General features: G+C 61.2%; 49 protein-coding genes (1 of these 49 only partly in view). 17 read left to right on the forward strand and 32 right to left on the reverse strand.

Features of this window, described 5'->3' with window-relative positions; translation table 11 throughout:
• Positions 1-380: 380 nt before the first annotated feature.
• On the reverse strand, positions 381-2,444 hold the full coding sequence (gene tkt, locus BLV67_RS21280) for a transketolase (RefSeq protein ID WP_069788450.1): 2,064 nt from the start codon (positions 2,442-2,444) through the stop codon (positions 381-383).
• Positions 2,445-2,618: 174 nt separating this feature from the next.
• Here tkt and BLV67_RS21285 point away from each other — a divergent pair, with 174 nt between their 5' ends.
• Positions 2,619-2,843, forward strand: a complete 225-nt coding sequence (locus tag BLV67_RS21285; RefSeq protein ID WP_056860349.1) for a DUF465 domain-containing protein — start codon at positions 2,619-2,621, stop codon at positions 2,841-2,843.
• Positions 2,844-2,989: 146 nt separating this feature from the next.
• On the opposite strand, the gene hglS is transcribed toward BLV67_RS21285, so the two are convergent.
• Complete coding sequence (gene hglS / locus BLV67_RS21290) at positions 2,990-4,366, reverse strand: 2-oxoadipate dioxygenase/decarboxylase HglS (protein WP_069788449.1); 1,377 nt, start codon at positions 4,364-4,366, stop codon at positions 2,990-2,992.
• A gap of 288 nt (positions 4,367-4,654) precedes the next feature.
• Here hglS and BLV67_RS21295 point away from each other — a divergent pair, with 288 nt between their 5' ends.
• The 3 genes from BLV67_RS21295 (at position 4,655) to BLV67_RS21305 (ending at position 9,619) form a co-directional block, all read left to right on the forward strand.
• Complete coding sequence (locus tag BLV67_RS21295) at positions 4,655-6,064, forward strand: OprD family outer membrane porin (protein WP_069788448.1); 1,410 nt, start codon at positions 4,655-4,657, stop codon at positions 6,062-6,064.
• 131 nt (positions 6,065-6,195) lie between these two features.
• On the forward strand, positions 6,196-8,832 hold the full coding sequence (locus BLV67_RS21300) for an MGH1-like glycoside hydrolase domain-containing protein (protein WP_069788447.1): 2,637 nt from the start codon (positions 6,196-6,198) through the stop codon (positions 8,830-8,832).
• Positions 8,833-9,025: 193 nt separating this feature from the next.
• Positions 9,026-9,619 carry a hypothetical protein gene (locus BLV67_RS21305; protein WP_069788446.1) on the forward strand — a complete coding sequence of 198 codons (594 nt, stop codon included), beginning with the start codon at positions 9,026-9,028 and terminating at the stop codon, positions 9,617-9,619.
• 62 nt (positions 9,620-9,681) lie between these two features.
• Here BLV67_RS21305 and BLV67_RS21310 read toward each other — a convergent pair whose 3' ends face one another.
• Positions 9,682-9,996 (reverse strand): SCP2 sterol-binding domain-containing protein, encoded by a 315-nt coding sequence (locus BLV67_RS21310; protein WP_069788445.1) that lies wholly within the window; start codon positions 9,994-9,996, stop codon positions 9,682-9,684.
• Between the two features lie 56 nt (positions 9,997-10,052).
• Positions 10,053-10,763, reverse strand: a complete 711-nt coding sequence (locus BLV67_RS21315; protein WP_069788444.1) for a histidine phosphatase family protein — start codon at positions 10,761-10,763, stop codon at positions 10,053-10,055.
• Positions 10,764-10,955: 192 nt separating this feature from the next.
• Between BLV67_RS21315 and sohB the strand changes: the two genes are divergently transcribed.
• On the forward strand, positions 10,956-11,981 hold the full coding sequence (gene sohB / locus BLV67_RS21320; protein WP_069788443.1) for a protease SohB: 1,026 nt from the start codon (positions 10,956-10,958) through the stop codon (positions 11,979-11,981).
• A gap of 114 nt (positions 11,982-12,095) precedes the next feature.
• Here the strand turns inward: sohB and BLV67_RS21325 are convergent, their stop codons facing one another.
• A complete protein-coding gene (locus BLV67_RS21325; RefSeq protein ID WP_069788442.1) occupies positions 12,096-13,610 on the reverse strand; it encodes an MFS transporter in 1,515 nt (504 codons plus the stop codon).
• 150 nt (positions 13,611-13,760) lie between these two features.
• Here BLV67_RS21325 and BLV67_RS21330 point away from each other — a divergent pair, with 150 nt between their 5' ends.
• The gene (locus tag BLV67_RS21330; protein WP_069788441.1) at positions 13,761-14,657 is read left to right on the forward strand and encodes a LysR family transcriptional regulator; all 897 of its coding nucleotides are present in this window, start codon (positions 13,761-13,763) and stop codon (positions 14,655-14,657) included.
• Here the strand turns inward: BLV67_RS21330 and dhaL are convergent.
• The 7 genes from dhaL to BLV67_RS21365 all read right to left on the reverse strand — a co-directional run bounded on the left by dhaL (position 14,614) and on the right by BLV67_RS21365 (position 21,865).
• On the reverse strand, positions 14,614-15,261 hold the full coding sequence (gene dhaL / locus BLV67_RS21335) for a dihydroxyacetone kinase subunit DhaL (RefSeq protein WP_069788440.1): 648 nt from the start codon (positions 15,259-15,261) through the stop codon (positions 14,614-14,616). The genes BLV67_RS21330 and dhaL overlap by 44 nt on opposite strands.
• 3 nt (positions 15,262-15,264) lie before the next feature.
• Positions 15,265-16,266, reverse strand: coding sequence for a dihydroxyacetone kinase subunit DhaK (locus tag BLV67_RS21340; protein WP_065929548.1), 1,002 nt, complete (start codon positions 16,264-16,266; stop codon positions 15,265-15,267).
• Positions 16,267-16,324: 58 nt separating this feature from the next.
• Positions 16,325-17,440: an MDR/zinc-dependent alcohol dehydrogenase-like family protein gene (locus BLV67_RS21345; RefSeq protein WP_069788439.1), complete on the reverse strand. Its 1,116-nt coding sequence runs from the start codon at positions 17,438-17,440 to the stop codon at positions 16,325-16,327.
• 27 nt (positions 17,441-17,467) lie between these two features.
• The gene (locus BLV67_RS21350) at positions 17,468-18,223 is read right to left on the reverse strand and encodes an SDR family oxidoreductase (RefSeq protein WP_065929546.1); all 756 of its coding nucleotides are present in this window, start codon (positions 18,221-18,223) and stop codon (positions 17,468-17,470) included.
• Between the two features lie 138 nt (positions 18,224-18,361).
• Positions 18,362-19,369 (reverse strand): substrate-binding domain-containing protein, encoded by a 1,008-nt coding sequence (locus tag BLV67_RS21355; RefSeq protein WP_065929545.1) that lies wholly within the window; start codon positions 19,367-19,369, stop codon positions 18,362-18,364.
• A gap of 34 nt (positions 19,370-19,403) precedes the next feature.
• Positions 19,404-20,381, reverse strand: coding sequence for an ABC transporter permease (locus BLV67_RS21360; protein WP_065929544.1), 978 nt, complete (start codon positions 20,379-20,381; stop codon positions 19,404-19,406).
• Positions 20,378-21,865: a sugar ABC transporter ATP-binding protein gene (locus BLV67_RS21365; RefSeq protein WP_069788438.1), complete on the reverse strand. Its 1,488-nt coding sequence runs from the start codon at positions 21,863-21,865 to the stop codon at positions 20,378-20,380. Before BLV67_RS21365 ends, BLV67_RS21360 begins: the two co-directional genes overlap by 4 nt.
• Positions 21,866-22,148: 283 nt before the next feature.
• Here BLV67_RS21365 and rpiB point away from each other — a divergent pair, with 283 nt between their 5' ends.
• The 3 genes from rpiB to BLV67_RS21385 all read left to right on the forward strand — a co-directional run bounded on the left by rpiB (position 22,149) and on the right by BLV67_RS21385 (position 25,590).
• A complete protein-coding gene (gene rpiB / locus BLV67_RS21370; RefSeq protein ID WP_016969738.1) occupies positions 22,149-22,610 on the forward strand; it encodes a ribose 5-phosphate isomerase B in 462 nt (153 codons plus the stop codon).
• 63 nt (positions 22,611-22,673) lie between these two features.
• Complete coding sequence (locus tag BLV67_RS21375; RefSeq protein ID WP_017135920.1) at positions 22,674-23,654, forward strand: sugar-binding transcriptional regulator; 981 nt, start codon at positions 22,674-22,676, stop codon at positions 23,652-23,654.
• 370 nt (positions 23,655-24,024) lie between these two features.
• Entirely contained in the window at positions 24,025-25,590 is a 1,566-nt protein-coding gene (locus BLV67_RS21385; RefSeq protein ID WP_069788437.1) for a TerC family protein, read from the forward strand.
• Here the strand turns inward: BLV67_RS21385 and BLV67_RS21390 are convergent.
• Together BLV67_RS21390 and BLV67_RS21395 are read right to left on the reverse strand one after the other, a co-directional pair.
• Positions 25,571-25,903, reverse strand: coding sequence for a thioredoxin family protein (locus tag BLV67_RS21390; RefSeq protein ID WP_065929541.1), 333 nt, complete (start codon positions 25,901-25,903; stop codon positions 25,571-25,573). The two genes, BLV67_RS21385 and BLV67_RS21390, sit on opposite strands and share 20 nt — an antisense overlap.
• A gap of 93 nt (positions 25,904-25,996) precedes the next feature.
• Positions 25,997-26,245, reverse strand: coding sequence for a hypothetical protein (locus tag BLV67_RS21395; RefSeq protein WP_065929540.1), 249 nt, complete (start codon positions 26,243-26,245; stop codon positions 25,997-25,999).
• Positions 26,246-26,579: 334 nt separating this feature from the next.
• On the opposite strand from BLV67_RS21395, the gene BLV67_RS21400 reads away from it, so the two are divergent.
• The 8 genes from BLV67_RS21400 to BLV67_RS21435 all read left to right on the forward strand — a co-directional run bounded on the left by BLV67_RS21400 (position 26,580) and on the right by BLV67_RS21435 (position 33,131).
• The gene (locus BLV67_RS21400; protein ID WP_065929539.1) at positions 26,580-27,428 is read left to right on the forward strand and encodes a transporter substrate-binding domain-containing protein; all 849 of its coding nucleotides are present in this window, start codon (positions 26,580-26,582) and stop codon (positions 27,426-27,428) included.
• A gap of 52 nt (positions 27,429-27,480) precedes the next feature.
• Positions 27,481-28,143 carry an amino acid ABC transporter permease gene (locus BLV67_RS21405; protein WP_056859510.1) on the forward strand — a complete coding sequence of 221 codons (663 nt, stop codon included), beginning with the start codon at positions 27,481-27,483 and terminating at the stop codon, positions 28,141-28,143.
• Between the two features lie 11 nt (positions 28,144-28,154).
• Positions 28,155-28,817: an amino acid ABC transporter permease gene (locus BLV67_RS21410; protein WP_056859509.1), complete on the forward strand. Its 663-nt coding sequence runs from the start codon at positions 28,155-28,157 to the stop codon at positions 28,815-28,817.
• The gene (locus BLV67_RS21415; protein ID WP_065929538.1) at positions 28,814-29,596 is read left to right on the forward strand and encodes an amino acid ABC transporter ATP-binding protein; all 783 of its coding nucleotides are present in this window, start codon (positions 28,814-28,816) and stop codon (positions 29,594-29,596) included. The genes BLV67_RS21410 and BLV67_RS21415 overlap by 4 nt, the downstream gene beginning before the upstream one ends.
• Before the next feature lie 15 nt (positions 29,597-29,611).
• A complete protein-coding gene (locus BLV67_RS21420; protein WP_010210958.1) occupies positions 29,612-30,001 on the forward strand; it encodes a RidA family protein in 390 nt (129 codons plus the stop codon).
• Between the two features lie 129 nt (positions 30,002-30,130).
• Positions 30,131-30,895 carry an IclR family transcriptional regulator gene (locus tag BLV67_RS21425; protein ID WP_056859507.1) on the forward strand — a complete coding sequence of 255 codons (765 nt, stop codon included), beginning with the start codon at positions 30,131-30,133 and terminating at the stop codon, positions 30,893-30,895.
• A gap of 9 nt (positions 30,896-30,904) precedes the next feature.
• Positions 30,905-32,113 carry an amino acid deaminase gene (locus tag BLV67_RS21430; protein WP_069788436.1) on the forward strand — a complete coding sequence of 403 codons (1,209 nt, stop codon included), beginning with the start codon at positions 30,905-30,907 and terminating at the stop codon, positions 32,111-32,113.
• A 112-nt stretch (positions 32,114-32,225) separates the two neighbouring features.
• Positions 32,226-33,131, forward strand: a complete 906-nt coding sequence (locus tag BLV67_RS21435) for a sugar kinase (protein WP_069788435.1) — start codon at positions 32,226-32,228, stop codon at positions 33,129-33,131.
• A 102-nt stretch (positions 33,132-33,233) separates the two neighbouring features.
• On the opposite strand, the gene BLV67_RS21440 is transcribed toward BLV67_RS21435, so the two are convergent.
• The 18 genes from BLV67_RS21440 to gloB form a co-directional block, all read right to left on the reverse strand.
• Entirely contained in the window at positions 33,234-33,509 is a 276-nt protein-coding gene (locus BLV67_RS21440) for a peptidylprolyl isomerase (RefSeq protein ID WP_003174397.1), read from the reverse strand.
• A 43-nt stretch (positions 33,510-33,552) separates the two neighbouring features.
• Entirely contained in the window at positions 33,553-36,090 is a 2,538-nt protein-coding gene (locus BLV67_RS21445) for a PAS domain-containing hybrid sensor histidine kinase/response regulator (RefSeq protein ID WP_069788434.1), read from the reverse strand.
• A gap of 137 nt (positions 36,091-36,227) precedes the next feature.
• The gene (locus BLV67_RS21450) at positions 36,228-38,186 is read right to left on the reverse strand and encodes an acetoacetate--CoA ligase (RefSeq protein ID WP_069788433.1); all 1,959 of its coding nucleotides are present in this window, start codon (positions 38,184-38,186) and stop codon (positions 36,228-36,230) included.
• Between the two features lie 129 nt (positions 38,187-38,315).
• Positions 38,316-39,089 carry a 3-hydroxybutyrate dehydrogenase gene (gene hbdH / locus BLV67_RS21455; protein ID WP_065929533.1) on the reverse strand — a complete coding sequence of 258 codons (774 nt, stop codon included), beginning with the start codon at positions 39,087-39,089 and terminating at the stop codon, positions 38,316-38,318.
• Between the two features lie 7 nt (positions 39,090-39,096).
• On the reverse strand, positions 39,097-40,488 hold the full coding sequence (locus tag BLV67_RS21460) for a GntP family permease (protein WP_069788432.1): 1,392 nt from the start codon (positions 40,486-40,488) through the stop codon (positions 39,097-39,099).
• A 289-nt stretch (positions 40,489-40,777) separates the two neighbouring features.
• Positions 40,778-42,184, reverse strand: a complete 1,407-nt coding sequence (locus BLV67_RS21465; protein ID WP_069788431.1) for a sigma-54 interaction domain-containing protein — start codon at positions 42,182-42,184, stop codon at positions 40,778-40,780.
• A gap of 132 nt (positions 42,185-42,316) precedes the next feature.
• Positions 42,317-43,888, reverse strand: coding sequence for an ABC transporter ATP-binding protein (locus BLV67_RS21470; protein WP_069788430.1), 1,572 nt, complete (start codon positions 43,886-43,888; stop codon positions 42,317-42,319).
• Positions 43,889-43,898: 10 nt separating this feature from the next.
• On the reverse strand, positions 43,899-44,921 hold the full coding sequence (locus BLV67_RS21475; protein WP_069788429.1) for an ABC transporter permease: 1,023 nt from the start codon (positions 44,919-44,921) through the stop codon (positions 43,899-43,901).
• The gene (locus BLV67_RS21480; protein WP_069788428.1) at positions 44,921-45,979 is read right to left on the reverse strand and encodes a microcin C ABC transporter permease YejB; all 1,059 of its coding nucleotides are present in this window, start codon (positions 45,977-45,979) and stop codon (positions 44,921-44,923) included. The genes BLV67_RS21475 and BLV67_RS21480 overlap by 1 nt, the downstream gene beginning before the upstream one ends.
• Positions 45,979-47,841, reverse strand: coding sequence for an extracellular solute-binding protein (locus tag BLV67_RS21485; protein ID WP_069788427.1), 1,863 nt, complete (start codon positions 47,839-47,841; stop codon positions 45,979-45,981). The genes BLV67_RS21480 and BLV67_RS21485 overlap by 1 nt, the downstream gene beginning before the upstream one ends.
• A 130-nt stretch (positions 47,842-47,971) precedes the next feature.
• Positions 47,972-48,253 carry a peptidylprolyl isomerase gene (locus BLV67_RS21490; RefSeq protein WP_005788801.1) on the reverse strand — a complete coding sequence of 94 codons (282 nt, stop codon included), beginning with the start codon at positions 48,251-48,253 and terminating at the stop codon, positions 47,972-47,974.
• Between the two features lie 143 nt (positions 48,254-48,396).
• Positions 48,397-50,007, reverse strand: coding sequence for an ABC transporter ATP-binding protein (locus BLV67_RS21495; protein ID WP_069788426.1), 1,611 nt, complete (start codon positions 50,005-50,007; stop codon positions 48,397-48,399).
• A gap of 1 nt (position 50,008) precedes the next feature.
• Entirely contained in the window at positions 50,009-51,028 is a 1,020-nt protein-coding gene (locus tag BLV67_RS21500) for an ABC transporter permease (RefSeq protein ID WP_065929526.1), read from the reverse strand.
• A gap of 1 nt (position 51,029) precedes the next feature.
• Positions 51,030-52,103: a microcin C ABC transporter permease YejB gene (locus tag BLV67_RS21505; RefSeq protein ID WP_017136937.1), complete on the reverse strand. Its 1,074-nt coding sequence runs from the start codon at positions 52,101-52,103 to the stop codon at positions 51,030-51,032.
• Positions 52,104-53,936, reverse strand: coding sequence for an extracellular solute-binding protein (locus BLV67_RS21510; protein ID WP_069788425.1), 1,833 nt, complete (start codon positions 53,934-53,936; stop codon positions 52,104-52,106).
• Complete coding sequence (locus tag BLV67_RS21515; RefSeq protein ID WP_069788424.1) at positions 53,933-55,762, reverse strand: extracellular solute-binding protein; 1,830 nt, start codon at positions 55,760-55,762, stop codon at positions 53,933-53,935. Before BLV67_RS21515 ends, BLV67_RS21510 begins: the two co-directional genes overlap by 4 nt.
• Before the next feature lie 211 nt (positions 55,763-55,973).
• The gene (locus BLV67_RS21520) at positions 55,974-57,380 is read right to left on the reverse strand and encodes a transglycosylase SLT domain-containing protein (RefSeq protein ID WP_056859491.1); all 1,407 of its coding nucleotides are present in this window, start codon (positions 57,378-57,380) and stop codon (positions 55,974-55,976) included.
• 98 nt (positions 57,381-57,478) lie between these two features.
• Positions 57,479-57,480 carry a 2-nt sliver of a hydroxyacylglutathione hydrolase gene (gene gloB, locus BLV67_RS21525; protein WP_069788423.1) on the reverse strand. Its footprint extends 766 nt past the window's final position, so a 2-nt sliver of its 768-nt coding sequence is all that appears in the window; its start codon lies beyond the right edge, outside the window — the gene reads right to left on this strand; only part of the stop codon is in view: it crosses the right edge, with 2 bases visible at positions 57,479-57,480.

The raw sequence follows: 57,480 nt of genomic DNA on the forward strand, positions 1-57,480 counted from the left end.
TGCTGTTGCTGTTGCTGTTGCTGTTGCTGTTGCTGTTGCTGTTGCTCCGGCCCTTACATCCTTTTCGTTGACGAAGTCAGCGGTCTTTTGATCTGCGCTTTTGATCTTGATCTGAAATCGCCCCGTCAAACACGATGGCCGCAATTCGACAGTGATTTGGGGGGTAAACCGGCAGGGATGCCGGTTTAGCCGCCCCGCGCCATGGATGGCGCGTGGCGGCGGCCCCCCAAATCACTGGCGGATTGCGGGCATGCCGAGCCACAGCGAGGCACCGAGTGTTGGGGCGAGGACTTTTTGCTTACTTTTTGGTCCCTCAAAAAGTGAGCCGCCGTCAGGGCGGAACCATAAGCCGCCGTTACCTAAATAACGGATATGCCCCCTCAACGCCCAACCAGGCGAATCTGCTCCTTGGCCTGCTTCACCACATTCTCCACCGTAAACCCAAACTTCTCCTGCAACTTGGCCAACGGTGCCGACGCGCCAAAGCTGTTCATCACCACTTTAGCGCCAGTCTGCCCGACATAGCGGTCCCAACCCAGGGGCCCAGCTTGTTCCACTACCACACGGGCTTTTACCGCGGGCGGCAAGACACTGTCGCGATACGTCTGATCCTGGTCTTCAAACAATTCCCAGCTGGGCATCGATACAACCTGAGCGGCAATGCCTTCAGCTTGCAACTGCTCATAAGCCGCCACCGCCAGGCTCACCTCACTGCCCGTCGCCAACAGCAGCACCTCAGGTTTATCAGCACCCGCCAACACATAAGCGCCCTTGGCCGCCCCAGACGCCGCCGCATACTTTGTGCGATCCAAGGTCGGCAACGCCTGGCGCGACAGCACCACGCAGCTCGGCCGATGGGTTTGCGCCAGGGCCACCTTCCACAGTTCCAGCGTTTCGTTGGCATCGCCTGGGCGCAGGGTCAGCAACCCCGGTGTGGCGCGCAGTTGTGTCAGGTGTTCGATGGGCTGGTGCGTCGGGCCGTCTTCACCCACGCCAATCGAGTCATGGGTAAACACAAACACCACCGGCAGTTCCATGATTGCCGCCAGGCGGATCGGTGGTTTCATGTAGTCGCTGAACACCAGGAAGGTCGAGGTGTACGGCCGCAGGTAGGACAGCGCCATGCCATTGGCAATCGCGCCCATGGCGTGTTCGCGGATGCCGAAGTGCAGGTTGCGCCCGCTGTAGTCATCGGCACTGAACCGCCCGGCGCCGTCGAAGGTGAGGTTGGTCTTGGTCGACGGCGACAAGTCCGCCGAGCCGCCCAGCAGCCAGGGGATTTGTTGCGCGAAGGCATTCAGCACCTCGCCGCCGGCGGCGCGGCTGGCCACGCCTTTGGCGTCGGTGTCGAAGCCGGGCAATTCGTCCTGCCAGTGCTCCGGCATTTCGCCGGCGCGCATGCGGCGCAATTCATCGGCCAGCTCCGGTTCGTACTGCTCCAGCTGCGCCAAGTGTTGCTGCCAGGTTTCATACAGCGGCTGGCTGCGTTCCAGCAGCGCATCGCGCAGCACCGTGCGCGCGTCGTCTGGCACCAGGAAGCTGGAATCCTGCGGCCAGCCGTAGGCCTCTTTGGTCAAACGGATTTCTTCCTCGCCCAATGGCTCGCCATGGGCGGCGGCGGTGTTGTGTTTGTGCGGTGAGCCGTAGCCGATCACGCTGTCGACCACAATCAGGGTCGGCGCGCCGGTGTTGGCCTGGAAGGTCTCCAACGCTGCGCTCAGGGCTTGCAGGTCGTTGGCATCGGTAACGTGCAAGGTGTGCCAGCCATAGGCCTGGAAGCGCTTGATCACGTCTTCGCTGAACGCCAGCTCGGTGTGGCCTTCGATGCTGATGGTGTTGTTGTCGTAGATCCAGCACAGGTTATCGAGCTTCAAGTGCCCGGCCATCGACGCCGCTTCGCTGCTGATGCCTTCCATCATGTCGCCATCACCGCACAGGGTGTAGACGTTGTAGTCGAACAGCACCTGGCCGTCGCGGTTAAAGCGCTTGCCCAGCCAGCGTTCGGCCATGGCCATGCCGACGCTGTTGGCGCAGCCCTGGCCCAGCGGGCCGGTGGTGGTTTCCACGCCGGTGGTCATGCGGTACTCGGGGTGGCCGGGGGTTTTGGAGCTCATCTGCCGGAATTGCTTGATGTCGTCCAGGCTGATCGCCGGCTGGCCGGAGCGCTTGCCGTGGGCATCAATCTCAACCACACCGGCCAGGTGCAGCAGCGAATACAACAGCATCGAAGCGTGCCCCACCGACAACACAAAGCGGTCGCGGTTAGGCCAATCCGGGTGTTCGGGGTGGTAACGCAGGAAGCGGCTCCACAGCGTGTAGCCCACCGGTGCCAGTCCCATGGGCGTGCCGGGGTGGCCGGAGTTGGCCTTTTGCACGGCGTCCATGGCCAGGGTGCGAATGGTGTTGATGCATTGGGTGTCGACAGCAGTGGCAGCGTGAGTCATGAAACCGTTCTCCCTCGGGTGGCGATCTACAGTGGAGGGCAGGGCACGGCAAAGGTTTGATCCCATCGTGGGCATTACGACGAACGGGACCGCCTTGACCCAAGACATGACAAGACCCCTTGGAATGGGCTAGTTTCAAGGCGTAGGCCATTGATCAACTTGCGGAGGTACTCCATGCCAGTGAAACACGACCTGTATCAGGATTTGGGTTTGAGCAAGGAAGAGGTCGACGGGCGTCGGGCGAAAAATCCCCATTTGAACGCGCTGTTTGATAAGTACAACACCGTCGATGAGCAGGTGGTGAGCGCCGAAAAGGCATCCGGCAGTGATGAGGCGTTGAAGAAGCTGAAGGATAAACGCCTGTTGGTTAAAGACGAAATCAGGGACTTGCTGCAATAAAGCGTCCTACAGGACGCGGACATATTTGTTCAGAATTGTCTGAGCGACAGCCGGCGTTTCACTGCTTATGATGCCGGCCGTCCACCCGGCTCTGGGGACTGTCGCGGCGCAAGGATTGCGCTGCTGAGCCGGGCGGGCATCCTTTCTTATGCACGCAGCGCCTGGATGCATTCATCCATGGAGCGCTGCTGCGTCTCGGCATACAGCTTCAATTCATCAATCGTCCGACGGCCCAGTGCCTGCTCGAATTGAGCCTGGTTCGAATGGGCTGCGTAGTGACTTTGCGCGGCATCGCCCAGGTTCGACTGGAAAATCCCCGCCGCACTCACCGGCAGAAAATCCTCATACACCAAAGGCTCCACCGCCACGTGCCCGGCCGCCATCAAGGCCTCCAACGTTTGCGGCTGACCGGCCTGGCCGCGTGCCGCCAAGCCTTGCTCGGTGACGAAGTAGCGAAAATACGCCAGTTCCTGTTCACGCATCTGCGCGTGGTTATCGGGGAAGGCCTGGAAATGCTGCGCCATCAATTCGACGTAACGTGCAGCGTTGCCCTCATTCGGGAAGGCGCCCAGTTCGTCGCGCGCCGCGTTCAGCAACTGGTCGTACAGGGCGCGACCCTTTGGCGTCAACGCCACACCCCGTTGTTCTATTTCGCCGAAGCGCGCGCTGTGGCTGCCTTTTGCATCGGTAAACGCGATGGGCTCGTCGAGGGCCTTGAAGCTGGTCTGGCGCAGCAGTATCGGGCACTGGCGCCGTGGCGGACCTTCTATCACGGCTTTGGGCGTGATGCCTTGGCCGGGCATGGCGGCCTGCACTTGGTCGATGTCCAGGGTACGTGGCGTCAGGTGATTGATGTGCGGGCCTTTGAACGCCACCACGTCAGCAATCAGGCGATGCTGGTTGCTCAGTTGCTGGTACTGGGCGCCGGTCACGGTGGCGGTGTGGTGCCAACGGAAGGTTTCCAGAGCCTCGCGGATAAACACTTGGGCATCCGCGGCGTTGAGGCCGCCGTCGCGTTCGGCTTGCGCGATCAGCGCCAAGGCGCCAGGGGTGAAAATCGAGCGTTTGGCCAGGGCGCTTTCGGCGAAGGCGCGCAGCTCGAGGTTTTCGATCAATTCCAGGCGTAGCAAGGAGGTAAAGACGCGGAACGGGCTGGCCTGCAACGCCTGTTCATGCACGGCGCGAAAGGCCGTGGAATGCACCGGCACACCGGCGGGTGTGAGGTCGTAATAGCCCACCGGCTGCATGCCCATCACCGCAAACAGACGGCCGATGGTGGCCAGCTCATGGGCGGTGCCCAGGCGGATGGCGCCGTGGCGTTCCATGGCGAGGCGATCCATTTCACCGGTGCGTTGCAAGTGTTTGGCCAGGCCGGAATCACTCTCCAGCACCCGCGTATTGGTTTCGGCCACCAGCTCCATCAGCGCGCCGTAAAGCGGAACTTCATCTCGGTACATGTCGGACATGGCCCTGGAAAAGTCTTTGCGAATCTCGTCGGGGCTGACATACGCGGCGCCTGGCATAGAAAAATTCCTGAACACGGTGGTGAGGGTGCGGCCTTTCTCTGGATTCTGTTGGGCTTTAAGGGGGCTGGCAAACGAAGAATCCTCAGGACTTCATTCTGCAAATGAATGAAATGACGCAAATATGACAAAAATCGGCGCCAGGAAAATTTCATTTTCATGGGTACTTTCCTAACTAATTCTTCACGAGGCGCGCCCCGGTCCTCATGAAACAATCGTTACGTTTGTAGGGATGAAAACGCCGTTTGCACACAACGCACATAAAAAAATGTTTAGGGGCTGTTACACATGAAAATTTCTACACTGGCGTTATCCATCACCGCAGCGTTGCTCGCGCAACACGCGTGCGCTGATGACTTCGGGCTCGGTTCTCTGGGCACGGGCACGGGGCACAGCGGTTTTCTTGAAGACAGCCATGCGGCTGTCAGTTCGCGGACCATGTATTACAGCGCCGACAACCGTTCGGGCACCAACAACGATCTGCGCGAAACTGCGACCTTGCTGCGTTTTGACTACAAATCCGGTTACACCCAAGGCACCCTCGGCGTCGGTTTCGACGTGATGGCGTTCGGCGCCTTGCGTCTGGACGGTGGCGACGGCCACGCCGCAGGCCCGGGCCTGGCGGGTAACGGCAACAGCTTTTTCCCGACCAAAAACAACGGCACCGAACCCGCCGACAGTTTCGGTCGCGCTGCGGGTAACGTGAAATTCCGCATTTCCCAGACCGAGTTGCACGTCGGTGGCGGTTTGGCCCCGGTGTTGCCTATCCTGGTCTCCAACGACAGCCGTGTGGCGCCGCAGACCTTTGACGGCGGCATCCTGACCTCCAACGACATTCCTAACGTGACCTTCACCGGTGGTGAGCTCAACCGTGCCGAAGGCCGTGCTTCCAGCAACGCCACGGGCTTGAGCGTTGCCGGCGGTACCCGCGACAGCGACAGCTTCAAGTTCGGCGGTGTGGACTACAAACCGTTTGGCTCGTCCGACAACGCCATCGCTAAAAACCTGACGTTGCAGTACTACTACGCCGACCTGCAAGACTTCTACAAACAGAACTACTTCGGCCTGGTTCACGTGCTGCCATTGGGCAACGACCAGTCGTTCAAGACTGACCTGCGTTACTTCGACAGCACCAGCGACGGCAAAAATGGTGACGCCGGCTACCAGTTCAACAACAACGGCGGCTACGCCAAGCACGCCGGCGAAGTGGACAACAAAACCTACAGCGCCGCGTTTACCTACCAGTTGGGCGGCAGCAGCCTGATGCTCGGTCACATCGGTGTGAGCGATGACGGCGGCTTCGTCTGGGTCAACCAGGGCAGCATCGCTGATCCAAACGCACAAGGCGCGGGCGGCAGCGACTTCTACCTGTTCACCGACGCGGTGGTGGGCCAGTTCTCCCGCGCGGGTGAGCAGGTCAATTTTGGCCAGTACTCCTATGACTTCAAGGCCTTTGTACCAGGTTTGAAAGCCTCCGTGGCGTACCTGGACGGCACGGGCATCAAGTCCAAAGTGGCCGGTGGGTCGGATCAGAAAGAAAACGAAACCGACTTCCGCCTCGACTACGTGGTGCAGCAAGGCCCGCTCAAAGGCTTCGGCACCACCTTCCGTACCGGTACCTATAAAGGTCACAACACCGGCACCGCAGACCAGGACCAGACGCGCCTGATCTTCAACTACACCTACGCGATCTTCTAAGCTCGCGCCGCGACAAACGGAGGCCGCCTGAACAGCGGCCTCTTTTTTTGCGCGCGCGAACACGACTTCATGTGCATCCGCGCACGGATGGGTTCTACACTGCCCCCACTGTGTCAGTGATGGAGGACCCAATGACGGCCACGCCCGCAACCAACATCCTTGCAACTATTGAAGGCCAGCGCCTGGCCGCCCAGGACGCCGAGCATTGGCGCGAGTGGGGCCCGTATTTAAGTGAACGCCAATGGGGCACGGTGCGCGAAGACTACAGCGCCGATGGCGATGCCTGGGCCTACTTCCCCCACGAACACGCCCGCAGCCGCGCCTACCGTTGGGGCGAGGACGGCCTGGCGGGTTTCAGCGACAAGGCGCAGCGCTGGTGCCTGGGTCTGGCGCTGTGGAACGAGCGTGACAGCATCCTCAAGGAGCGCCTGTTCGGCCTCAACAACGCCGAGGGCAACCACGGCGAAGACGTCAAGGAGCTGTACTTTTTCGTCGACGGCGTGCCCAGCCATGCCTATATGCGCATGCTCTACAAATACCCGCATGCGCCTTTTCCCTATGCCGACCTGCTCGCCGAAAACGCCCGCCGCGGGCTTGAGGATGCCGAGTACGAAGTGCTCGACACCGGCGTGTTCGAAGACAACCGCTACTGTGATGTAACGGTCGAATACGCCAAGCATCAGCCCGACGATATTTTCATGCGCGTCACCGTGCACAACCGCGCGGACCAGCCGACGCGTGTGCAGGTGCTGCCTCAACTGTGGGCGCGTAATGACTGGAGCTGGACCTTTGACGCGCCCAAGCCGCAGTTGCGCATGGACGGTGAGCGGGTACTGGCCCGGCACCATGAGCTGACCGATCGCCACCTCAGCGCCTGGGGCCAGGACGGCCTGGAGTGGCTGTTCTGCGAAAACGAAAGCAACTTCCCCAAGCTCGATGGGCAACCGGCGCCGGGGCCATTCAAGGATGGCATCAACGATTACGTGGTGGGTGGCGCAGACTCGGCAATCCGCCGGGACGTGGGCACCAAGGTCGCCGCGCGTTTCATCCTCGAACTGGCGGGCCAGGAGAGCAAAACCCTGTACCTGCGGTTCGCGCCGGTGGACGCGCCCCAGGTCAATGCACGCAAGCTGTTCGCGCTGCGCCGCCAAGAGGCGGACGACTTCTACGCCGCCTTGCAGCAAGGCATTGCCGATGATGACGCGCGCAATGTGCAGCGCCAGGCCCTGGCCGGGCTGCTGTGGTCCAAGCAGCTCTACTACTTTGATGTAAACCAGTGGCTCGACGGCGACCCGGCCCAACCCGCGCCGCCGCCCGAACGCCTGCATATCCGCAATACCCATTGGCGGCACCTGTCGAACTTCGACATTTTGTCCATGCCCGACACCTGGGAATACCCGTGGTACGCGTCCTGGGACCAGGGCTTCCAGGCCGTGGCGATGGCGTTGATTGATCCGGGGTATGCCAAGCAACAGTTGTTGTTGCTGGTCAAAGATCGCTTTATGCACCCCAATGGCCAGCTGCCGGCGTATGAATGGCGCTTCGACGACGCCAACCCGCCGGTACACGCCTGGGCCAGTTGGCGCGTGTATCAGCAGGAAAAGGCGCTGACCGGCGTGGGTGACATGGACTTTCTCGAGCGGATTTTCCACAAGCTGCTGCTGAATTTTTCCTGGTGGGTCAACCGCAAGGACGCCGAGGGCCGCAACCTGTTCCAGGGCGGCTTCCTGGGTCTGGACAACATCGCCTTGTTCGACCGCTCGGCCACCTTGCCGCCGGGCTACCAGCTGGATCAGGCCGACGGCACCGCGTGGGTCGCGGCGTATGCCCTGGACCTGATGCGCATCGGCCTGGAACTGGCCAAGCGCAATGTTGTGTACGTGGATATCGCGGTGAAGTTTTTCGAGCACTTCCTCTACATCGCCGGCGCGATCAACCGCGTCGACGACAGCGCCGAAGGCTTGTGGGATGAGCAAGACCAGTTCTTCTACGATGTGCTGCACCGCCCGGACGGCCAGAGCGAGCCGGTGCGCCTGCGCTCCATCGTCGGCCTGATGCCATTGTTTGCCGTGTTGGTGCTGGAGCAACGCGAGCATGAAGGGCTGCAAGGCTTGCGTGAGCGACTGCTGGGCTTTATGAAACACCGGCCGGACCTGGCCAAGCTGGTGTCGCGCTGGAACGAACCGGGGCAGGGCAACCGCCTGTTGCTCGCCTTGCTGCGTGGCGAGCGCACCAAGGACCTGCTGCGGCGCATGCTCGATGACCAGGAGTTTCTGTCGACGTTTGGCGTGCGCTCGTTATCCAAGGCCTTTGCCGAACAGCCATTGGCGCTGAAGATGAATGGCGACACCCTGTGTGCGCGTTACCAGCCCGGCGAGTCCGACTCACGCTTGTACGGCGGCAACTCCAATTGGCGCGGGCCGTTGTGGATGCCGGTGAACTACATGTTGATCGAATCGTTGCGCGAGTTTCACCGCTACTACGCGGATAATTTCTCGGTGGAGTACCCGACGGGCAGTGGTTATCTGGCGTCCCTTGAAGAAGTGGCCGACAGCCTCAGCCAGCGCCTCACGCGCTTGTTTTTACGCGATGAAAATGGCCTGCGCCCATCGATGGCAGGTTATGCGCAATTGGAAGCAGACCCGGCCAGTCGCGATCTGGTGTTGTTTCATGAGTATTTCCATGGCGAAACCGGGCGTGGCCTGGGGGCGTCGCATCAGACGGGGTGGAGTGCGTTGGTGGCGTTGTTGCTGCAGCCCAAAAGCTAAGCCGCACCACTGACAAGCTTTTCTGTGGGAGCTGGCTTGCCTGCGATGGCGTCGGCACTGTCTGCATCAATGTCGTCGGGTTCACCGCTATCGCAGCGATGCGGCGACCCGACAAGCCAGCCCCCACATTAAAACTACATTGTTTGCGAAATTGCAGGTAAATTCGCCGCCCCTCCAGACAAGGATGTAGACGATGGCGAATGTTATCGCGCGAGTTGGCAGTGCAGGCCTATTGTGGGCATTGCTGATCACCTTCGGTGTGTCCATCACTTCACTGTATTCCCGAGAAAGCGCCGCGGCCCCGCTGATGATGCATTGCCGCGAATGCGAGAAAGGTGACGACACCTTCGATGCAACAAAATGGTTCAGCAGCGGCATGTACCGCCTTGAAACGGATATTGTTCCCAACCCGATGCGGTCGATGACTCGCACGCATCCGGTGGTCTTCAAGGCCAAGGACAATGACCAACTGGTCGAGGCTGCGCTGCGTGGAATCAGCGATGTGCTCCCATCCTTCGATTCCCGCACGTTTGAAGCACAGTGGCCCGTGTTAACCAGGCGCTTACGTTACAGCTACAGCTTTTTTATGGCGCCCGATGAACCTCGGGACCTCTATGACATGTACTTGCAAGTGGGCAAATACAAGCTGGTGATCGTGGTTGGGCTTGACGTCAATACCGGTGAAATCACCGCCGAGTATGAAGGGCGTGTGATTCGTGAAAACGACGGTAATGACCCTGCGTACATGGACACGTTCGAAGAAATGGATAATGCCAATACCCGCTGACCGCGAAGCCGGCTGAACGAAAAATCCCGCCGGAAGGCGGGATTTTTTTGAGCGCGGCGTTATCAGGCCGGGAACAGCTCGCTCAGTTTCATGGCCAGCATCATGTCGCCTTCGGTGCGCAGCTTGCCGCCCATGAAGGCCTGCATGCCGTCGGTGGAACCATCGACGATGCCTTTCATGGTCTCGGCGTCCATCACCAGAGTAACTTGGGCGTCAGGGTTTTCGCCTTCCAGCAGTTCGCAGGTGTTGTTTTTCACCACCAGCGAGAAGTTCTGGGTGTCGTCGATACGGAAACCGAACACCAGGTCCAGGCCGTCGGCAGCGGCCGGGTTGAATTTGGCTTTCATTGCTTCTACAGCTTTGGCTACGTCAGTCATGGTTTCGATCCTTTAAGGTAGAGTCCAGTGACCTTGGGGTCACGGTTGGCCGCAATTCATCGGAAGGTGATGAGCTGCGGCGCCTTCAACAGTTGCAAGTGGGTATGACTGTTGAAGGAAGCCAGTGCCACCTCGCGACCACGGAATTTCAGCTGGTTGAGCGAGGTGTTAACAATTTGCCAGTTCAGTTCGAAGGCCTGCGCGGCAGGCATTCGGGTAATCAGGTGGAGCAGGGCGGTGATGGTGCCGCCGGAAGTAAACACGGCGATCTTGTCGCTGTTGTCGGCCGCTTCCAGAATGCGTTGCAGGCCACCCTGTACACGCTCCACGAAGCCCAGCCAGCTTTCCAGCCCAGGCGGGTCGTAGGTGCCGGCCAGCCAGCGCTCGATGATCAGGGCGAAAATGCGCTGGAACTCACTGCGGTTTTGCGCAGCGTTGCGCAGGATATCCACGGCGTGGGGCTCGGTGCTCAGCAGGTCGGGGAGCAGGGCGCGGATGATCGCTTCGCCGTCGAACTCGTTGAAGGCCGTGTCGATTTCCAGCGTTGGGGCTGGCAGGCCGAGGGTGCGGTATTGATCGAATGCGGCGGTGGCGGTGTGTTGCTGGCGACGCAGGTCGCCCGAGACACAACGGTCGAACGTGAGGCCCAGGTCGGCCAGGTGGCGACCGAGTACCTGTGCTTGCTCCACGCCGACGGGCGACAGGACGTCATAGTCGTCTGCACCGAAGGAGGCCTGGCCATGTCGAATCATGTAGATGCTGCCCACGTCCGTTTTCCCGGTACGTTGAAAGTCAGGCGAGATTATGAGGATGGCAGGGAGCTGTCAATGAAAAAACATACGCTTGTTTTAAAAGCGCGTTAGAGGCCGACTGCTGGCGGTTTGAGCACTGGTCCGAAGGCGGTGCCGTCGGTATGCTGGGCCATCCGCGCCTGGCGCCGTGCTTTTTTAAGGAGACATATGGATTTTTTGGCTGAATACGCGAGCTTTCTGGCGAAGACCGTCACCCTGGTGGTCGCTATTGTGGTGGTACTGATCAGTTTCGCCGCGCTGCGCAGCAAGGGGCGGCGCAAATCCGCCGGCCAATTGCAGGTCAGCAAGCTTAATGATTTCTACAAAGGCCTGCGTGAACGCCTCGAATCGAGCCTGCTCGACAAGGACCAGCTCAAGGCCCTGCGCAAGTCCGAAAGCAAGACCGAAAAGAAGAACAGCAAGAAGAAGCCCGAGGCCAAGCCACGGGTGTTTGTGCTGGATTTTGACGGCGACATCAAGGCCTCGGCCACCGAGAGCCTGCGCCATGAAATCACCGCGCTGTTGAGCCTGGCCACGCCGAAAGACGAAGTGGTGCTGCGCCTGGAAAGCGGCGGCGGCATGGTGCACAGCTATGGCCTGGCCTCATCGCAGCTGGCGCGTATCCGTCAGGCCGGCGTGCCGCTGACCGTGTGCATCGACAAGGTGGCAGCCAGCGGCGGCTACATGATGGCGTGCATTGGCGAGAAGATCATCAGCGCACCCTTTGCCATCCTCGGCTCCATTGGTGTGGTGGCGCAGCTGCCCAACGTCAACCGCCTGCTGAAAAAGCACGACATCGACTTTGAAGTGCTGACCGCCGGTGAATACAAACGCACCCTCACCGTGTTTGGCGAAAACACCGAGAAGGGCCGGGAGAAGTTCCAGGAAGACCTGGACATCACCCATCAGTTGTTCAAGAACTTTGTGTCGCGCTATCGCCCGCAGCTGGCCATCGATGACGTCGCGACCGGAGAAGTGTGGCTGGGTGTTGCAGCGCTCGATAAACAACTGGTCGACGAACTGCAAACCAGCGACGAATACCTGGCGACCAAGGCCAAGACGGCCGAGGTGTTCCACCTGCACTACGCCGAGCGTAAAAGCCTGCAGGAACGCGTGGGCCTGGCGGCCAGCGGCTCGGTGGACCGTGTGTTGCTGACCTGGTGGAGCCGGTTGACCCAGCAGCGGTTCTGGTAACTACAGACGGTAGGTGATCCCAGTGTGGGAGCGGGCTTGCTCGCGAATGCGGTGGTTCAGTTGATACACGTGGTGACTGGCACACTGCTTTCGCGAGCAAGCCCGCTCCCACATTTAGTTGTTGGTGGGGGCGGGAATCGGCTTTCGCATCAGCGTCCCCACCACCAAAGCCCCCAGCAAACCCAACAGCCCCGCCACCCACAACACCCCGCTGAACCCACCCACAAACGCCTGCTGCGCCAACGGTTGCACCACCCTTCGTGCCGGTTCCGGCAGCATGCCCATCGCCGCCGGCATATCCCCGGCCACCACTCGCGATGCAATCCCCGCCACCTGCGCCTGCCATTGCGGGTCGATACTCGTGCTCAGCAACTGCTCGCCATGGCTGCTGAGCAGCGCCCCATACACGCCGATGGCCAGCATGATCGCGCTGAAGCGCATGGTGGTACTCATGCCCGACGCCATGCCCGCACGGTCACGCGGCACACAGGCCATGATGTTTTTCTGCGTGTCGCCATTGAGCAGGCCCGCACCGGCACCGGTCACGGCAATCGCCAGCGCGAAGGGCAGATAACCGCCCGCATTCACCGCCCATGCGCTTAACAGGTTGCCGCAGCCCACCAGGGTCAAACCGGTTGCCATCATCGTTGCTGGCGCAAAACGCCCGGCCAGCCGTGCACCGATGCGTGGGCAAATAAGCATGGTCAGGGCAAATGGCAACATACCCAGGCCCGAGGCGACAGCGGAGAAACCCAGCCCGTTTTGCAGATAAAACGGCAGCAACGTCATCATCACCTGGGCGCACCCGGCGTAGGCAAACATCCCCAGCAGCGCGCCGATAAAACGCGGGTGCCGGAACAGTTGCAAGTCGACCATGGGCCGCTGTTGCACACGTTCGACCAGCACAAACACCCCCAGCAACATTGCGCCGCCAATCAGGCGCGCGTAGGTCAGCGGGCTGTCCCAGCCGATGCGATTGGCCTCGATCAAACCCCAGATCAGGCACAGCAAGCTGGCACTGAAGGCCAGGCTGCCCCACGGGTCCAGGCGTGCCGATTGAGTGTCGCGTGATTCGGGAATCGCCCGCAGCACCAGCGCCATCAACCCCAGGCCCACCGGCAGGTTGAGGTAGAAGATCCAGCGCCAGCCCAGGTACTGGGTGATCACGCCGCCCAGTGTCGGCGCGGCGGTCATCGCCACGCCCATGCACGCGCCCCAGAACGCCCAGGCTTTGGCACGCTCGACTTCATCGTGAAAGGTGTGGCCGATGGAGGCCAGGGCAGCGGTCAGCAGCAAGGCTGCGCCGACGCCTTTTACAGCGCGGGCAATGTCCAGGAACAACGCATTCGGTGCAGCGCCGCAGCCCAGTGAGGCAAGGATAAAAATGCTCAAGCCCCAGATCAGCGACCGCTTGCGGCCAAAGCGGTCGGCGATGCTGCCGGCGGGCAGCAATAACGCGGCGAACGCCAGCATGTAGGCGCTGACCACCCACTCAATATCGGCGAAGTTCGCCCCCAGGTCGCGCGCAATGCTCGGCAGGGTGACGGCGACGATATTGGTGTCGAGCACGATCAGCGAGCAGACGCCGGAGGCGGTCAGCAGGGTGAGGCGCGGGCTGACCCGGCTCATGGCTTGATTGCCTTACAGGTAATACGGGAAAGACAGTTGACGTGCATCGTAAGGGCTCTCTAGTGTTGGAGTACGTTGAGCTTATCTCCGGCCATGCTCGGTTTTATTAGCTGGAACCCTGAACTTCATTACCTTTGAGCTAATGCAATAATGGAAATCCGCCATTTCCGCTACTTCCTCTCCGTCGCCAGGCAGCGCAATTTCACCCGCGCGGCTGAGCAACTGGGCATCGCACCGCCGACCTTGAGTCGCCAGATCCAGGACATGGAAGCCTCACTGGGCACGCGCCTGTTTATCCGTCAGCAACGGGAAGTCAGCCTTACCGAAGCCGGCGCGGCGTTGTTGATTGAGGCCGAAGCCACCGTGCGCCAGTTCGAGTTCGCCCAACGCAACGCCCAGCGCGCCGGGCGGGGAGACATCGGGCATATCGAATTGGGCTATGTGGCGTCGGCGGTGTATTCGGGGCTGCTGCAAAAACAGATGCAGGCGTTCAGCCAGGCGTTTCCCGATGTGAGCGTGAATGTGCGCGAATGCGCCATGGCGTCCTTGCCCGGTGCGGTGGCCGACGGGCGTTATGACATCGGCTATATCCGCTCGCCCATGACCTTGCCCGACGGTGTGGAGGCGGTGCGCCTGGACAGCGAAGGCTTTGTGTTGGCGCTGCCTCAGGATTCCTGGTTGTTGGGGCTAAGGGCCATCGGCTGCGAACACCTGCAAAACGAGACGTTTATATTGCCGGAACAAATCAGCGGCACTTTGCAGGTGGCGGCGCAGGGTGGTTTCGCGCCGAGCCTGGGGCCGCAGCCGGGCGGCCTGGTCGCAGTGGTGGCATTGGTGTCGTTAGGGCAGGGCGTGGCGGTGGTGCCGGCGTCTATGGTCGGGCACGTGAGTTTGCCAGGCGTGGTGTACCGTACGATTCAGGGTAACGAGGCTTCATCGTGGCTGTCGCTGATTCACCGGCGCTTTGAAAAAGCGCCGGCGGTGGCGCGGTATATCCAGCAGGTCAGGCAGTCAGCCGTGGCTGCACGGAGTCGGCCAGGCGCGTAAGTATCAGACAGCACGACACCGCCCCGGCATCCAGTACCCCCAGCGAGCGCTCGCCCAGGCGGCTGGCGCGGCCGATTTTGGCGATCAGGTCTTTGGTCGAATCACGCCCCTGTGACGCTGCGGTTTTCATCGCCTGCAGTGCATCACTGAAGGACGCGCCACTGGCCTGCGCACGCTCAAAGGCTTCAACCGCCGGGATCAGCGTGTCCATCAGACACTTGTCGCCCACGCCCGCTTCGGTGATGTCCTGCAACGAGGTCAAACCGCCGCGCAACAGGTGAGCAAAGGTTGCCGCGTCGATCGCCTCGCTGCTGCGCACTTCGTCGGCCATGCCGATAAACAGGCTGCCATACAGCGGCCCCATGGAACCGCCGATGCCTTCCATCAGGCTTAGGGTCAGTTCATCCAGGGCTTCGGCCAGGGTCAGTTGGCGGCCTTCGAGGCTGCGCCCGCAATGGGCAAAGCCCTTGGCCATGTTGATGCCGTGGTCGCCGTCGCCAATGGCGCCGTCGATTTCACTGAGGTATTCACGGTTGGCCACGATCACGCTGACCAGGTCAGCGACAATGGCGCTGCCGTCGCGGGTGGAAAAGTGCTGGCTCATGGTTCACTCCGCCTGGGTCATGCCGATGGAACGGCAGGGTTGGTCGATCAGGGTTTTAAGCTCGGCGTCGAGGCCGAGCAGGGTCAGGGTCACGCCCATCATTTCCAGGGAGGTGAAGTAGTTGCCGACGTAGCAACGGTGAATCTTCAAACCCTTGGCCTTGAGTTGGCTTTCGACCTCGGCGTAGAACACATACAGCTCCATCACCGGCGTGGCGCCCAGGCCCGAGACCAGCACCACTACGCTGTCGTCCTGGCTGAAATCGCGGTCGGCCAGGATCGGCGCGAGCATGCGCTCGGCCATGGCGGCGGCCGGTTCGATGGCGATCACTTCAATGCCCGGTTCGCCGTGATGGCCGATGCCCAGTTCCATCTGCCCGTCGGGAATCTGGAAGTTCGGCTTGCCCACGGCGGCGATGGTGCAGGGCGTGAGGCCGATGCCGATGGAGCGGCAGTTATCCACGGTTTTCTGCGCGACGCGAATCACGCCGTCCAGGTCGTAATGCTGGGCGGCCGCAGCGCCGCCGATCTTCCACATGAAGATTTCGCCGGCCACGCCACGGCGCTTGGCGATATCGGTCTTGGGCGCGGAAGCCACGTCGTCATTGGCGACCACGGTGCGGATGCGCATGTCTTTGCTGGCGGCCATTTTCATCGCCAGCTTTACGTTCATGTTGTCGCCGGCGTAGTTGCCGTACAGGCAGGCCACGCCCGCGCCATGGTCGGCGGCGCGGAAGGCGTCAAAAAAGCTCTTGGCGGTGGGCGAGGAGAAAATCTCGCCGACGGCCACGGCGTCCACCAGGCCCGGGCCGACGTAGCCGAGGAACGCCGGTTCATGGCCGGAGCCGCCGCCGGTGACAATGCCGACATGGTCGGCTGCCGAGGGCCTGGCCTTGGTGATGACCCGTGGGTTGGTTTCGAATTGGCGCAGCTCGGGGTGCGCGACCAGGATGCCGCGCAGCATGTCCTCGACCACTTGGTCCGGATCGTTGATGACTCGGTTCATAACGCGGGTTCCTGTTCTTGTTCTTGAAGGGCAACAACAATCTAATGTGGGAGTGTTCTTAAGGTTCGAGGACGACTTTGAGCGACTTGTCCCCACGCTCCATCACCGCAAACGCTTCCTTGAAGTCCGCCAACGCAAACTTGTGAGTCACCACATCGCGCATGTCGATCTTGCGGTTGCCGATAAAGTCGATGGCGCGCGGGTACATGTACGGCCCCAGGTGTGAACCCAAAATATCCAATTCCTTGCGGTCGCCGATGATCGACCAATCTACCGTGGCCTCGTCATTGAACACGCTGAATTCGACGAAACGTCCCAGCTTGCGCAGCATCGCCAGGCCCTGGTTCACCGCTTTGTGGTGCCCGGTGGCTTCGATATAAATGTCGCAACCATAACCGTCGGTGATTTCGCGAATTTTGGCCATCACGTCGACTTCAGCCGGGTTCCACACCTCGTCGGCGCCCATGCGCAGGGCGAGGGCGGCGCGTTCGGGTTTCATGTCCAGCACGATGAGTTTTTTCGGGTTGCGCAAGCGCACCGCACCAATGATGCCCAGGCCCAAGGTGCCGGCGCCGGCGACTACCACCACATCGTCATGGTCGACATTCGCGCGTTCGGCCGCGTGCAGCGAGCAGGCCAGCGGCTCGATCAGAATCGCCTCATCCGGGGCGATGGATTCCGGCACTTTGTGGATGATGCCTTCCTTGGTGAAGATCATGTATTGGGCCATGGCGCCCTGCACGTTGTTCTGGAAGCCATACAGGTCGTGCTTCTGGCACATCCAGTACTGGCCGTGGTTGCAGAAACGGCAGCCCCAGCACGGCACGATCTGCTCGGAGATCACTCGGTCGCCGACCGTCACGCCACGTTTTTCTGCACCCGGGCCGAGGGCAACCACGCGGCAGACGAACTCATGCCCCGGAATCATCGGCGGCTTCACATAGCGCGGTTGCTCGGCATCACCCCAGAACGACGGTGCGCCGCGATAGGTCTTGATGTCACCCATGCAGATGCCGCACAGCTCGACTTTGGTGAGAATCTCGTCGGGGCCGGGCGTGGGCACGTCGACGGTTTCCAGGCGGTAGTCTTCCGGTCCGTGGCAGACCACGGCCTGCATGGTTTTCGGGATGACCGGGGACAATTGTTCAGGTGTGCGTTCGGTGACGGTGGACATGACAAAAACCTCACGACAAAAGATGAATTACTGAATGCTGTAGCCGCCATCGACCACCATGTTGGCGCCGGTGATCATCTGCGCGGCGTCGCTGAGCAGGTACAGCGCCAGCCCGGCGATTTCTTCCGGCAGGGCAAAGCGGCCGGCCGGGATCTGCAATTTGGCCTTTTCGCCCACTTCACCGGCCCAGGCTTTTTTGCCCAGGGCGGTCTCGACGATGGTCGGCGAGATGGCATTGACGTTGATCTGTGGCGCCCACTCCATGGCCAGCACTTTGGTCATGCCGACGATGGCGGCCTTGCTCGCGCAGTAGGCGACGTGGCGGTCCAGGCCAATGACGGCGGCCTGGGAGGCCAGGTTGACGATGCGCCCGCCGCCCTGCGCCAGCATGTGTCTGGCGCAGGCCTGTGCCACAAAGAAGCTGGCCTTGAGGTTGATGTCCAGGGTGGTGTCCCAGGCGCTTTCGCTGACGTCGACGGCCTTGTCCAGCAGCACCACGCCGGCGCTGTTGATCAGGTAATCCAGGCGCTGGAAGTGTTCGAATACGCTGTCGATGGTGCGCTGTATCTGGCCGATCTGGCCGAGGTCGACGGCAATCCCCAAATGCCCGTCGCCCAGGCCGGCCGCGACCTGCACCACCGCCGGGTCGCGGTCAAGCAAGGCCACGCGCGCGCCGCGTTCCACCAGCAGGTGGGCGCAGGCCAGGCCGATACCGGCGGCGCCGCCGGTGATCACCGCGCAACGGCCGGTGAGGTCGAAGGCTTGGTTCCAGAATCCAGACATGAATGACTCCTCTCTCGATCGTCTCGATCGTTCCCACGCTCTGCGTGGGAATGCCGCCAGGGACGCTCTGCGTCCCGATGTTGGGTGACGCGGAGCGTCACGGGATGCATTCCCACGCGGAGCGTGGGAACGATCACACTACTTGCCGCCGCTGACCTGCTGGTACAGCGCATCCGCATTCGCGTTAGTGACGGGCACCCACGGCAGGATGTAATTCCTGGCAGTGCCATCGCCCCATTTCACGTCTTTTCCGTAGCGCTCCCAGATCACCGATTGCGGCTTGTAGTCCTTGCCCGCCAGGGCGCGTAGCGCCACATCCAGCGCGCCCTGGGATTGGGCCTGGGCGTCTTGCAGGAAGGTGGTGACTTCGTCTTTTTTCGCCGCCTGAATCGCATCCGGCATGCCGTCGATGGACGTCACCGGCACGTCCTTGGAGGTCAGCCCGTGGGACTTCAGTGCCTGCACGGCGCCAAGGGCCATGTCGTCGTTTTGCGCGATCACGCCGTTGATGCCTTTGGGGTGCGCGTTCAACCAGTCTTCGGTGAGGGTCAGGGCCTGGGCGCGGTCCCAGTTGGCGGTCTTTTTCTCGATGATCTTGATGCCAGGGTGCTTGCTCAGCACTTCCAGTTCGCCTTTTTCCCGGTCGATCTGCGCCGACTGGCCAATCGGGCCCTGGATGATCACCACATTGCCCTTGCCATTGAGCTTGTCGACCATGGCCTGGGCCTGCAGGCGGCCGCCTTCTACGTCGTCGTTGCCCACATAAGGCACGGAGGCATCGGCTACTTTCGTATTGGAGGCGATGACCACTACGTCGTTGCTCATGGCGGCTTTCACTGTGCCGACCCCGGCCTTGGTGTCGATGGGCACGAACAGGATGGCGTCGTAGTGCTGGGTCACCATGTTTTCGATCTGGTTGTTCTGGGTCAGGGCATCGTAGTTGCCGTCGAACACGGTCAGTTGCACGGTGCCGTCCTTGACCGCCGGGTGTTCCTTGAGCTCGCGGACCCAGTTCTGCATGAACTGGCCCTTGAGGCCGTAGACGGCCGCGCCGATCTTGTAGGTCTTGCCGTCGGCGGCAAAGGCAATGCTGCTGGCGAGCAGAGTGAGGGTCGCCGCGGCGGCCAAAGTGGTACCAAGTTTCATGAGTAGAACTCCGGTTATTGTTGTGGGTCGTTCTCTAGCGTTTTTTCTTGCGCCACACGTCGATCAGTACTGCGAACACGATGATCAGGCCCTTGGCGACCTGCTGGTAATAGGAGGACACGCCGAGCAGGTTCAGCCCGTTGTTGATCACGCCGATCAGCAGGGCACCAAACAGTGTGCCGACAATGCTGCCGGTGCCGCCCGACAGGCTGGTGCCGCCGATCACCACGGCGGCAATCGCGTCCAGCTCATAGGACACCCCGGCCTGGGGCAGGGCGGAGGTGGTGCGTGCCGAGAGCACTACGCCGGCCAACCCGGCGAGCAAACCCGAGACCACGTACACCGAAAACATCACCTTGCGCACGCCGATACCCGAGGTGCGCGCGCTCTTTTCATTGCCGCCCACCGCGTACACGTAGCGCCCGTACGTGGTGTAGTGCAGCACCATCCAAAAGATCAGCGCGACCACCGCGAAGATCACGATGGGCACGCCGATCGGGCCGATCTTGCCGATGCCCAGCGCCAGGTAGGCGTCGGGCAGGTCGGTGATCGGGCTGCCGTCATTGAGAATGAAGGTCATGCCACGCGCGATGCTGAGCATGCCGAGGGTGGCCACGAACGGCGGGATCGACAGGTTGGCAACCATAAAACCGTTGACCACGCCCAGCATCGCGCCGGCAAACATCCCCGCACTGACGGCCGCCAGCAGGCCATAGCCCTGGGTGGCGACCATGGCGCTGCACAACCCGGCAAAGGCCAGGATCGAGCCCACCGACAGGTCGATGCCTTTGGTGAGGATCACGTAGGTCATGCCCACGGCCAGGATGCCGTTGATCGAGGTCTGACGCAGGATGTCCATCCAGTTGCGCCAGGTCATGAAGTATTCGCTGGAAAACGCCATCACCACGCACAGCAGGATAAACACCAGCGGCAGGCCGAAGCGGTCGAGGGACAAGCGCAGGCGATTGCGCGGCGCGGTGGTCATGGGCGGTGCGATGGTTTTGGCATTCATGAGGCAAGACTCAACAAGGCTTCCTGGGAAAGGGCGGTGTCGGTGCTGATGGTCACCAGCCGGCCGCCCTTGAATACGGCGATGCGATCACTCAAATGCAGCAGTTCCGGGGCTTCGGATGACACCACGATGGCAGCGCCACCGGCGCGTACGAACTGGTCGAGCAGGTGATAGATCTCCTGCTTGGCGCCTTCATCGATGCCACGGGTCGGCTCGTCGCAGAGCAGGCACACCGGCTCGGTCGACAGGCATTTGGCGAGCACGACTTTCTGCTGGTTGCCGCCGCTCATGGACGCCACCGGCAACTCCAGGGAACTGGTCTTGATCTGCAGGCGCTTGACCATGGTTTCGGCCAGTTGGGTTTCCTTGCGCGCATTGATCAGCGACCAACTCGACAGACGCTTGTAGGCCGACAGCGCAATATTGGAAAGAACGCTGCCGGTAAGCACCAGGCCACTGTCTTTACGGTCTTCGGTGACCAGCGACATGCCGGCGTCGATCGTGGCTTTGGGCAGGCCGATGGGCATGGGTTTGCCTTGCAGGGTCACGCTGCCGGAGTCCGCGACGGTCAGCCCATAAATGCAGTTGAGAAACTCGCTGCGCCCCGAACCCATCAGCCCATAGATGCCGAGGATTTCGCCCTGGCGCAGTTGCAGGCTGATGTCGTGGAACTCGCCATTGCGGCTCAGGTTGTCGACTTGCAGGCAGGTGGTGGCGGCGCATTCGCGGCCGACCTTGTGGTCGATGCGTGTCAGCTCCTGGCCGACAATCCCGCGCACCAGATGGTTGCGGTCGATATCGGCCATGCGCCCGCTTTCCACAAAAGCGCCGTCACGGAAGATGCTGTACTCGTCGGCGATCTGCGCCAGCTCGCTCAAGCGGTGCGACACATAAACGATGCCGGCGCCGCGCGCGGTGAGGCGGCGGATGGCCTTGAACAGGGTTTGCGCTTCGCGCTCGCCGATCGCCGAAGTCGGCTCGTCCATGATCATCACCTGGCAGTCATGGCTGAACGCCTTGGCGATTTCCACCAGTTGGATCTGCGCCACGCTCAGGCGGTGCATGGGGCTGCTGGCGTCGACCTCGAATTCCAGGCTTTCGAGCAGCTCGCGGGTGCGGCGGTTGAGGGTCTTGCTGTCGACAATGCAACCGGCGCGGCGCGGTTCGCGGCCCAGCCAGATGTTTTCGGCGACGGTCATATAAGGGATGGGCTCCAGCTCCTGGGTGATCATCGCGATCCCCGCCGCCAGCGCTTCACTTGGGCGGTTGAACTGTACGGGCGTGCCCTTGAGCAGGATGGTCCCGGCGTCACGCGGGGTGATGCCCATCAGGATGCTCAGGAAGGTCGACTTGCCGGCGCCATTGCCGCCGCACAGCGCATGCACGCTGCCGGCCCGCAGAGAAAGGCGCCCGTCACGCAGGGCAGGCACCCCGGCGTAGGCCTTGGCGACGTGTTCAGCCTGGAGCAGTAATGGCGTGGCCATCGGCGTGTCCTCGTGCTGTGAATTCTTATTAGGTCGCACAGTCATGTTTTGCTGTGATCATATGTGTACCAAATGAAATTCTGATCAGTCAATCGCTTTCATTAAAAAGTTATAAATACGTCTGTTTGCGCGAAGTACGCCTGTTTAGACGGCTTTGACTGTGAGGTCAGCTAAAACTCGCTTGACAGAAGGGGCGGAATACCCGAGAAATAACTGAGCGAAATTTCATTGAGTGATCATATGATCAGTCTAAAGCACCTAAACGGCAGCGGAGCCAGACGCCATGAACACACCTTTCCCGGTGGCTATCGGATGCGATGAAGCGGGTTTTGAGCTCAAAGAGCTGTTAAAGCGCCATATCGAGGCGCTGGGTTACCCGGTGACCGACTTCGGCACCCATTCCACCGCGCCGGTGCTGTACCCGGACATCGCGCTGGCGGTGGCCACCGCCATCAATGCCGGGCAGCAGCGCCTCGGCGTGCTGGTGTGCGGCACCGGGATCGGTATGGCCATCTCGGCCAATAAAGTGCTGGGCATTCGTGCGGCCCAGGCCCACGACACCTACTCGGCCGAACGCGCACGCAAGAGCAACGATGCGCAAATCCTGTCTATTGGCGCGCGGGTGATCGGCGCCGAGCTGGCCAAAAGCATCGTCAAATCGTTTCTGGAGTCGGAGTTCGAGGCGGCGCGTTCCGGGGCCAAGGTCGAGCGTATCAATGCGATCGAGCGCGATGGGCATCAGTAGTGGACGGGACGGGGCAAGAGTCGGGAGAATGGGTTTTTGACGCCGAAACGGAAGCCCGTCCCCATGAGTGACAGTACCCAGCGCATCGCCAGCGATATCGATCAGATGACCGAAGTGGCGATGCTCTATTACCTTGAGAACGTCACTCAGGAGGCGATTGCCAAGCGCTTCGACCTGTCGCGGGCCAAAGTCAGCCGCTTGCTCAAACGTGCGCGCGATGAAGGGATTGTCGAGGTGCGGGTGTTGCAGCACCCGGCAATGAACAACGAGCTGGAGCGTGCGCTGGTGGAGCGCTTCAAGCTCGACCGTGCGTTGATTGCGGTCGACCACAGCGAACCCGACACCCAGCGCTCGGCCGTCGCCAGCCTGGTGGCCAATTACCTGAACAAAACCTTGAGCGATGGCATGATCGTCGCCGTCGGCATGGGCCGTAACGTCGGCGCGGTGGCCGACAATGTGTTTTTGCCGGTGACGCGCAACTGCACATTTGTCTGTGCGATCGGCGGCTCGCTCAAGGCGGGCGAATACATGAACCCTGACCATATCTGCCGGCGCCTGGCCCTGCGTTTTGGTGGCGAGAGTGAAAGTCTGTATGCGCCGGCACTGGTGGCCAACCCGGAATTGCGTGGCGTGCTGATCAACAATGACACCGTGCGCTCAACCCTTGATCGCGCGCGGCGCGCAGACATTGCGCTGATCGGCATTGGTGACATGAGCGAGAACAGCAACATGGTGCGCATGGGCTGGTTCTCGCCGCAGGAGATTGCCCAGGCGCGGCTGTCCGGCACGGTGGGCGACATGATGGGGTATGACTTTATCGACATTCATGGGCAGCCGGCGGTCAACGCGATTCAAGGACGGGTGATCGGGTTGACCGTGCAGGAGTTGTTTCGTATCCCGGATGTGGTGGCGATAGCCAGCGAGAACACCAAGGCGGCGGCGACCTTGGGTGCGTTGCGCTCGGGGGTGATCAATACGTTGGCGACCACGGTGACGAATGCGCACACGATTCTGGCGCTGGATGATGCGACGCGTAAGTCCTGAATGGACAAAGGTCAAAAAACTGTGGGAGCTGGCTTGCCTGCGATAGCATCACCTCGGTTTCACTGAAGGACCGAGTTGCCTGTATCGCGGGCAAGCCAGCTCCCACAGGGGTTATGGGTTGCGCTTACAGATTTTGTAATAGTTTTGCAGTGTGGGAAATTTGAGTTTCGACTGTACGATTCAAGTCCTTTTCTCACTGCAGGACTTGCATGAACACCCTCTCGGAGCCTCCCAGTCGTCTTTCCCCAAGACATTCGCTGTCGCCGTTCCTGCTCAAGCACCCCGTATTCCGATTGCTAACCTTGTCCCGGTCCACTGACCGCGCCTTGCCGTGCCCGGCATTCTGAAATCAATTACGAGACGTTTATAAATGGAATGGTTAGCGGATCCAACGGCCTGGCTCGGCCTGTTGACCTTGATTGTGCTGGAACTGGTGCTGGGTATCGACAACCTGGTGTTTATCGCGATTTTGGCCGACAAGTTGCCACCGGAGCAGCGCGACCGCGCGCGGTTGATCGGGCTGTCCCTGGCATTGCTGATGCGCCTGGGCTTGCTGGCGAGTATTTCGTGGATGGTGACGCTCACCCAGCCCCTGTTCGAAGTGTTCGGCAAAGGCTTCTCCGGGCGTGACCTGATCATGCTGTTTGGCGGTGTGTTCCTGCTGTTCAAAGCCACCATGGAATTGCATGAACGCCTTGAGGGGCATGTGGCGCAACGCACCGGCAACGCCACTTACGCGATGTTCTGGCCGATCGTCGCGCAGATCGTGGTGCTCGACGCGGTGTTCTCTCTGGATGCGGTGGTGACGGCCGTGGGCATGGTCGATGAGCTGGCGGTGATGATGATCGCCGTGGTCTTCTCCATCGGCCTGATGATCGTGGCGAGCAAGCCGCTGACCCGTTTCGTCAACTCGCATCCGACCGTAATCATGCTGTGCCTGAGCTTTTTGATGATGATCGGCCTGGTGCTGACCGCCGAAGGCTTGGGCTTCCATGTGCCTAAAGGCTACCTGTATGCGGCCATGGGCTTCTCGATTGTGGTGGAGCTGTTCAACCAGTTGGCGCGTGCGCGTCGCAAGAAGTCGGCGCAAGGCACCTTGCCGGTGCGCCAGCGCACCGCCCATGCGGTGATGCGTTTGCTCGGTGGTCGCAGTCTGGCGGTGGAAGGCGTGGATGATGACGTGGCTGACCTGCTCGGCGAGCCGGATGCCGGCCAAGGCCCGCTGTTTGATCGACGTGAACGCGTGATGATCAGCGGCGTGCTGCAATTGGCCGAGCGGCCGATCCGCACCTTGATGACGCCAAGGGCCAAAGTCGACTGTATTGATCTGACGGACGATGCCGACACCATCCGGCAAACGCTGATGCAATCGTCCTATTCGCGCCTGCCGTTGATCCGCAACGGCGCGGTGGATGAGCCATTGGGTTTTGTGCACAAAAAGGAATTGCTCAAGGAATACCTGGCCGGTAATGAGCCGAACCTTGAGCACCTGGCGCGCCGGGCGGTCAATTTGCTGGAGAGTTTTTCGATCCTCAATGCGTTGGAACAGATGCGCCAGGAGTCGACCCATATTGCCTTCGTGATCAACGAATTCGGTGACTTCATGGGGGTGTTGAGCATGACCGACATTCTCGAGTCCATCGCCGGTGAATTGCCCGATGCCAGTGAAATCGAAGGGCCGGATGTTATTGAGGAAGGCGAGGGGTATCGCGTCAATGGGGCCGTGAACCTTAATCTTGTGCGTCAGCGTACCGGCTTCAAGGCTGCCGCAACCCAGGACTATCAAACCCTGGCGGGGTTGGTGATGAGCCTGCTCGATCGCCTGCCCGTGGTAGGTGATAGCCTGGAGCATGAAGGCTGGCGCCTGACGGTTGCCGCGGTAGAGGAGCGCCGGGTGACGCAGGTTTTGTTGGTTTCTAGGGCGCGTAGTCGCTGAACACGCACTCCAGAAGATTTTGCTGTTCGTCGGGGGCGCCGATGCCATGGAGGATTTCCACTCTATCGCCTTTTTCGTAGACCAAAAGGGTCGGTGTTCCATCGACCTCGTCGATCCTCGGGGTTTGGGATGGGTCAAGCAGCAGGCTTTTCACGCGACCGGCGTATTTTTCGGCAACGGCGTTGAATTTTTTATCAGCCCCTAAACACGCAGAGCAACTAGGAGAGGTAAACAGCACGATAACCAGCGGGTGCTCTTTGAGGATCCGTTGGTATTCATTAAGGTCATGAATAACTGTGTTTGCAACGCCCATGATGATCTCCTTGTGCATCCGGCCAAAAGGTTTCGGGTACGCTAAATCGGGAGATCACCGCCGTCTACTGTCAACCTTCACAGGTAGACATGCTCACGCATCCTTGCCGCGCTCCACGCGCTCGCGGGCCTTGCGCGCCTGACTTGCACACTTCCTGTACTCCTCGTTATCCCTTGAGGCCTTGGCCCGCCGGTATCCGTGGTGGTTCTGGCTGGTGTAGTCAGTGCCGAAGGCTTCCTTGAGCTTTTGCAGTTCTTCCTTGCATTGGTGCCGATCGTTGGCGGCCGAAGCGCTGCCGGCAGCCAGCAATGAAAGCAAAACCAGAGCGAGACTGAGCTTCATGGGGAAGGGCGTCCTTGTTGGCGTGGATGTGCAAAGGCTAGTCCAGTGTGAGGATTTAGCCATGGCGCGCGCGCACTGCAAGGGGGCGCGGTAACACCGATGTGGCGCACTCGATTGGGGCCTGTCACCGGTGTATGGGGCCTTGGGTAGCAAGCTGATTCGAAATGCTGGCGTAGCGCCGCATCCTGATCTGTTAACGATCTATATGATTTAAAACGAATTTATTCCTGTCGTGTTTTTCTGTTACTGCGTGTGGCACACTTTCTGCTGTCTATTCCGTTGTTACATACTAAGTTCCGGTATAGCGGAATACACAACTCCTGGAGTGCTTGTCATGCATCACCGACCTTCCGTGTTTAAAGCGTGTGTTTTTCTCTTCGCCGCATCGGCTTCCCTCGCAAGCGTTGTGCACGCGGCGGACAGCAAGCTCGATGATGTGCTCAAGCGTGGGCATCTCATCGTGGGTACAGGCAGTACCAATGCGCCGTGGCACTTCCAGGGAGCGGATGGCAAGTTGCAGGGTTTTGATATCGACATCGGCCGCATCGTGGCTAAAGGATTGTTCAACGACCCGAGCAAGGTCGAGTTTGTGGTGCAGTCGTCCGACGCACGTATTCCCAACCTGCTGACCGACAAGGTCGACATGAGTTGCCAGTTCATTACCGTCACCGCCAGCCGTGCGCAGCAGGTTGCCTTTACCCTGCCGTACTACCGAGAAGGCGTAGGCCTGTTGCTGCCGAACAACAGCAAATACAAAGAAATCGAAGACCTGCAGGCAGCCGGCGATGGCGTGACCGTGGCCGTGCTGCAAAACGTGTACGCCGAAGAGCTGGTGCACCAGGCCCTGCCTAAAGCCAAGGTCGACCAGTACGACAGCGTTGACCTGATGTACCAGGCCGTGAACTCCGGCCGTGCCGATGCCGCCGCCACCGACCAGTCCTCGGTCAAGTACCTGATGGTGCAAAACCCGGGCCGCTACCGCAGCCCGACCTACGCGTGGAGCCCGCAAACCTACGCGTGCGCGGTCAAGCGTGGCGACCAGGACTGGCTGAACTTCGTCAACACCGCGTTGCATGAAGCCATGACCGGCGTGGAATTCCCGACCTACAAAGCCTCGTTCAAACAATGGTTCGGTGTGGATTTGCCGGAACCTGCGATCGGTTTCCCGGTTGAGTTCAAGTAAATCGTAAATCCTGGGGCGTCGCTGACGGCGCCCCGATCAGGTACTGCCGACCATGAACTATCAGTTGAACTTTGCCGCCGTGTGGCGTGATTTCCCCAGCTTGCTGGCGGGGCTCGGCCTGGGCCTTGAACTGGCCTTGCTGTCGATCGCCATTGGTTGCGTGATCGGCCTGATGATGGCGTTTGCGATGCTGTCCAAACACCGGGCGTTGCGAATCTTCGCCTCGGTGTATGTGACGGTGATCCGCAATACGCCGATCCTCGTGCTGATCCTGTTGATCTACTTTGCCCTGCCTTCGCTTGGGATTCGGCTCGACAAGATCCCCTCGTTCATCATCACCCTGTCGCTGTATGCCGGTGCTTACCTGACCGAAGTGTTCCGCGCCGGGCTGTTGAATATTCCCAAGGGCTTGCGTGAAGCCGGCTTGGCCATCGGTTTGGGTGAATGGCGTATCCGCGCCTACATCACGGTGCCGGTGATGCTGCGCAACGTGTTGCCGGCGCTGTCGAACAACTTTATTTCGCTGTTCAAGGACACGTCGCTGGCGGCCGCGATTGCGGTGCCGGAGCTGACCTATTACGCCCGCAAGATCAACGTCGAGAGCTACCGGGTGATTGAAACCTGGATGGTCACGACCGCGCTCTATGTGGCGGCCTGTTACTTCATTGCCATGCTGCTCCGTTACCTGGAACAGCGTCTGGCGATCCGTCGTTAAGGAGGGTTTGCATGTACGAGTCCCCAAGCTGGCTGCATGAATTGTGGATCGCCCGGGATACCCTCTGGGCGGGGTTTCAAACCAGTATTTATTGCTCGGTGCTGGCGATTATTTTTGGCACGCTGATCGGCATTTTTGCCGGGTTGATCCTCACCTACGGCAAGTTCTGGATGCGCGCGCCGTTTCGTCTGTATGTCGACCTGGTGCGCGGTACGCCGGTGTTTGTGCTGGTGCTGGCGTGTTTTTACATGCTGCCGGCGCTGGGTTGGCAGATCAGCGCGTTCCAGGCCGGTGCGGTCGGGTTGACGCTGTTCTGCGGCTCCCACGTAGCGGAAATCGTGCGCGGTGCGCTGCAAGCCATTCCCCGTGGGCAACTGGAAGCGGGCCGGGCGATTGGCCTGACGTTCAAACAGTCGCTGACCTACGTGCTGTTGCCCCAGGCGTTGCGCCAGATCCTGCCGACCTGGGTCAATTCCTCCACCGAAATCGTCAAGGCCTCGACCTTGCTCTCGGTGATCGGCGTGGCCGAATTGCTGCTCAGCACCCAGCAGGTCATCGCACGTACCTTCATGACCCTGGAGTTCTACCTGTTCGCCGGGTTTCTGTTCTTTGTCATCAACTACGCCATCGAGTTATTCGGGCGCTACATTGAAAAGCGGGTGGCCTTGCCATGAACCAACCTCAAACCAACCAACCGCTGCTGAACATTCGTGGCCTGCGCAAACAATATGGCCAGGTCGAAGTGCTCAAGGGCGTCGACCTGTCCATGCAGCGCGGCAACGTGGTGACATTGATCGGCTCCAGCGGCTCGGGCAAGACCACCTTGCTGCGTTGCGTCAACCTGCTCGAAGAGTTCCAGGGCGGGCAGATCAGCCTGGACGGCGAGTCCATCGGCTACAGCGAAATCGCCGGCAAGCGCGTGCGTCACCCCGAACGGGTGATTGCCCAACACCGCGCTATGACTGGCATGGCCTTCCAGCAATTCAACCTGTTCCCGCATCTGAGCGCGTTGCAAAATGTCACCCTCGGCCTGCTCAAGGTCAAGAAAATGGGCAAGGACGAGGCTGTGGCCCTGGCCGAAAAATGGCTGGACCGCGTGGGCTTGCTGGAGCGGCGCAACCACTTCCCCGGTCAACTTTCCGGCGGTCAGCAACAGCGCGTGGCGATTGCCCGCGCCATTGCCATGAATCCCAGCCTGATGCTCTTTGATGAAGTCACCTCGGCCCTCGACCCGGAATTGGTGGGGGAGGTGCTCAGTGTGATCAAGGGCCTGGCGGAAGAGGGCATGACCATGTTGCTGGTCACCCACGAAATGCGCTTTGCCTATGAAGTGTCGGACAAGATCGTCTTCATGAACCAGGGCCGCATCGAAGAGCAGGGCGCGCCGAAGGAGATCTTCGAACGCCCGCAATCGCCGCGCCTGGCGGAATTTTTGAAGAATATTCGTTTTTAATCAGGAGCAATTTTTATGAGCATTACTCGTTACGGTGCCGGTAGCACTGCCGGCGGCGGTCAGCCGCGTCCTTTCGCCCGTGCCGTGGAAGCCGACGGCTGGCTCTACGTGTCGGGCCAGGTACCGGCGGTGGACGGTGAAATCATCACCGGCGGCATCATCGAGCAAACCCGCCAGACCATGCGCAACGTGGTGGCGATTCTGGAAGAGGCCGGTTACGAACTCAAAGACGTGGTGCGCGTTGGCGTATGGCTGGAAGACCCACGGGACTTCTGGAGTTTCAACAAGGTATTCGGCGAGTACTTCACCCCCGAACACGCCCCGGCACGCGCCTGTGTGCAGGCCAACATGATGGTGGACTGCAAGGTCGAGATCGATTGCGTGGCCTACAAGAAAAAAGGCTAAATGATCGTTCCCACGCTCCGCGTGGGAACGCCGCCCTGGACGCTCTGCGTCCGCTTGTGTGACGCAGAGCGTCACGGTATGCATTCCCACGCAGAGCGTGGGAACGATCAATAGAGACCGACGACTGCCATGACCGAAGACACCATCAAGCGCCGCGCCAAAGGATTGGACCGTGCATTCGATATCCTCGATTTTCTCAAGGAGATCGGCCAGCCCCTGCGCCCGAATGATATTGCCAGCGGCATCGGCAGCCCCAAGTCCACGGTCTATGAACTGGTTGCGTCGTTGCTGGAGCGGCGCATTCTGGAGACGGTGGGCAAGGACGGTCACGTCTACCTCGGCCGCCAGCTGTACTTTCTCGGCCAGGCGCACCTGCGCCATTTCGACCTGACCCGCGAGGCCGACCACGCCTTGCAGGAGATCGTCAGCCAGACCCACGAAACCGCGCAGATGTGCCTGCTCAACGGGCGCAAATACACGGTGGCGCTGATGCGCGAAGGCGAGCGGCATTTTCGGATTTCCTCGGACATCGGCGAAAACGCGCCAATCCCCTGGACCGCTTCCGGGCGCTTGTTGCTGGGGCACTTGAGCGACCAGCAGATTATCGACCTGATCGACCACGACGACTTCATCCTGCCGGACGGCCAGCGCCTGCCACTGGAAACCTTCCTGGCGCAAATCCGTCAGGCCACCCTCGATGGGTTTTTCTCCTTCGACAGCGTGGCCGACACCTTCACCCATTGCTTTGCCGCCCCGGTGCGGGACGCGCAGGGCATCAGCATCGCGACCTTGTGCATCGTTGCACCGCGCGCCGATGCGATCAAAAACTACAACGACTATCGCCGGGTGTTGATCGACAGCGCCAATAACCTGGCCCGGCGTATCAACGAATAGGAGTACTTCATGTCTGCCCTCAATGCCGTTGAAAAAGGCGCCGCCGCCGTCGGTGCCCACTTGGTGCGCGACGTCAGCCTGCCGGCCCTGGTGCTGCACCGTGACGCGCTGGAACACAACATCCGCTGGATGCAGGCATTTGTCAGCAACAGCGGTGCAGAGCTCGCGCCCCATGGCAAAACCAGCATGATGCCGGCGCTGTTCCAGCGCCAGATCGAGGCGGGCGCCTGGGGCATCACCCTGGCCAATGCCGTGCAGACCCGCGCCGCCTATGCCGGCGGCGTGCGCCGCGTGTTGATGGCCAACCAGCTGGTGGGCGCGCCGAACATGGCGCTGATCGCCGACCTGCTGGCCGACCCGGAGTTTGATTTTCACTGCATGGTCGATCACCCGGACAACGTCGCCGACCTGGGCCTGTTCTTCGCCGCCCGTGGCCTGCGCCTGAACGTGATGATCGAATACGGCGTGGTCGGCGGCCGTTGCGGGTGCCGCAGCGAGCAGCAAGTGCGCGAGCTGGCCCAGGCGATCAAAGCCCAACCGGCCCTGGCCCTGACCGGTATTGAAGGCTACGAAGGTGTGATCCACGGCGAACACGCCGTCAGCGGCATCCGTGACTTTGCCGCCAGCCTGGTACGCCTGGCCGTGGACCTGCAAAACAATGGCGCGTTCGACTGGCCCAAGCCGATCATCACCGCCTCGGGTTCGGCCTGGTACGACCTGATCGCCGAGTCGTTTGAAGCGCAAAACGCCGCCGGCCGCTTCCTCAGCGTGTTGCGCCCCGGCAGCTATGTGGCCCACGACCATGGCATCTACAAAGAGGCGCAATGCTGCGTGCTCGACCGTCGTAGCGACCTCAACGAAGGCCTGCGCCCGGCCCTGGAAGTCTGGGCGCACGTGCAATCGATGCCCGAGCCTGGCTTTGCGGTAGTTGCCCTGGGCAAGCGCGACGTCGCCTACGACGCCGGTTTGCCGGTGCCGCTCAAGCGCTACAAGGCCGGGATTGTGCCGGCTGAAGGCGATGATGTGACCGCGTGCACAGTCACGGCGGTGATGGACCAGCATGCATTCATGACGGTGGCACCGGGGGTTGAGTTGCGTATCGGCGACATCATCTCCTTTGGCACTTCGCACCCGTGCCTGACGTTCGACAAGTGGCAGGTGGGCTGCCTGGTGGATGAGCGGTTGCAGGTCGTTGAATCCTTGCATACCTGCTTCTAGACCGCTTCGTGGTCATCGCAGGCAAGCCAGCTCCCAGAGGTTGAAATGCAATAAAATGTGGGCGCTGGCTTGCCTGCGATGAGGCCCTCCAACACACCCAGAGTCCCCAGGCATGAACACAACTCCCCGCGTCGCCCTGATCGGCGAATGCATGATCGAACTGCAACACCGCGCCGATGGCAGCCTGCAACAGAGCTTCGGCGGCGACACCTTGAACGCGGCGGTGTACCTGCGCCGCGAGTTGGGCACCGTCGGCACGGTCGACTACGTGACCGCCCTGGGCGATGACAGTTTCAGCGATGCCATGTGCCAGCAATGGACCGCCGAAGGCCTCGGCCTGGGCATGGTCCAGCGCCTGCCCGGGCGTCTACCGGGGCTGTACTGCATCCAGACCGACGCCAAGGGCGAGCGCAAATTCCTCTACTGGCGCAACGAAGCCGCGGTGCGCGACTGCTTCACCACGCCGGCAGCCGAACCGATCCTGGCGGCGTTGCCGGAGTACGACGTGGTGTATTTCAGCGGCATCACCCTGGCGGTACTGGGTGAAGTCGGGCGTGAGCGCTTGCTGCAAACCCTGATCGAAACCCGCCGGCGCGGTGGCAAGGTGGTGTTCGACAACAACTATCGTCCGCGCCTGTGGGCGAGTGTCGACGCGGCGCGCGCGGCGTATCACCAGGTGCTGGCCGAGGTGGATATCGCCTTGCTGACCGAGGATGACGAGCGCGCATTGTTTGGTTATGCCGACAGCGAGCAGGTGTTCGCGGCGTACCCGGCGATTGCAGAAGTGGTGCTCAAGCGTGGCGCGGACGCGTGTTTGATCCGCTGTGATGGCGAGCGCTTTGCGGTGCCGGCGCTGAAGGTCGAGAAGGTGGTGGACACCACGGCGGCCGGGGATTCGTTCAGTGCGGCGTATTTGGCCAGTCGGCTCACGGGCGGTTCGCCTGAACAGGCGGCGTTGGCGGGGCATCGGTTGGCGAGCCGGGTGATTCAGGTGCCGGGGGCTTTGATTGCGCGGTGAATGGCCGCCTGCGGCGGTTCGCAGGCAAGCCAGCTCCCACACTGATCGTTCCCACGCTCTGCGTGGGAATGCCTCACCGGACGCTCTGCGTCCGCTCTGTGGTCAGTCGCGGTAAAACACCTGCACCAGGTGATACCCGAACTTGCTCTTGATCGGCCCGTGCACCACCTTCACCGGCTTCTTGAAGATCACCGCATCAATCGCCCCCACCATCTGCCCAGGCCGCACTTCACCCAAATCACCGCCGCGCTTGCCGGACGGGCAGGTGGAGTACTTTTTGGCCAGCACATCAAACGCTTCGCCCTTGGCAATGCGCTGTTTGAGCTGTTCGGCTTCTTCACTGGTTTTCACCAGAATATGACGGGCTTGGGCTTTCATAACGTTCTACCAGGTGTGCGACGGCGCGCGATTATGCCTGAACTCATTCGTCAACGTTGATCATGCTGCGGATTTTAGTCGCCAGCACGTCAATGGAAAACGGCTTGGCCACCATGTCCATACCGTCCTCCAGGAAGCCCTGGCGCTCGGCGGCCTGTTCGGCGTAACCGGTCATGAACAATACGCGCAGGCCCGGCCGGTGCTGACGGGCGATTTCCGCCAACTGTCGGCCGTTCATGCCCGGCAGGCCGACATCGGTGACCAGCAGGTCCACGCGCAGGTCCGACTCCAGCAGCGGCAGCGCGGTGCGCGCATCCGCCGCCTGATGGGCGGTGTAGCCCAGTTCACCGAGCACGTTGACCACCAGCATGCGCACCGCCGGGTCATCCTCGACCACCACCACCGCTTCACCGGCGAGTGCCAGCGGCGCCTCGCCCAAGTGCGGCGGCAAGCTGCTTTCCAATGCGGTGCCATGCAGGCGCGGCAGGTACAGGCGCACGCAGGTGCCCTGGCCGGGTTCGCTTTGGATGGTCACATGGCCGCCGGACTGCTGGGCAAAGCCGTAGATCATCGACAACCCCAAGCCGGTGCCCTGGCCGATGGGCTTGGTGGTGAAGAACGGGTCGAACGCCTTGGCCAGAATCTTCGGAGCCATGCCGGTGCCGTTGTCGCAGACGCCGAGCATCACGTAGTCACCGGCCTTGACCGGCTCCAGGGTGGTGATATCGGTACCGTCCAGGTAACTGTTGGCGGTTTCGATGCGCAATTGGCCGCCGTCGGGCATCGCGTCGCGGGCGTTGATCACCAGGTTGAGCAAGGCGTTTTCCAGTTGGCTGGCATCGGTGTTGACCGGCCAGATATCCTTGCCCAGTTGCACCTTGAGCTCGATATGTGCGCCTTTGGTGCGGCGGAACAAATCTTCCAGGGACGCCACCAGCTCGTTCGGGTCCAGTGGCCGGCGGTCCAGCGACTGGCGGCGGGAGAACGCCAGCAGCCGGTGGGTGAGGGCGGCCGCGCGGTGGGCGGACGACACCGCCGCGTCGGTAAAGCGGCCGATTTCGTCGCTGCGCCCGGCGGCGATATAGCGCTGCATCAAGTCCAGGCTGCCGATAATGCCGGTGAGCATATTGTTGAAGTCATGGGCGATGCCCCCCGTGAGCTGGCCGACCGCTTCCATTTTTTGTGCATGGCGCAGCGCGTCTTCGGCACGCTCACGCTCGAACATCTCGTTTTGCAGGCGCTGGTTGGCCTCGGCCAGCGCCTGGGTGCGCTGGGCCACGCGTTCTTCAAGGTTTTCGTTGAGGTGGCGCAGGGCTTCTTCGGTGAGTTTGCGTTCGGTCTCATCGATCACAAAAATGTAGAAACCATTCACCGAGCCATCATTGCTGAAGCGCGGCAAGTACTTCATCAGCGCATGGCGCGGCCGGCCGTCGCGATGCGGGGTGATGGTCATGAAGCTGCAGGCCTTGCCGCGCAGCGCGGCGTCGATCTTGTCCACGCGCCCGGCATACACCTCGTCGCCAAGCACTTCGCGGATGCTCTTGCCGTACAGTTCCTGGGGCGTCATGCCGTACCACTCCAGGTAGGCGCTGTTGTTGAGGCGAAAGCGCTGCTCGTGGTCGACGTAGCCGATCAGCACCGGCATGGCGTTGATGATCAGTTGCAGCTCGGTCTGGCTTTGGCGCAGCGCCTGTTCGGTCTGCTTGCGCTCGGTCAGGTCCAGCGCGGCCCCCAGAAAGCGCGCCGGGCGGCCTTGATGGTCCTTGTAGCAGCGGCCGCGGGCAAACACCCAGCGCACCTGGCCGTCGGCTTGCAGCAGGCGGTATTCCTCGGCGTATTCGGTGCCGAAGGTGATGCAATGCTTGATGCTGCGCGCGACCATGCCACGGTCTTCGGGGTGTACGCCTTGCAGGTAGTCGCTGATCGGCAGCATGCCGGCGTCTTGCGGGTCGACACCGTGCAAGTGGGCAAAGTGGGCGTCGGCGATAAAGCGGTCTTCGCCGATATCCCAGTCCCAGGTGCCCACCGCGTCGGTTGCCGCCAGGGCCAGTTGCAGGCGCTGTTCGCTGTTGTGCTGGGCCTTGAGGCTGTCTTCGGAGCGCTGCTGCAGTTCGAGGGTTTTGCTGCGCCGCTCGTTGGTCTCGATGGCGGTGACCAGGATCCCGGCCACGCTGCCGCCTTCGTCGCGCACCGGGCTGTAGGTGAGGTCTAGCCAGATGTCGGCGTCGCGGTTATTGCGTTGCAGCACAAAGCGCTGTTCGCTGAAGGTGCGCACCTGGCCGCCGAGCACCGCGTCGTAGATCGGCGCAGTAAAACTCTCAAGCTCCGGCCAGGTGTCATGGGCCGGTTGGCCCAGCGCCTCGGGGTGTTTGTTGCCCGCGAGCACCGCGAAGCTGTCGTTGTAAAGCTGGGTGAGCTGGCGGCCCCACAACAGCAGCATCGGCATCGGTGAATGGACGACGATATCGACGGCTGTGCGCAGGCTCTGCGGCCAGTCACCGGCCTCACCGAGCGGGCTTTGCGCCCAGTCCAGCCGCGCAATCAATGCGGCGGCTTCGCTACCGGTGGATGTTCCATTCATGTAAAAGCCCTGCACCTGACACTTTGAAATACGACCACAGCCGATTATCCCGCGAGACGGGAACGGCTGACTACCCCTCGAAAAATAGCATGCATTGAGGGTTTGTCTTCAATTGCGTGCGTCAGCGCTGAAACCTTTCATCCGTCCGCCAGTTCAGGCCGGTTGCGAAACTGCTCCAGTGCCTGGGGGTTTGCCAGGGCATCGGTGTTTTTGACCGGCTCACCATGCACCACATTGCGCACCGCCAGTTCCACGATCTTGCCGCTGATGGTGCGCGGTATATCGCTGACCGCGAGGATCTTCGCCGGAACATGGCGCGGCGTGGTGTTGGCACGGATGACCTGGCGAATCTGCTGCTCCAGGGCGTCATCCAGCGTGATGCCGTCATTGAGCCGCACAAACAGCACCACCCGCACATCGTCCTGCCAGCGTTGGCCGATGGCCAGGCTTTCCAGCACCTGCGGGACTTTTTCCACCTGGCGATAAATCTCTGCCGTACCGATGCGCACACCGCCGGGGTTGAGCACCGCGTCGGAGCGCCCGTGAATCAGCAGGCTGCCGTTGGCCCGCTGCTCGGCGTAGTCGCCCTGGGCCCACACGCCGGGAAACTGGCTGAAATACGAGGCGCGCAGTTTTTGCCGGTCGGGGTCATTCCACAGGCCAATCGGCATGGCCGGAAAATGCCGGGTACACACCAGCTCGCCTTTTTCCCCGATCAGCGGCCGGCCCTGGTCGTCCCACACTTCGATGGCCATGGCCAGGCTCTTGCACTGCATTTCGCCGCGCCGCACCGGCAACACCGGGTTGCCGATCACAAAGCAGGAGACGATATCGGTGCCGCCCGACATTGACGACAGGCACAGCTCGGCCTTGATCTCGCGGTACACATAGTCGTAACTCTGCGGCGACAGCGGCGAGCCGGTTGAAATCAGGCCTTTGAGGCTGCCCAGATCGTGGCTCAGGCGCGGTTGCAGGCCGGCCTTTTCCAGGGTGGCGAGAAACTTGGGGCTGGTGCCAAAGACGCTGATTTTTTCCGCGTCGATCAGGTCGATCAGCCGTTCGGGGCCGGGGTGAAACGGCGAGCCGTCATACAGCACCGCCGTGGCGCCCAGGGCCAGCACCGACACCAGCCAGTTCCACATCATCCAGCCGCAGGTGGTGTAGTAGAACAGGCAATCTTCGCGCGAGAGGTCGGCGTGCAGGCCGTGTTCCTTGAGGTGGGTGAGCAACACGCCGCCGGTGCCGTGGACGATGCACTTGGGCACGCCGGTGGTGCCGCTGGAATAGAGGATATACAGCGGATGATCGAACGGCACCGCGACAAATTCAGGCTCGCCGCCGGGTGAGTAGAATTCGTTCCACAGTGCGACCCTGGCGTGGGTGCGGTAGTCCTCGCTGCGCGCCTGGGGCCGGGCATACGGCACGATGATCAACTGCTCCAGGGACGGCAGGCGTTCGAGGATTTCATTGAGTTTGGCGCTTTGGTCGATGTCCTTGCCGGCATAGCGGTAGCCCGCGCAGGTGATCAACACCTTGGGTTCTATCTGGCCGAAACGGTCGATCACGCCTTGGGTGCCGAAGTCCGGCGAGGAGCACGACCAGATCGCGCCCAGGCTGGTGGTGGCAAGCATGCCGACCAGGGTTTGCCAGGTGTTGGGCATGCACGCGGCCACGCGGTCGCCCCGGGTGACTCCGCAGGCGCCCAGGCTCTTTTGCAGCCCGGCAACGTGTGCGGCCAGTTCGGCATAGGTCAGCTGTTCGCGCTGGCCGTCTTCACTGACCGCCACCACTGCCGGGTGAGCATCCCGGCGGCGCAGCAGGTGTTCGGCAAAGTTCAGGGTCGCGCCGGGGAACCACTCGGCGCTGGGCATTGCCGCGCCTTCGATCAGCGTGGTGCTGGGCGGGTTGCGAAACTGCACCTCAAAAAAGGCGACGATCGCCTGCCAGAAGTCGGCGCGCTGGTCGATGCTCCATTGGTGCAGGGCGGGGTAGTCACCCAGCTGCAGGCGGTAGCGTTGGTTGATGTAGCGCCGGAACTGGTCCATTCGCGTGTTGGCGATGCGTTCGGGGGAGGGTTGCCAGAGGATCTCGGACATACAGTTGCCTCTTCTCGTTCCCATGCTCTGCGTGGGAATGCCTCTATGGACGCTCTGCGTCCGCTCTTGGGACGCGGAGCGTCCTGGGCTGCATTCCCACGCAGAGCGTGGGAACGATCATTACGACCATTACTGGGCCAGCCAGCCACCATCGATGTTCCACGCGGCGCCGCGCACTTGGGCGCCAGCTTCACTGCACAGGAACAACACCAACTCACCCAACTGCGGCGGCGTCACAAACTCCAGCGACGGCTGTTTTTCCGCGAGCAAATCATGCTGGGCCTGCTGCGGATCAATGCCCTTGGCCGCGCGATCATCAATCTGCTTTTGCACCAGCGGCGTCAACACCCAGCCGGGGCAGATGGCATTGCAAGTGACGTTACCGGTGGCGGTCTCCAGGCCCACCACTTTGGTCAGGCCGATGACACCGTGTTTGGCCGCCACATACGCCGCCTTGCCCACCGAGCCGACCAGGCCATGCACCGACGCGATATTGACGATACGCCCCCAGCCCTTGGCCTTCATGCCCGGCAAACTCAAACGTGTGCTGTGGAACACCGACGACAGGTTGATCGCGATGATCGAATCCCAGCGCTCCACCGGGAAGTCTTCCACGGCCGCCACATGCTGAATGCCGGCGTTGTTGACCAGAATGTCGACGCCGCCGAACTCGCGCTCGGCGTAGGCAAACATGTCGGCAATTTGCGCCGGGTCGCTGACGTCGGCCGGGTGATGCCCGACCTTGCCGCCAAACGCCTGCACCTGGGCGATCACCGCGCGGGCATCGCCGAAACCGTTGAGGATCAGGTTGGCACCGGCCTTGGCCAGGCTCAGCGCGATGCCCAAGCCAATGCCGCTGGTGGAGCCGGTAACCAGGGCGGTCTTGCCATTCAAAGTCGTCATGAAAACCTCACACAATGCCGGTGGCGTAGAAAGTACCGATCACCACAAACACCGCGAGGGTCTTGATGATCGTGATGCCGAAAATGTCCTTGTAGGCTTCGCGGTGGGTCAGCCCGGTGACCGCCAGCAGGGTGATCACCGCGCCGTTGTGGGGCAGAGTGTCCATGCCGCCGCTGGCCATGGCCGCGACCCGGTGCAGCACTTCAAGGGGGATATTGGCCGCATGGGCCGCCGAAATAAAGCTCTCGGACATCGCCGCCAGGGCGATGCTCATGCCGCCTGATGCGGAGCCGGTGATACCGGCCAGCAGGGTCACGGTAATCGCTTCGTTGACCAGCGGGTTGGGGATGCCCTTGAGCCAGTCCGCCAGCACCAGAAAGCCTGGCAGCGAGGCGATCACCGCGCCGAAGCCGTATTCCGAGGCGGTGTTCATGGCCGCCAGCAGCGCGCCGCTGACCGCGCTTTTACTGCCTTCGGCGAGCTTGCTTTTGATCGCCGACCAGCCGAACACCAGCACCATGACAATGCCCACCAGCAACGCTGCCTGCACCGCCCAAATCGCCGTGAGCTTGGCGATGTCGGTGGTCACCGGCGTGCTCATGCCGGGCAGGCTGAGGCTGTGGGTCTTGCCATACCACTGCGGGATCCAGTGGGTGAACAGCAGGTTCATCACGCCCACCAGAATCAGCGGCGACAGCGCGATCCACGGGTTGGGCAGCGCCAGGTTGTCGGCGGTTTCCGGCTCGTTGCGCAGCTCGGTGCCATAACCTTCACCGGCGCGTTGTGCCTTGTTGCGCTGGCGCGCCAGGTAGAGCATGCCGGTGCAGAACACGAAGACCGTGCCGATCAAGCCCAGCCACGGCGCCGCCCAGGCGGTGGTGTTGAAGAAGGTGCTGGGGATGATGTTCTGGATCTGCGGCGTGCCGGGCAGGGCGTCCATGGTGAACGAGAATGCACCGAGGGCGATGGTCGCCGGGATCAGGCGCTTGGGAATGTTGCTCTGGCGGAACATCTCCGCCGCAAACGGGTACACCGCAAACACCACCACGAACAGCGACACGCCGCCGTAGGTGAGCAGGGCGCAGACCAGCACAATCACCAGCATCGCCTGGCGCGTGCCGAGCAAGCGGATCGCGGCGGCCACAATCGAGCGCGAAAAGCCCGACAGCTCAATCAGCTTGCCGAACACCGCGCCGAGCAGGAACACCGGGAAGTACAGTTTGATGAAGCCGACCATTTTTTCCATGAACACCCCGGTAAACGCAGGGGCGACGGCGGACGGATCGGTGAGCAGCACGGCGCCGAGGGCGGCGATGGGGGCAAACAGGATTACGCTGTAGCCACGGTAGGCGGCCAGCATCAGCAGCGCGAGGGCTGCCAGGGCAATGATCACACTCATGGTGTGTCTCCAGATCGAATTGTTATTTTTGTGGGGGTAGTGCGTTGGAGAGGGGCTATAGCGAGATGTGTGCCAAGTGTCTAATATGTTGAAATATATGGATATTTATAATTTTTATAACTGAGGTTTTGCATTTTGTCTCGGTTATGAGACAAGTACATATCCAATGTGGGAGCGGGCTTGCTCGCGAATGTGGTCTATCAGCCAGCAAATTTGTTGCTGAACCACCGTATTCGCGAGCAAGCCCGCTCCCACATTAGATTGTCTTTATAATGAGATGTTTGTCTCTTTATTGGGATTCGCTGATGCCCAGCGCGACCATCTTCTTGTACAGCGTCGATCTACCCAGCCCCAGCCGCTTGGCTGCTTCCACCACATTGCCTTCACAGGCCTTGAGCGCCGCCGCAATCACCTGCCGATCAAGCCGCTCCCGCGCCGCCGCAAACGTCTCCCCCTCGACCGTTTCTACGGATCCACGCGCCACCGGGCTGAACGTGCCGATCGCCGCGCGAATTTCGTCGGCATCCAGCACCAGGTCATCACTCAACAATGCCGCGCGTTCCAGTACGTTGCGCAGTTCACGGATATTCCCCGGCCACGCGTGCTGCGCCAGCAACGCCAGGGCTTCGCGGTCAAGCTCATGCTGGCTGCGCAGTTCTTCAAGAATCGCCTCGCTCAACGCCGGAATATCTTCGAGGCGCTCACGCAACGGCGGCACCTGGATCGGCAGTACGTTCAGGCGGTAATACAAGTCCGCCCTGAATTCGCCGCGCTTGATCGCCGCTTCCAGGTCCATGGACGTGGCGGCGATCACCCGCACATCGCTGTGCACCATTTCGTTGGAGCCCACCGGCTCGTATTCCTTTTCCTGCAATACGCGCAGCAGTTTGCTTTGCAGTGGCAACGGCATGTCGCCGATTTCATCGAGGAACAGCGTGCCGCCCTGGGCGATCTGCAACTTGCCGGGGCGGCCCTTGCGGTCGGCACCGGTGAAGGCGCCTGGTGCGGTGCCGAAGAACTCGGCTTCGAGCAGGTCGCCGGGAATGGCCGCGCTGTTGATGCTGACAAACGCCTTATGGGCGCGCGTGGAGGCGCCGTGGATGGCCTGGGCCAGCACCTCTTTACCGGTGCCGGTTTCGCCCAGCAGCAACACGGGCGACTCGGCACTCGCACTGCGCCGCGCCCGGCGTTTGACTTCCAGGCTGGCGGCGCTGGTGCCTATAAAATGCGCGAAGTTGTATTTGCTCTGCCGCGAGCGCAGCAGCGAACGGGTGGAGGCCAGTTCCTGCTGCATGCTCAGGTAGCGCTCGATCAGCGGCGACAAGTTGCGCAGCTCATCAAACAGCGCAAACCCGATCGCGCCGATCACCGCGCCTGCGTCATCGTGGATCGGCAGGCGCATCACCACCAGCGGGCCTTTGGGCGTGTCCTGGATATCCAGCAGAATCGGCTGGTCGTTGCGCACCACCTGGCGTAGCAGGCTGTTGGAAATCACCTGCTCGCACGGCTGGCCGATGGCTTCATCGGCGCTTTTAAGGCCGAAACGCTTGGCATAGCGCTCGTTCATCCACACGATATTTGCGTCGCGATCGACAATCACCGTGCCTTCGCTGGACTGCTCGATGATCTCGAACAGCGACTGGATGGCCAGGCCGCGAACTTGCTGGTAGTCCTTGAGGCTGTCGCTGATGTTCATGTGTGCCGAATCCTGTGATGTGATCGTTCCCACGCTCTGCGTGGGAATGCCTCCCGTGACGCTCCGCGTCACTTGGCGAGCGGGACGCGGAGCGTCCCAGGCTGTGTTCCCACGCGGAGCGTGGGAACAATCTCATAAAGGGATGTGCGCCGCCGCCAGCAGCTCTTTGGTATAGGGATGTTGCGGCGCATCGAACACCACATGGCTCGCGCCGCGCTCCACCACCTTGCCATCCTTGATCACGATCATGTCATGGGCCATGGCCCGCACCACCGCCAGGTCGTGGCTGATAAACAGGTAGGTCAGGCCGTATTTTTCCTGCAGTTCACGCAACAGCGCCACCACTTGTTTCTGCACGGTGCGGTCGAGGGCCGAGGTGGGTTCATCCAGCAGCATCAGCGCCGGCTTGAGCACCAGGGCGCGGGCGATGGCGATGCGTTGGCGCTGGCCGCCGGAAAATTCATGGGGGTAACGGTGGCGGCTTTCGGGGTCGAGCCCCACATCCTTGAGCACCTGGATCACTTGCGCATCACGCTCGGCCAGGCTGCACGGCGCGTGCACTTCCAGGCCTTCGCTGATGATCTGCTGCACCGACATGCGCGGGCTCAGGCTGCCGAACGGGTCCTGGAATACCACCTGCATCTGCTTGCGCCATGGGCGCATCTGCTGGTTGTTCAGCGGGTCGAGGGCTTCGCCCTGAAAACGAATACTGCCGGTGGAATCCAGCAACCGCAGGATCGCCTGACCCAGCGTGGATTTGCCCGAGCCGGACTCGCCGACAATTCCCAAGGTTTTGCCGCGTTGCACGCTAAGGCTGATGCCGTCGACTGCGCGCAGGTAAGTTTTGCGTCTGAACAGCCCGCCGCCGAGGGGGAATTGCACGCTCAGGTCGTCAACTTGCAATACGGTTTCGCGTTCATCGCTGCACAGCGCATCGCCGGCCGGCTCGGCGTCCAGCAGCAGGCGGCTGTAGGGGTGTTGCGGCGCGGTGAACAGCGTCTCGCAGTCGGCCTGCTCGACAATCTCGCCGGCGCGCATCACGCACACGCGCTGGGCAATGCTGCGCACCAGGTTGAGGTCGTGGCTGATCAGCAGCAGCGACATGCCCAGGCGTTGTTGCAAGGACTTGAGCAGCAGCAGGATCTTGCGCTGCACGGTCACGTCCAGCGCAGTGGTGGGTTCGTCGGCAATCAGCAGTTCCGGCTCGCAGGCCAGGGCCATGGCGATCATCACCCGCTGACGCTGGCCGCCGGAGAGTTGATGCGGGTAAGCCTTGAGGCGCTCCTGGGGTTTCTGGATGCCCACCAGTTCGAGCAGTTCCAGAATACGCGCCTGCGCGGCCTTGCCGCCCAGACCCTTGTGCAGCAGCAGGGTTTCGCCGATCTGCTTTTCGATGCTGTGCAGCGGGTTGAGCGAGGTCATCGGCTCCTGGAAGATCATTGCAATGCGGTTGCCGCGCAGCTTTTGCAAGGTGGCCGCCGAGGCGCCGATCAGCTCCTGGCCGCGATACTTCACCGAGCCTGTGGTGTGCGTGCCGGCCTCAGGCAGCAGTTGCAGAATCGAGTGGGCGGTGACCGACTTGCCCGAGCCCGACTCGCCGACCAATGCCAGGCATTCGCCGAGGCGCACGTCCAGGCACAGGTTGCTCACCACGGTCTGGCCGTTGAAGGCGACGCTGAGGTCGCGGATCTCGATCAGGTTCATACGCAATTACTCATGAGCGTGGGTCGAAGGCATCACGCAATGCCTCGCCGATAAAGACCAGCAGCGACAGGATCAGCGCCAGGGTGAAAAACGCCGTCAGGCCCAGCCAGGGTGCTTGCAGGTTCTGCTTGCCCTGGGCGATCAGCTCGCCCAGAGAGGCACTGCCGGCGGGCATGCCGAAACCGAGAAAGTCCAGGGCGCTCAAGGTCGAAATCGCCCCGGTCAGGATAAACGGCAGGTAGCTCAAGGTGGCGGTCATGGCATTGGGCAGGATATGCCGGCGAATGATCTTGCCGTCGCCCAGACCCAGGGCACGTGCGGCCTTGACGTATTCCAGGTTGCGCCCGCGCAGGAACTCGGCGCGCACCACGTCCACCAGGGCCAGCCAGGAAAACAGCGCCATGATCCCCAGCAGCCACCAGAAATTCGGCTCGACAAAACCGGACAGAATGATCAGCAGGTACAGCACCGGCAACCCCGACCACACTTCCAGAATGCGCTGGCCGAGCAGGTCGACCCAGCCGCCGTAATAACCCTGCAAGGCGCCGGCGGCAATGCCGATGGCGGCGCTGATGGCCGTGAGCGCCAGGGCAAACAGGATCGACACCCGCGCGCCAAAGATCACGCGCGCCAGCACATCGCGGGATTGATCATCAGTGCCCAGCCAGTTCACCGTCGAGGGCGGGCTGGGGGCAGGGCGGGTCAGTTCGTAGTTGGGCGTGTCGTCGCTGAACGGGATCGGCGGGAACAACATCCAGCCGCCGTCCTGCTTGATCAGCTTTTGCACGTAGTCACTGCGGTAGTCGGCCTGGAAGGGCAGCTGGCCGCCGAACTGCTGCTCGGTGTAGCGCTTGAACACCGGGAAATACAGCTCGTTCTTGAAGCTGAGCACCAAGGGTTTGTCATTGGCGATCAACTCGCCGCCCAGGGTCAGGGTAAACAGGCCGATAAACAGCCACAGCGACCACCAGCCGCGGCGGTTCTTCTTGAAACGCTCGAAACGTCGACGGGCCACCGGAGACAGATTAAGCATCAGGCGTTCCTCGCGGCGAAGTCGATACGCGGGTCCACCAGGGTGTAGCAGAGGTCACCGATGAGTTTTATCAAGAGTCCGAACAGGGTGAAGATAAACAATGAGCCGAACACTACCGGGTAGTCGCGGGACACGGCGGCTTCGTAGCTCATGCGGCCCAGGCCATCGAGGGAGAAGATCACCTCGATCAGCAGGGAGCCGGCAAAAAACACGCTGATAAAGGCCTGGGGAATCCCCGAGATTACCAGCAGCATGGCGTTGCGAAACACATGGCCGTAGAGCACGCGTCGTTCACTCAAGCCCTTGGCGCGGGCGGTGACCACGTATTGGCGCGTGATTTCATTGAGGAATGAGTTTTTGGTCAGGATGGTCAGCGTGGCGAAACCGCCGATCACCAACGCGCTGACAGGCAACACCAGGTGCCAGAAATAGTCGGCAATTTTACCGATTGTGCTCAGTTCGTCGAAGTTCTCCGAGACCAGCCCACGCACCGGGAACCAGTTCAGCGAGGTGCCACCGGCGAACAGCACGATCAGGAACATCGCAAACAGGAAGGCCGGCATGGCATAGCCGATGACAATCGCGGTGCTGCTCCACACGTCAAAGCTGCTGCCGTGGCGCACCGCCTTGCGAATCCCCAAGGGGATCGACACCAGGTAGGTGATCAAGGTGGCCCATAAACCGAGGGAAATGGTCACCGGCATTTTTTCCAGGATCAGGTCGATCACGCTTTTGCCACGAAAGAAACTGTTGCCGAAGTCCAGCTGAGCGTAGTTCTTGAGCATTAGCCACAGGCGTTCCGGCGCGGGTTTGTCGAAACCGTATTGCTTTTCGATGTCCTTGATCAATTTGGGGTCCAGGCCACGGCTGGCGCGCGAGCCGTTGACGGCTTCGCCGCCACCACCGCCGATACCGCCGCCACCGATGCCTTGCAGGTGGGCAATGGCCTGTTCAACCGGGCCGCCAGGCGCGGCCTGCACGATCACGAAATTGACCAGCAGGATAATCACCAGCGTGGGGATGATCAGCAGCAGGCGCCGCACGATATAGGCAAACATCAGCGCGTTCCTCCGCGTTTTTTCAGCTCGGCGTTCATTTGTTCATTGGTCAGCGGTGTGGGGCTGATTTCCCACCAGGTTTCCAGCGCCTCGTCGTTCTTGGCCTCGATGGCCGGGCGACCGAAGCGGTTCCACCACGCGGCCGAAGTGCCGGGCGGGTAGTAGTTGGGGATCCACAGGTAGTTCCATTGCAGCACGCGGTCCAGCGCATGGGCATAGGTGAGCATCTGCGCCTGGGTGTTGGCTTTGACCAGCCCGCTGATCAGGCTGTCGACGGCGGGGTCTTTAAGCACCATGTAGTTGTTCGCGCCTGGGTCGTAGGCGGCCTGTGAGCCGAAATAGTTGTACAGCTCCATGCCCGGCGAGGTGGTGACCGGGAAGCCGATCACGATCATGTCGTAATCGCGTGCCATCAAGCGGTTCACGTACTGCGAAGAGTCGATGCGGCGGATATTGAGGGTGATGCCGATCTGCGCCAGGTTGCGCTTGTACGGCAGCAACAGGCGTTCCAGGCCGGCCTGGGCATTGAGGAAGGTGAACTCCAGCGGTTCGCCGTCGGCGTTGACCAGCTTGTCGCCCTTGGGTGTCCAGCCGGCCTCTTCGAGCAGTGCCAGGGCTTGCAGCTGTTTGTCACGGATCATGCCGCTGCCGTCGGTGACCGGCGCCTTGAATACCTGGGTGAACACTTCGTCCGGCACCTGGCCGCGCAGTGGCTCAAGAATCGCCAGTTCCTCTGGGGTCGGTGGTTGGCTGGCGGCCAGCGGGCTGTTGGAGAAAAAGCTCTGCTGGCGGATGTACATATTGCGCATCATCTGCCGGTTGGCCCATTCGAAATCCCACAACATGGCCAGGGCCTGGCGCACGCGGCGGTCCTTGAACATCGGTTTTTGCACGTTGAACACATAGCCCTGGGCCGGTTGCGGCATCTCCTTGGCCAAGTGCGCACGTTGCAGGCGGCCATCGTCGAGGGCCGGGCCGTTGTAGCCGATGGAGTAGCCGGTGGCGGAGAACTCGCGGTTGAAGTCATAGGCGCCGCCGCGCAGCACCTGGCGGGCCACCTCGGTGTCGCCGAAGTACTCCAGGCTCAGGTGATCGAAGTTGTACAGGCCACGGCTGACGGGCAAGTCCTTGCCCCACCAGTCGGGGTCGCGGGTGAAGGTGATGGTGCTGCCGGAGTCGATCTTGCTGATTTTATACGGGCCGCTGCCCAGCGGTGCTTCGTAGCCGCCACCGTTGGCGAAGTCGCGGGTTTTCCACCAGTGCTCGGGGAACACCGGCAGGGTGGCGATATCCAGCGCCAGGGTGCGGTTTTCATTGCTGGAAAAGTCGAAGCGCACTTGGCGCTCGCCTTCGACTTCGACGTGTTTGACGTCGGCGAACAGCGTGCGAAAGCGCAGGCTGCCCTGGGTCATCAGCAGGTCGAAGCTGTAGCGCACGTCTTCAGCGGTGATCGGCGTGCCATCGGCGAAACGTGCCTTGGGGTTGAGGTAGAAGCGCAACGACAGGCCGTCGTCGGCGCGTTCCATTTTTTCGGCGACCAGGCCGTAAACCGTGTAGGGCTCATCCAGGGAACGCTGGGCCAGCGGGGCGTAGAGCCAGCCGTCGACCTGGGACACGCCGATGCCTTTGTCTATGTATGGCAATACATGGTCGAAGCGCCCGATTTCGATGGCCGAGCGTCGCAGGCTGCCGCCTTTGGGCGCGCTGGGGTTGGCGTAGTCGAAATGGGTGAAGCCGGTGGGGTATTTGGCCGGTTCGCCGTAGACCGTGAGGTAGGTTTGCGGGGCCGCGATCACGGCGGTGCTGGCCACTAGCAGGGCCAGGGTGGAGCTGAAGAGTTTTGTGAAAAAAACCAATCGCATTATCAGCCTTGAGCGCCGGGTGAGCAGTAATAAGGATTTGTACGTTAACGGCTTATGGGTTGCCAGTCACTTGATGCACAACGGCCCACCAAAAGGCGGGCCGTTGTTTATAGCATCAGCGCGGACGGGATCAGTCCTGGCGGCTGGTGACTTCCAGCAGGTGGTAGCCGAACTGGGTTTTTACCGGGCCTTGCACGGTGTTGACGGGGGCGCTGAAGACGACGGTGTCGAATTCCTTGACCATCTGGCCTGGGCCGAACGAACCCAGGTCACCGCCTTGACGGCTGGACGGGCAGCTGGAGTTGGCTTTGGCGATTTCTGCGAAATCGGCGCCGCCTTCGATCTGGGCCTTGAGTTCGTTGCACTTGTCTTCGGTGGAAACGAGGATGTGGCGGGCGGTGGCTTTGGCCATGGGGGTAACTCCTTGAAGTAAAAAGGGTGAGCCTACCGGATTCAGGTGGTTTTTTGTTGGCAAAGTTCCATCTTGTGGTGGGTTGGGTTGGGGTGGGTTGATTGAGTACATATCCGTTACCTAAATAACGGATATGTACACGATCAAACCACACCAGCAGGCACCAAAAACGCAGCTTCCAACAACTGCCGCGTATAAGCATGCTGCGGATCCGCAAAGATCCCCGCTGCGTCGCCCTGTTCCACCACTTGCCCCTGCTTGACCACCATCAACTGGTGACTCAACGCCTTCACCACCGCCAAATCATGGCTGATAAACAGGTAGGTCAGGTTGTATTTGGCCTGCAAACCCCGCAACAACTCCACCACTTGCCGCTGCACCGTGCGGTCCAGCGCCGACGTCGGTTCATCGAGCAATATCAAGCGGGGCTTGAGCACCAAGGCACGGGCGATGGCGATGCGTTGACGTTGCCCGCCGGAAAACTCATGGGGGTAACGATGCCGCGACTCCGGGTCCAGGCCCACTTCTTTGAGCGCCGCAATAATCGCCACTTCCTGCTCGGCCGGCGTGCCCATTTTGTGGATACGCAAGCCTTCGCCAACAATCTCGCTCACACACATGCGCGGGCTTAAGCTGCCGAACGGGTCTTGAAACACCACCTGCATCTCCCGCCGCAGCGGGCGCACCTGTTGTTGGGTCAGGCGGTCAAGTTGCTGACCTTCAAAGCGAATCCCGCCTTTGCTGGCGATCAAACGCAAAATCGCCAGGCCCAGGGTGGATTTGCCCGAGCCGCTTTCGCCGACGATGCCCAGCGTCTGGCCCTGGGGCAGGCTGAAGTTGATGCCGTCCACCGCCTTGACGTAATCGACGGTGTTGCGCAAAAAGCCCTTTTTGATCGGGAACCAGACCTTCAGGTCGTCGACTTCCAAGAGTGGCGGCCCGACCTCGTTACTGGCTGGCCCACCGCTGGGCTCCGCCGCCAGCAGTTCCTGGGTGTAGGGGTGCTGGGGCGACTGAAACAGTGTCTCGCAATCAGCCTGTTCAACGATGCAACCCTGCTGCATCACACACACGCGGTGGGCAATGCGCCGCACCAGGTTCAGGTCATGGCTGATCAGCAGCAATGCCATGCCCAGCCGGGCCTGCAGCTCTTTGAGCAGTTCCAGGATCTTCAATTGCACGGTGACGTCGAGGGCCGTGGTCGGCTCGTCGGCGATCAGCAGTTCGGGCTCGTTGGCCAGGGCCATGGCGATCATCACCCGCTGGCGCTGGCCGCCGGAGAGTTCGTGGGGCAGGGCTTTGAGGCGTTTGTGCGGCTCGGGGATGCCCACCAGTTCAAGCAGTTCCAGGGTGCGTCGGGTCGCGACTTTGCCGGTGAGGCCCTTGTGCAGGCCGAGCACTTCGTTGATCTGCTTTTCGATGGAGTGCAGCGGGTTCAGCGAGGTCATCGGCTCCTGAAAGATCATCGCAATGCGGTTGCCGCGAATATGCCGGATGGTTTTCTCTTTGAGGGTCAGCAGATCATGCCCGGAATAGCTGATGGTGCCGGCCGGGTGCCGCGCCAGCGGGTAGGGCAGCAGGCGCAGGATCGAGTGGGCGGTCACCGATTTGCCCGAGCCGCTTTCGCCGACCAGCGCCAGGGTTTCGCCGCGCTTGATATCGAAGCTGACATTGTTGACCACGCGATGGTGATGCTCGCCGGTGACGAACTCGACGCAGAGGTCGCGGACTTCGATCAGATTGTCCTGGTTCATCTCATTTCCTCGGGTCGAAGGCATCGCGAGCGGACTCGCCGATAAACACCAGCAAACTCAACATGATCGCCAGCACGGCAAAGGCACTCATGCCCAGCCACGGCGCTTGCAGGTTGGATTTGCCCTGGGCCACCAGTTCGCCCAGGGACGGCGAACCGGCTGGCAGGCCAAAGCCAAGGAAGTCCAGGGCGGTGAGGGTGCCGATGGCGCCGGTAAGGATGAATGGCATGAAGGTCATGGTCGAGACCATGGCATTGGGCAGGATATGCCGGAACATGATCGCGCCGTTCTGCATGCCCAGCGCTCGGGCGGCGCGCACGTATTCCAGGTTGCGCCCGCGCAGGAACTCGGCGCGCACCACGTCCACCAGGCTCATCCACGAAAACAGCAGCATGATGCCCAGCAGCCACCAGAAGTTGGGCTGCACAAAGCTGGCGAGGATGATCAGCAGGTACAGCACCGGCAGGCCCGACCAGATCTCCAGGAAACGCTGGCCGGCCAGGTCGACCCAGCCGCCATAGAAACCCTGCAAGGCGCCGGCGATGACGCCGATGATCGAGCTGAGCACGGTCAGCGTCAGGGCAAACAGCACCGACACGCGAAAGCCGTAGATCACCCGCGCCAGCACATCGCGGCCCTGGTCATCGGTGCCCAGCAGGTTCACCGAAGACGGCGGCGCTGGCGCAGGGACTTTCAGGTCGTAGTTGATGCTCTGGTAGCTGAACGGGATGGGCGCCCACAGCGTCCAGGCATCCTTGGCCTTGAGCAGTTCCCGGATATACGGGCTCTTGTAGTTGGCTTCCAGCGGGAATTCGCCGCCGAAGGTGGTCTCCGGGTAGCGCTTGAGCGCCGGGAAATACCAGCCACCGTCGTAATGGACTGCCAGCGGTTTGTCGTTGGCGATCAACTCGGCGCCCAGGCTCAGCACGAACAGAATCAGGAACAGCCACAGCGACCACCAGCCACGTTTGTTGGCCTTGAAGCGCTCGAACCGGCGGCGATTGAGGGGGGACAGGTTCATCTCAATGCTCCCGGCTGGCGAAGTCGATACGCGGATCGACCAGGGTGTAGGTGAGGTCACCGATCAGTTTTACGATCAGCCCCAGCAGGGTGAAGATAAACAACGTGCCGAACACCACCGGGTAATCGCGGTTGATTGCCGCTTCAAAGCTCATCAGGCCCAGGCCGTCGAGGGAAAAGATCACTTCCACCAGCAACGAGCCGGTGAAGAAGATCCCGATAAATGCCGAGGGGAAACCGGCAATCACCAGCAGCATGGCGTTACGAAACACATGGCCGTAAAGCACGCGGTGGTTGGTCAGGCCCTTGGCTTTGGCGGTGACCACATACTGTTTGTTGATTTCGTCGAGGAAGCTGTTTTTGGTCAGCAGGGTCATGGTTGCGAAGTTACCGATCACCAACGCCGTGACGGGCAGGGCCAGGTGCCAGAAATAATCGAGGATCTTGCCGCCTAAGCTCAGTTCCTCGAAGTTGTTGGAGGTCAGCCCGCGCAAGGGGAACCAGTCCAGGTAACTGCCGCCGGCAAACACCACGATCAGCAGGATCGCGAACAAAAACGCCGGGATGGCATAGCCGACGATGATCGCCGAACTGGTCCACACGTCAAAGTGGCTGCCGTGCCGCGTGGCCTTGGCGATGCCCAGCGGGATCGACACCAGGTACATGATCAGCGTGCTCCATAACCCGAGGGAGATGGACACCGGCATCTTTTCCTTGATCAGGTCGATGACCTTGGCGTCGCGAAAGAAGCTGTCGCCAAAATCCAGCCGTGCATAGTTCTTGACCATGATCCACAAGCGTTCCGGCGCCGACTTGTCGAAGCCGTACATCTTTTCGATTTCCTTGATCAGCGCCGGGTCCAGGCCCTGGGCGCCGCGGTAGCTGGAACCGGCCACCGAGACCTCGGCGCCGCCACCGGCAATACGGCTGGTGGCGCCGTCGAACCCTTCGAGTTTGGCGATCATCTGCTCGACCGGGCCACCGGGGGCGGCCTGGATGATGATGAAGTTGATCAGCAGGATCCCGAACAGTGTGGGGATGATCAGCAACAGGCGGCGAACAATATAGGCCAGCATTTAATCGCCTCCGCTCGCCGGATCGGCGCTCTGGACAGTGTCGACGGCAGGTTTGACTTCAGGTTTGGCCCACCAGGTGGCCGTGCCGACGTCGTAACGTGGCGGGACTTTGGGGTGGCCCAAGTGATCCCAGTACGCCACGCGGTAAGTCTTGATGTGCCAGTTGGGAATCACGTAGTAGCCAAACTGCAAGACCCGATCCAGCGCCCTGGCATGGTCGACCAGACTTTGGCGCGAGTCGGCGTTGATCAGTTCTTCGACGAGCTGGTCGACCACCGGGTCCTTGAGGCCCATGTAGTTGCGGCTGCCGGATTTGTCGGCGGCGGCGGACGACCAGAATTCGCGCTGCTCGTTACCTGGCGAGGTGGACTGCGGAAAGCTGCCCACCAGCATGTCGAAGTCCCGTGAACGCAAGCGGTTGATGTATTGCGAAACGTCAACGCGGCGGATCACCAGGTTGATCCCAAGGTCTGCCAGGTTGCGCTTGAAGGGCAGCAGTACCCGTTCGAAATCGGTCTGGGTCAACAGAAACTCGATGTTTACCGGCTTGCCGGTGGTGTCGACCATCTTGTCGTCGACGATCTTCCAGCCAGCCTCCTGCAACAGCTGGTAAGCCTCACGCTGCTGGGTGCGGATCATGCCGCTGCCGTCGGTTTTGGCCGGCTCGAAGGCTTGGGTAAAGACTTCGGCGGGGAGCTTGTCGCGAAACGGCGCCAGGATGGCGGTTTCCGCCGGGCCGGGCAGTCCGGTGGCGGCCATCTCCGAGTTTTCGAAGTAGCTGCGGGTGCGGGTGTAGGCGCCATTGAACAGCTGTTTGTTGCTCCACTCGAAATCCAGCAGCAGGCTGATGGCCTTGCGTACCCGCACATCCTGGAACATCGGTTTGCGCGTATTGAACACAAACCCCTGCATGCCGGTGGGGTTGCCGTTGGGAATTTCTTCCTTGATCAACCGGCCCTGGGCCACGGCCGGAATGTTGTAGGCGTTGGCCCAGTTTTTGGCGCTGAACTCCAGCCAATAGTCGAACTGCCCGGCTTTCAAGGCTTCCAGGGCCACGGTGCTGTCACGGTAGTAGTCGGTGATGCGGTTATCGAAGTTGTAGAACCCCTTGGCCACCGGTAAGTCCTTGGCCCAGTAATCCTTGACCCGCTCATAGCGCACCATGCGCCCCGGTTTGACCTCGGCGACCTTGTACGGGCCGCTGCCCAGCGGTATTTCCAGGTTGCCTTTGGCAAAGTCGCGCGTTGCCCACCAATGCTTGGGCAATACCGGCAGTTGGCCGAGGATCAGCGGTAGTTCACGGTTATTGGTGCGCTTGAACTTGAACAGCACGCGCAGCGGGTCTTCGGCGACCACTTCGTCGACGTCGGCGTAGTAGTTGCGGTAGAGCGGTGAACCGTCCTTGATCAGCGCCTGGAAGGTAAACACCACGTCTTCGGCACGGATCGGGTGGCCATCATGAAAGCGCGCTTCGGGGCGCAGGTAGAAGCGCACCCAACTGTTATCCGGAGCCTTTTCGATCTTGCCGGCCACCAGGCCGTACTCGGTGACGGGCTCGTCCAGGCTTTGCATGGCCAGGGTGTCGTAGATCAGCGGCAGGTTGTCCGCAGGTACGCCCTTGCTGATGTAGGGGTTGAGGCTGTCGAAGCCGCCCATGCTCGATTCACGGAAGGTGCCGCCCTTGGGCGCATCGGGGTTTACATAGTCGAAATGCTTGAAGTCGGCGGGGTACTTGGGTGGCTCGCTGTACAGGGTCAGCGCATGTTGCGGCGCGGCGTTGGCCGCGCCGCACGCTAACAGCGCGCCAAACAGGGCGGTGCGCAAAGTCATCATTGGGCTTTCTCCGAAGCTTTCAGCCACCATGCGCTCAGGCCCAGGCTGTAGGGCGGCGTGGTGACAAAGGCGAACCGGTTGCGGTACGCCAAGCGATGATAGTTGAGGTACCAGTTGGGAATACTGTAGTGCTGCCACAGCAGCACCCGGTCGAGGGCGCGGCCGGCGGCCAATTGTTCTTCGCGGGTCTGCGCCGCCAGCAGTTGGTCGAGCAGGTGATCGACCACCGGGTTGGTGATGCCGGCGTAGTTTTTGCTGCCCTTGATGGCCGCCTGGCTGGAGTGGAAGTACTGCCACTGCTCAAGGCCGGGGCTCAAGGTCTGGTTGAGGGTGATCAGGACCATGTCGTAGTCGAATTGATCCAGACGCTGTTTGTATTGCGCCCGGTCAACGGTGCGCAGTCGCGCGTCGATGCCGATGCTTTTGAGGTTCTCGACGTAGGGCTGCAGGATGCGTTCAAGGTTGGGGTTGACCAGCAGGATCTCGAAGCGCAGCGCTTGGCCCTTGCTGTCTACCAGGCGCTGGTCGGAGAGTTTCCAGCCGGCTTCGCCGAGCAACCCCAGGGCGCGGCGCATGGCTTCGCGCGGAATGCCCCGCCCGTCGGTCTGCGGCAGGCTGAAGGCTTGGGTGAACAGGTTGGGCGGCAACTGATCGCGGTAGGGCGAGAGCATCAGCCATTCATGCCCCACCGGCACACCCGTCGCAGCAAACTCGCTGTTGGGGTAGTAACTGAGCGTGCGTTTATAGGCGTTGCTGAACAGCGTGCGGTTGGTCCATTCAAAATCGAACATCAGCCCCAGCGCCTCGCGCACCTTGGTCTGGCTGAAAATCGGCCGCCGCGTGTTCATGAACAGGCCCTGGCTCTGGGTCGGGATCTGGTGGGCGATCTGCGCCTTGATCACGTCGCCGCGGTTGACCGCCGGAAAGTTGTAGCCGGTGGCCCAGTTCTTGGCCTGGTGTTCGATATAGATATCGAATTCACCGGCCTTGAAGGCTTCGAAGGCCACATCGCTGTCGCGGTAGAACTCCACTTCGACCTTGTCGTAGTTGTAGAAACCCTGGTTGACCGGCAGGTCTTTGCCCCAGTAATCCTTGACCCGCTCGAACACCAGTTGGCGGCCTGGGGTGACTTTGGTGATGCGATACGGCCCGCTGCCCAGGGGCGGCTCGAAGGTGGTGGCCTTGAAATCGCGGTTCTTCCAGTAATGCTGGGGCAGTACCGGCAGTTCGCCCAGACGCAGGATCAGCAGTGGGTTGCCGGCGCGCTTGAACACAAAACGGATGCGATGGCGGTTGAGGATGTCGATCCGTGCGACTTCCTGCAGGTTGGTGCGGTACTGCGGGTGGCCTTCGGTGAGCAGAGTGCGATAGGAAAACGCCACGTCATAGGCGGTGATCGGCTTGCCATCATGGAAACGCGCTTCGGGGCGCAGGTTGAACACCACCCAGCTGCGGTCCTCGCTGTACTCCACCGATTGGGCAATCAGCCCGTAGCTGGAGGTGGGTTCGTCACCGGACGGCGCATACTGGCCGGTGCCGACCATCAGCGGCTCGTTCAGCTCGTTGACGCCGTATTGCAGGAAATTGGGCGTGGAAACCGGGCTGGTGCCCTTGAAGGTGTAGGGGTTGAGGGTGTCGAAGGTGCCAAATGCCATGACCCGCAAGGTCCCACCTTTGGGCGCTGCAGGGTTTACCCAATCGAAGTGGGTGAATTTGGCCGGGTACTTGAGCGTGCCGAACTGCGTGTAACCGTGGCTCTCGGTAATCGTCGCGTTCGCAGCAAAGCTCAAGGCCAGACTTATTAGTAGAAGGAGGGGACGCTTCAAGTCAGAGATCCGATCCAGGCGGCTTGGGCTTTATGATCGGTACAGTAACAGCTTGTTCCGGTTGGAAAAAGGTGGCTGAAACCACTGGAGATCCAATGTGGGAGCGGGCTTGCTCGCGAATGCAGTGTGTCAGTCAACAGAGACGTTGAATGTGCCACCGCTTTCGCGAGCAAGCCCGCTCCCACATTTGCTCCCCAATGTTCTTGAGGGGTTAGCGCGGCCCGGAAACCACCAGCATCTGCCCCGGCTTGAGTGCCTGGCCAGTACGCGGGTTCCAACGCTTGAGATGTTGCATCTCCACGTTGAAGCGCTTGGCGACGATGTACAGCGAGTCGCCTTTCTTGACCTTGTACTGCACCGGCTTCTTGCTGCTGGCCACCAGTTTGCGGGTGTCCTGCATCACCAGGGTCTGGCCGACCTTGAGGGCCTGGCCGTTGAGCTTGTTCCAGCGCTGCAGGTCATGCACATCGACCTTGTTCGCCTTGGCGATCAGCGTGAGATTGTCGCCGCTGCGTACCTTGTAGTTGCGGGTACGGCCGGCCACCCGTGTGCTCTCAACTTCGTCGAACACCTGCTTTTTAGGACGCATCGCCAGCAATTCTTCGGGCTTCATCGTCGAAAGGGTGCTGGTGAGCAACTGCGCCTTGGAGCTGGGCACGAGCAAATGCTGCGGGCCGTCCAGCGTGGTGCGTTGTTTCAGGGCCGGGTTGAGCTGGAACAGTTCGTCTTCGTCGATCTCGGCCAGCGCGGCAACCCGGGACAGGTCCATGCTTTGCTTGACTTCAACCACTTCGAAGTACGGCGTGTTGGCAATCGGGCTCAGGTTGACGCCGTAGGCCTCGGGAGCCAGCACCACTTGGGACAGCGCCAGGAACTTGGGCACGTAGTCCTTGGTTTCCTGGGGCAGGGGCAGGTTCCAGTAGTCGGTAGGCAGGCCGAGCTTTTCGTTGCGCTCGATCGCCCGGCTGACCGTGCCTTCGCCGGCGTTGTAGGCCGCCAGGGCCAGCAGCCAGTCGCCGTTGAACATGTCATGCAGACGCGTCAGATAGTCCAGGGCGGCGGTGGTGGAGGCGGTGATATCGCGGCGGCCGTCGTAGGCGCGGGTCTGGCGCAGGTTGAAGTAGCGCCCGGTGGAGGGGATGAACTGCCACAAGCCGACCGCATCGCTGCGCGAATAGGCCATCGGGTTGTAGGCACTTTCGATCACTGGCAGCAGCGCCAGCTCCAGGGGCATATTGCGTTCTTCAAGGCGTTCGACGATGTAATGAATGTAGAGGCTGCCGCGTTCTCCGGCGTTCTCTAAAAAGGACGGGTTGCTGGCGAACCACAAGCGTTGTTGCTCGATGCGCGGGTTCACACCCAGGCCGTCCTGCAATTGAAAGCCCCGGCGCATGCGTTCCCAGACATCCTGGGGCACTTCGGGGCTAGGCTTCTCTGAGAGCCAAATAGGTTTTTGCTTGATCTTGGCAGCAAGATTGGGTTTGGGTTGCACGGTGGATTGTGCAGCGAAATTGGTCGATTGGCAGCCCGCCAGAGTCGCGGAAACGGCCACCGCCACGGCTTGAGCCAGGCGGGTCAATGCGTCTGAAGAAATGGATTTACGAATAGATGACGACATTGGCTGGAAGTAAGTTCCGGGCAAAAATGTCGGGCGATTCTAGAAAGCGCTTTGGTTCCGGTCAACCATTCAGAAATTCCGTATCAGATTGCATCCGCTT

This window comes from Pseudomonas salomonii, assembly GCF_900107155.1.
Taxonomy (GTDB): domain Bacteria; phylum Pseudomonadota; class Gammaproteobacteria; order Pseudomonadales; family Pseudomonadaceae; genus Aquipseudomonas; species Aquipseudomonas salomonii.

What these genes read in the sequence shown, in the direction of transcription:
- tkt (WP_069788450.1), bottom strand. Translation starts at nt 2,444, where the DNA reads ATGACTCACGCTGCCACTGCTGTCGACACCCAATGCATCAACACCATT.
- BLV67_RS21285 (WP_056860349.1), top strand. Translation starts at nt 2,619, where the DNA reads ATGCCAGTGAAACACGACCTGTATCAGGATTTGGGTTTGAGCAAGGAA.
- hglS (WP_069788449.1), bottom strand. Translation starts at nt 4,366, where the DNA reads ATGCCAGGCGCCGCGTATGTCAGCCCCGACGAGATTCGCAAAGACTTT.
- BLV67_RS21295 (WP_069788448.1), top strand. Translation starts at nt 4,655, where the DNA reads ATGAAAATTTCTACACTGGCGTTATCCATCACCGCAGCGTTGCTCGCG.
- BLV67_RS21300 (WP_069788447.1), top strand. Translation starts at nt 6,196, where the DNA reads ATGACGGCCACGCCCGCAACCAACATCCTTGCAACTATTGAAGGCCAG.
- BLV67_RS21305 (WP_069788446.1), top strand. Translation starts at nt 9,026, where the DNA reads ATGGCGAATGTTATCGCGCGAGTTGGCAGTGCAGGCCTATTGTGGGCA.
- BLV67_RS21310 (WP_069788445.1), bottom strand. Translation starts at nt 9,996, where the DNA reads ATGACTGACGTAGCCAAAGCTGTAGAAGCAATGAAAGCCAAATTCAAC.
- sohB (WP_069788443.1), top strand. Translation starts at nt 10,956, where the DNA reads ATGGATTTTTTGGCTGAATACGCGAGCTTTCTGGCGAAGACCGTCACC.
- BLV67_RS21325 (WP_069788442.1), bottom strand. Translation starts at nt 13,610, where the DNA reads ATGAGCCGGGTCAGCCCGCGCCTCACCCTGCTGACCGCCTCCGGCGTC.
- BLV67_RS21330 (WP_069788441.1), top strand. Translation starts at nt 13,761, where the DNA reads ATGGAAATCCGCCATTTCCGCTACTTCCTCTCCGTCGCCAGGCAGCGC.
- dhaL (WP_069788440.1), bottom strand. Translation starts at nt 15,261, where the DNA reads ATGAGCCAGCACTTTTCCACCCGCGACGGCAGCGCCATTGTCGCTGAC.
- BLV67_RS21340 (WP_065929548.1), bottom strand. Translation starts at nt 16,266, where the DNA reads ATGAACCGAGTCATCAACGATCCGGACCAAGTGGTCGAGGACATGCTG.
- BLV67_RS21345 (WP_069788439.1), bottom strand. Translation starts at nt 17,440, where the DNA reads ATGTCCACCGTCACCGAACGCACACCTGAACAATTGTCCCCGGTCATC.
- BLV67_RS21350 (WP_065929546.1), bottom strand. Translation starts at nt 18,223, where the DNA reads ATGTCTGGATTCTGGAACCAAGCCTTCGACCTCACCGGCCGTTGCGCG.
- BLV67_RS21355 (WP_065929545.1), bottom strand. Translation starts at nt 19,369, where the DNA reads ATGAAACTTGGTACCACTTTGGCCGCCGCGGCGACCCTCACTCTGCTC.
- BLV67_RS21360 (WP_065929544.1), bottom strand. Translation starts at nt 20,381, where the DNA reads ATGAATGCCAAAACCATCGCACCGCCCATGACCACCGCGCCGCGCAAT.
- BLV67_RS21365 (WP_069788438.1), bottom strand. Translation starts at nt 21,865, where the DNA reads ATGGCCACGCCATTACTGCTCCAGGCTGAACACGTCGCCAAGGCCTAC.
- rpiB (WP_016969738.1), top strand. Translation starts at nt 22,149, where the DNA reads ATGAACACACCTTTCCCGGTGGCTATCGGATGCGATGAAGCGGGTTTT.
- BLV67_RS21375 (WP_017135920.1), top strand. Translation starts at nt 22,674, where the DNA reads ATGAGTGACAGTACCCAGCGCATCGCCAGCGATATCGATCAGATGACC.
- BLV67_RS21385 (WP_069788437.1), top strand. Translation starts at nt 24,025, where the DNA reads ATGGAATGGTTAGCGGATCCAACGGCCTGGCTCGGCCTGTTGACCTTG.
- BLV67_RS21390 (WP_065929541.1), bottom strand. Translation starts at nt 25,903, where the DNA reads ATGGGCGTTGCAAACACAGTTATTCATGACCTTAATGAATACCAACGG.
- BLV67_RS21395 (WP_065929540.1), bottom strand. Translation starts at nt 26,245, where the DNA reads ATGAAGCTCAGTCTCGCTCTGGTTTTGCTTTCATTGCTGGCTGCCGGC.
- BLV67_RS21400 (WP_065929539.1), top strand. Translation starts at nt 26,580, where the DNA reads ATGCATCACCGACCTTCCGTGTTTAAAGCGTGTGTTTTTCTCTTCGCC.
- BLV67_RS21405 (WP_056859510.1), top strand. Translation starts at nt 27,481, where the DNA reads ATGAACTATCAGTTGAACTTTGCCGCCGTGTGGCGTGATTTCCCCAGC.
- BLV67_RS21410 (WP_056859509.1), top strand. Translation starts at nt 28,155, where the DNA reads ATGTACGAGTCCCCAAGCTGGCTGCATGAATTGTGGATCGCCCGGGAT.
- BLV67_RS21415 (WP_065929538.1), top strand. Translation starts at nt 28,814, where the DNA reads ATGAACCAACCTCAAACCAACCAACCGCTGCTGAACATTCGTGGCCTG.
- BLV67_RS21420 (WP_010210958.1), top strand. Translation starts at nt 29,612, where the DNA reads ATGAGCATTACTCGTTACGGTGCCGGTAGCACTGCCGGCGGCGGTCAG.
- BLV67_RS21425 (WP_056859507.1), top strand. Translation starts at nt 30,131, where the DNA reads ATGACCGAAGACACCATCAAGCGCCGCGCCAAAGGATTGGACCGTGCA.
- BLV67_RS21430 (WP_069788436.1), top strand. Translation starts at nt 30,905, where the DNA reads ATGTCTGCCCTCAATGCCGTTGAAAAAGGCGCCGCCGCCGTCGGTGCC.
- BLV67_RS21435 (WP_069788435.1), top strand. Translation starts at nt 32,226, where the DNA reads ATGAACACAACTCCCCGCGTCGCCCTGATCGGCGAATGCATGATCGAA.
- BLV67_RS21440 (WP_003174397.1), bottom strand. Translation starts at nt 33,509, where the DNA reads ATGAAAGCCCAAGCCCGTCATATTCTGGTGAAAACCAGTGAAGAAGCC.
- BLV67_RS21445 (WP_069788434.1), bottom strand. Translation starts at nt 36,090, where the DNA reads ATGAATGGAACATCCACCGGTAGCGAAGCCGCCGCATTGATTGCGCGG.
- BLV67_RS21450 (WP_069788433.1), bottom strand. Translation starts at nt 38,186, where the DNA reads ATGTCCGAGATCCTCTGGCAACCCTCCCCCGAACGCATCGCCAACACG.
- hbdH (WP_065929533.1), bottom strand. Translation starts at nt 39,089, where the DNA reads ATGACGACTTTGAATGGCAAGACCGCCCTGGTTACCGGCTCCACCAGC.
- BLV67_RS21460 (WP_069788432.1), bottom strand. Translation starts at nt 40,488, where the DNA reads ATGAGTGTGATCATTGCCCTGGCAGCCCTCGCGCTGCTGATGCTGGCC.
- BLV67_RS21465 (WP_069788431.1), bottom strand. Translation starts at nt 42,184, where the DNA reads ATGAACATCAGCGACAGCCTCAAGGACTACCAGCAAGTTCGCGGCCTG.
- BLV67_RS21470 (WP_069788430.1), bottom strand. Translation starts at nt 43,888, where the DNA reads ATGAACCTGATCGAGATCCGCGACCTCAGCGTCGCCTTCAACGGCCAG.
- BLV67_RS21475 (WP_069788429.1), bottom strand. Translation starts at nt 44,921, where the DNA reads ATGCTTAATCTGTCTCCGGTGGCCCGTCGACGTTTCGAGCGTTTCAAG.
- BLV67_RS21480 (WP_069788428.1), bottom strand. Translation starts at nt 45,979, where the DNA reads ATGTTTGCCTATATCGTGCGGCGCCTGCTGCTGATCATCCCCACGCTG.
- BLV67_RS21485 (WP_069788427.1), bottom strand. Translation starts at nt 47,841, where the DNA reads ATGCGATTGGTTTTTTTCACAAAACTCTTCAGCTCCACCCTGGCCCTG.
- BLV67_RS21490 (WP_005788801.1), bottom strand. Translation starts at nt 48,253, where the DNA reads ATGGCCAAAGCCACCGCCCGCCACATCCTCGTTTCCACCGAAGACAAG.
- BLV67_RS21495 (WP_069788426.1), bottom strand. Translation starts at nt 50,007, where the DNA reads ATGAACCAGGACAATCTGATCGAAGTCCGCGACCTCTGCGTCGAGTTC.
- BLV67_RS21500 (WP_065929526.1), bottom strand. Translation starts at nt 51,028, where the DNA reads ATGAACCTGTCCCCCCTCAATCGCCGCCGGTTCGAGCGCTTCAAGGCC.
- BLV67_RS21505 (WP_017136937.1), bottom strand. Translation starts at nt 52,103, where the DNA reads ATGCTGGCCTATATTGTTCGCCGCCTGTTGCTGATCATCCCCACACTG.
- BLV67_RS21510 (WP_069788425.1), bottom strand. Translation starts at nt 53,936, where the DNA reads ATGATGACTTTGCGCACCGCCCTGTTTGGCGCGCTGTTAGCGTGCGGC.
- BLV67_RS21520 (WP_056859491.1), bottom strand. Translation starts at nt 57,380, where the DNA reads ATGTCGTCATCTATTCGTAAATCCATTTCTTCAGACGCATTGACCCGC.